Here is a 57,671-nt window from a genome sequence, read left to right on the forward strand (position 1 = left end):
GAAATTCCATTCAGGCTCAGTTCAAAGGGTACGGCATATAATTGGCTTTGCCTAACTCCCCCGCCTCCTAATTGAAACCACTTATGAAAAACCGAAAACACCGTAAATTTCGTGCCAGACAGATATTCACTATATAGGTAGATTGTAAGAATCACAGGCGGAATGGTCCCCAGAATACCTAATCGTTTCAGTGCTTTTTCATTACTTTTTGAAACAAACAGCAATCCGGCTATCCCTAACAAAGGGGAGAAAACCAGCAAACTAAGAATATATGGATTCATCTGACGTACCCTCCTGTCCATACAAAGATCACAAGTACGGCAGCCAGGCCAATCAGAGCAATTGTCCCGTATATCTGCATTTGACCATTATGAGCATCAGCACCTTTAGTTGCGCCTAAATTGATCACGTAAGAAACTGATGACACAAACCCCTGCAGGATATATTTTTCAACCCAGGAGATCATCATTCCGATACCCTTCACCATTCGCACAATCGTATACTCATAAATTTCATCGATATAAAATTTGTTTGCAAGTATTTGATAAAGTGGCCCCGGAATATCCTCCTCCACACTGACACGGTTTCTTTTCCCATAGATCAGCCAGGCGGTTCCGCTTCCAACTAAAAAGGCAAGTGTTGCCGCAATAGGTATCCAAACTGGCCCCTCTATATGTGCATGGTCCAGATATCGGTTCCCATCAGCCAGCCAATCTCCAAGAAACGTTCCAAACCAAGGGGTGTTTACATAGCCTGCAAAGATGGAAAGTACTGCAAGTATCATCATCGGAGCTGTCATGGAACCAGGTGATTCCTGCACACCCTTTGTTTCATTCCGTGATGGTCCCCAGAATACGATAAAGAACAGGCGGAACATATAAAAAGCCGTTAATATGGATGTTAGTAAGGCAACCATAAATAGGACGATATGGCCGCTCTCCCAAACAGATACAAGAATCTCATCCTTACTAAAGAATCCTGATAGAAGTGGAAGTCCGGTTAAGGCCAATGTCCCGATTAAAAACAGTGGACCAGTTCGCCGTAATTTTTTCCACAAACCACCCATCTCGTCAATATTTTGAGTGTGAACAGCATGAATCACACTGCCGGCTGCCAGGAACAATAGTGCCTTAAAAAATGCATGTGTCGTTAAATGGAAGACACCGGCCACATAGCCTGCTGTCCCAAGCGCCAGCATCATATAGCCAAGCTGGCTGACCGTCGAGTAAGCCAAGATTCGTTTAATATCCTTTTGGACTGTGGCAATTGCAGCAGCAAAGATGGCTGTAAATGCGCCAACAATCGCTACAGTCAGCATGGCTGTTTCACTCGCTGCAAACAGTGGAAACATCGTTGCAACTAAATAGACGCCGGCCGCCACCATGGTAGCGGCATGGATTAATGCCGATACGGGAGTCGGACCTTCCATCGCGTCAGGAAGCCATGTATGTAATGGAAACTGGCCAGATTTCCCGATAGCGCCAATAAAAATCAACAGCGCTGTGGCCGTGACCCAGCCTGAAGTCAGGACTCCATTTTCTACAGCTGAGAAAATTGCCTCATACTCAAAGCTGCCTGTTTTCCAGAATAAGAGGATAATGCCGATTAAAAGTCCGATATCTCCAATTCTGGTCATAATAAATGCTTTTTTCGCTGCGCGTTTGGCAGCATCCTTATAAAAGTAAAATCCAATCAACAGGAATGATCCTAACCCGACTAATTCCCAAAAGATATAGAGCTGCAGGAGATTCGGTGAAACCACCAAACCGAGCATGGCAAATGTAAACAGCCCCAGGTAAGCAAAGAAAACGGGCACTCTTCCATCGCCATGCATATACCCAATTGAATAAATATGTACAAGCAAGCTAACAAGTGAAACCATCACCAGCATCAACGCATTTAATTGGTTTACCTCTACTCCCATTGTCACTCTTGTCTCACCAATTCTTAGCCAATCCACTACAGCATGATAGTCAGGTGATTGAAGGCGGCCAATGAGAACCAGCAGGGAGAAAAGGAAGGTAAGTAACGTGAAGCCAATCCCTACGTATGCACTCGAAGCCTTCAGCCTCTTTCCAGCCACAAGCAGAAGAACAAATGACAGGAGCGGGAAAAGAGGAATGACCCATACAAGCTTCATCATATAAACATTTCCCCTTATGATTGAAGAGCAGCAGTTCCCTCTTCAATTCGTGTTATCCATTGACGTTAATTTTTCAATGTATCCATTTCATCTATATTGACAGTCTTGCGATTCCGATAAAGTGAAAATAAAATCGCCAGTCCTACTGCAGCCTCGGCAGCTGCCACTGCAATCGCAAACAAAGCAAATACCTGACCGGTTATGGCAGGGGCCGGTCCAAGCTTACTGAAAGCAACTAGATTGATATTCACCGCATTAAGCATTAATTCAATCGATACGAGGACAATAATGATATTTCGCTTTGTCAGAGCACCATAAAGCCCAATACAAAATAACGTCAACGCCAGTGTTAAATAAGCAGGAAGCGGAACTGAAGTCATTTCTCCTCCCCCTCCCTCTGATCATCTTTTTTCGCCAATACTACGGCACCTACCAAGGCAACCAGCAGCAATACGGATACAAGCTCAAATGGAATTACAAATTTCGTATAAATAGCAATCCCGATTTTCTCTGTATTATTTAAATGTAAGGTGCTCGATTGACTGACCAGATCGGTCTCGCCGCCTGCTGTATTGACAGTTTCTGCAAAGTTTAAATTGTAGATGCCTGCATAGACTGCACCTGCAAAGCCCAGAATTCCTATTAGGACAAAGGCTTTCCTCCAAATGCCTGCCTTCGTTACACTTGGGTCGCGGTGATTGGTCAGCATAATTCCAAAAAGCATAATGATTGTGATTGCTCCAGAATAAATCATGATTTGGACTACCGCCACAAACTCTGCTGACAGTAACACATAGATTCCGGCAATGCTGATAAAGGTAAACACAAGTGAAACCATCATATGCATGACCTTGGTTAGATGGATCATCAGCACAGCGCCGCAGATTGCTATTAATCCCAGAACAATGAATGCTGCCATTTCTCCACTCATTATTGATTTTCCTTTCGAATGTTTTCGTCATTTTCATCAAGCCACTCTAAATTCTTAAATAATTCATCCCGGCTATACTCCGCCAGTTCAAAATTATTCGTCATCACAATGGCCTCTGTCGGACAAACCTCTGTGCATAAATCACATAATATACAAATCTCAAAATTAATATCATAGGTATCGATAATTTTTCCTTTTTTAGTAGAGTCAGGGTGTTTTTTACCTGTCAGATGAATACAATCTGTTGGACAAATATTCATGCATTGATTACATACAATGCATTTTTCGGGATAAAATTTTTGAATGCCGCGGAAACGATCTGGTACCATAATCGACTCATTTGGATAATCGTAGGTCACTTTTTCACGAGATAAATTCTTCAGCGTGTACTTCAGTCCCTTAGCTAAACCGAACATTTTTCTCCCTCCCTCTATTACTCTCTCTATCTTAGGCTATTATTTTTATGAGTAATGCTGTTACAAAGATATTTAGTAAGGCAACCGGCAATAATACCTTCCAGCCAAACTCCATTAAATGATCTGCTCGTAACCGTGGAAACGTCACACGAATCCAAACAAGGAAAAACGTGACTGCAAACCATTTCAAGCTGAACCAAACAGCACCTGGAATCCAATCAAGGAACGGGAGAGGCTGCCACCCTCCAAAAAAGAGGATTACCGTCAGTGTCGCCATCGCAAACATGTACACATATTCTGATAGCATAAAGAATGCCCATCTAAACCCCGAATATTCAACATGAAATCCTGCTACCAGCTCCGATTCAGCCTCGGATAAATCAAAAGGAACGCGATTTAATTCCGCTACTGCCGCTATCAGAAAGACTACAAACGCAATGGGCTGGCGGATAATATTCCAAACACTTGCCTGAGATTCTACGATATCATTTAAATTTAAGCTGCCTGTTAAGAGAACAATCCCTATCACAGACATGACGAGGGGAACCTCATAGGAGATCATTTGCGCACCCGCACGCATCCCACCCATTAAGGAATATTTATTATTGGAAGCCCATCCGGCTGCCAATATCCCAACTGTACTAACCCCGGATACTGCAATATAATAGAGCAACCCTACACCCAAATCCGCAAATTGCAGAGCTTCTGTAAATGGCAATGTTGCTATCACAACCATTGCGGGTGCAAACGCAATAAAGGGGGCCAATTTAAACAACGGTTTATCGGCCTGATCCGGAATCGTATCTTCCTTAAGCAGCAATTTGAGGACATCTGCTACTGTCTGGAGTAAGCCCCATTTCCCCCCAAGCTGATTGGGCCCATGGCGCAGCTGCATATACCCCATAACCTTTCGCTCTGCCAAAATAGCAAATGTCACAAATCCCAGTATGACGAACATGAGTACAATTGCCGAACCAGCAAAAATTGCAAATGAACTCCAGCTCGGAGTTGACGTAAGTAAATTTTGTATCATTACCCATCAACCTCCCCAAGGACAATATCAATTGCACCCAATATTGCAACCAGATTGGAGATATTTTCTCCCTTTAATAGCTTCGGCAAAATTTGCAGATTGTAAAAAGACGGACGTCTGAATTTAAGACGATACGGTTCTTTTTTTCCCTCGCTCGCTATGTAACAACCGATTTCCCCTCTTGGTGATTCAATTCGGATGTACGCATCCCCTTTTGGCGGCTTTATGATTTTTGGAACCTTAGCCATAACAGGCCCATCAGACGGAAATTGTTCGATACATTGCTCAAGAATTTTTAAGGATTCTTCAATTTCATCCAGACGAATTTCATATCTGGATAACACATCCCCTGTTTCACGTGTAACTATTTTAAAATCAAAACGGTCATAAATCGAATAAGGGGCCGTTTTTCGTAAATCCTGTTTCACACCTGTACACCTTAAGTTTGGACCGCTCAATGAATAAGCAATCGCATCTTCCGCCGAGTAAATTCCTATGCCCTTTACCCTTGTCAAAAAGATCTCATTTCCGCTTACCAGTTGTCGGTAGCCCTGAAGCTGTTCGCGCATATATGGAATAAATTCAGCAACCTTTTGAATCCATCCATCCGGTGCATCCCACTTCACACCACCAACACGCATATAATTAAATGTCAGCCGGGCACCAGATAGCTCATTTAGGAAATTAAGAATCATTTCCCTTTCCCTGAATGCGTAGATAAACGGACTGGTCGCTCCCAAATCCAGCACGAATGTCCCCCATGCCACAAGATGGCTCGATATCCGCCCCAGTTCCATGGCCATGACCCTTAAATACTCAGCCCTATCCGGCACTTCAATCTTCATCATTGTTTCGACTGCATGGCAGAGCACGTAGTTATTGGTCATGGCAGATAAATAATCAAGCCGGTCGGTGTAGGGGATAATTTGAGTGTATTGCAGGTTCTCCGCCAGCTTTTCCGTTCCTCTATGTAAATAGCCAATAACCGGTTTCGCTTCAGTAATGATTTCTCCATCAATTTTGACGACAATCCGCAAAACTCCATGTGTACTTGGATGCTGCGGCCCTACATTCAAAAGCATTTCTTCCGTTCGAATCATGCCCTCCTACACCTCCACATCATCATACTGCTCATAATCCTTACGCAGTGGATGACCAACCCAGTCTTCCCCGAGTAGTATTCGCTCTAAGCTCGGATGGCCTGTAAACGTTATGCCCAGCAAATCATATATTTCCGACTCTGCCCAATTTGCACCTATCCATAACGGCACGACAGATTCCAGCTCTGGCTGCTCTCGATCGACCTTAACCTTTATGACAATTTCACGCTGATATGGAAATGAATACAAATATAAATATACCTCGAAATGGGTGACAAAGTCTGTTCCGTGAATCTCAGATAAGTAGTTAAACTTCAATTGCTCATTTTTCCGTAAAAATTCGAGAGTTCGATAGTATGCTTCCCTTTTCAAAACAATTGTTGGTACATCCTTAGAAAGCCTATTAATATAGGCATCTTCCAAAATATCAGGACCAATATTGGTTTCTAGTATCGTTCGATAGGTATCAAGCAGGGATTGATTTGGAGATGGAGCTTCTTCTGATGCAGGTGCGGGTGTTTTTTCGGCAAGCTTTGCTTTCGCCTTGGCTGCTGCCGCAGCTTTGGCCTTTGCTACTGCAATTGCTTTGGCCTTTGCTTTTTCTTTTTCTGTTTCCTCTGGTGGAGTGGTAGATTCAGAGGTTGCTTCTCCCTCTGTTCGTTTTTGCTTCGCTAATGCGGCCGCCTTTGCCTTGGCTGTAGCGGCTGCGTTTGCTTTCGCAAGGGCGATCGCTTTTTCTTTTTCTGTTTCCTCTGGCGATGTGGTGGATTCAGAGTTTGCTTCTCCCTCTGTTCGTTTTTGCTTCGCTATTGCAGCTGCCTTTGCCTTGGCTGCGGCTGCCGCTTTTGCTTTCGTGAGGGCGATTGCTTTTGCTTTTTCTGTTTCCTCTGGCGATGTGGTTGATTCGGAGTTTGCTTCTCCCTCTGTCCGTTTTTTCTTCGCTATTGCGGCCGCCTTTGCCTTGGCCGCTGCTGCTGCTTTTGCTTTCGCGAGGGCGATCGCTTTTTCCTTTTCTGTTTCCTCTGGTGGTTTGGTAGATTCAGAGTTTGCTTCTCCCTCTGTTCGTTTTTTCTTCGCTATTGCAGCTGCCTTTGCTTTGGCGAGAGCGATCGCTTTTTCTTTTTCTGTTTCCTCTGGCGATGTGGTTGATTCGGAGTTTGCTTCTCCATCTGTTCGTTTTTGCTTCGCTAATGCAGCCGCCTTTGCCTTGGCTGCCGCTGCTGCTTTTGCTTTGGCGAGAGCGATATCATCTTTATCTTGATGGGGATCTGCTTTAGGTGATTGCTCGGAGGATTGCTTTTCAGCAAGCTTTTGTTTGGCTGCTTCCTTCGCCTTGGCTGCTGCCTCTTTCTTTTGCTGGGATAAGTCTTTTTCGCTCAACTACAACACCTTCTTCCCAGTTTTCGCCTCATATTTAATCTTTTCCTTCAATTTATTGATTCCATATATGAGGGCTGCAGGGTTGGGAGGACATCCTGGTATATAGACATCAACCGGCACTATTTGGTCGACTCCCTTCACTACACTGTAGGAGCGTACATATGGACCTCCTGCGGTAGCACAGGAACCCATCGCGATGACCCATTTCGGTTCAGGCATTTGATCATACAGCCTTCTTAAAATAGGAGCCATTTTCTTTGTAACAGTCCCTGAAACAATCATGACGTCTGATTGACGTGGAGATGTACGAAAAAAGGAACCAAATCGATCCACATCATAATGTGAGGAACCAACAGCCATCATTTCAATGGCACAGCATGCCAGTCCAAATGTAAGTGGCCATAAGGAGTTTCCTCTCGCCCATCCTTTTACCTGTTCCAAAGTGGCCAAAAATATCGTACGTTGCAGTTCATCCTTCTCCCTTGGAGAGAGCTCTTCTAATTTTAATTCCATTTCAGCACCTTCTTTTTCCAGGCATAGAGTAATCCAAGTACAAGCATCAACACAAAAATCAGCATTTCTATTAATGCAAATACGCCTAATTTTTCATAGGCTACCGCCCATGGATAAAGAAATACGGTCTCTACATCAAATAAAACAAACAGCAAGGCAAAGATATAATAACGTACATTAAATTGAACCCTTGAATCATGAAAGGGCTCCAAGCCACTTTCGTAAGTTGTACCTTTTGCATCGGTAGGTTTGTGAGGTCTTAATAACTTCCCCAAAGACAATGCTACAATTGGAAGCAATATTCCAAGGCATAAAAAAACCAGAACGATTATATAATTGTTCTGATACCAATGTAGTGATGCCAATCTCATCCCCCCATTTTCCCCACTAAAATTTTCTAAATATTCAATATGTAACCGTATACATTATAACACTCTGATATATACGTGTCGATATGATATGGAGATTTTGGTCATACCACTTTTATCTTAATTTTTATTCGATAGTTGGGGGATAGGAGTCGCATAGGTAGTTGATAGCAGAGCTTTCTACGACCTTTCACACACCTATGACCGACCTTTACCCCGGTATAGGTGGGGCATAGGTGCCTGATAGCTGCCTCATAGCTCCTTTCCTCCACCTTTCACCTACCTTTGACCGGCCTTTACCCCGGTATAGGCGGGGCATAGGTGCCTGATAGCTGCCTCATAGCTTCTTTCCCCCACCTTTCGCCTACCTATTACCCATCTTTCACCGACCTATGACCGACCTCCCACCAGCCAAGAAAAAAGCCACCCTCATACCTCTAGTCCCATTCCTTCATCCTCATACCCTATATATATTTCCCATTTGCCAAGTTATGTACAAAAAAACTCCAGGGGCCCCTCTCCCCTGGAGTTTATTCAACAGTTTAACGTTGTCTTTGTTCAGCAATATCTAGACGGTTTAAAGCACGCTTAAGTGCCAATTCGGCACGATGTGCATCAATTTCAACTTGTCTGTCTTGAAGTCGTCTTTCAGCACGTGCTTTAGCCTGTTTGGCGCGAGCAGTATCAATATCTTCAGCACGTTCAGCTGACTGTGCGAGTATGGTTACTTCTTCACCGTTGACTTCCATGAATCCACCGGATACAGCAACCCATTCTGTATTGTTACCCGTTTTTAAACGAACGGAACCGATATCAAGTGGAGCTACCATTGGAATATGTCCGGCAAGAATACCAAGTTCCCCCGTTTTTGCTTTCGTACTGACCATTTCTACTTCTTCATCCAACACAGGACCGCCAGGAGTAACTACAGAAACTTTAATCGTTCTCATATATGTGCCCTCCTATAAGATCCTTCGGTTAAGCCTCAACGCCCATTTGCTTAGCTTTTTCTACAACATCTTCAATGCGTCCAACTAGGCGGAATGCATCTTCAGGAAGGTTGTCGTATTTACCATCAAGGATTTCTTTGAAGCCTCTAACAGTTTCTTTAACTGGTACATAAGAACCTTTTTGACCAGTAAACTGTTCAGCTACGTGGAAGTTTTGAGATAAGAAGTTTTGAATACGTCGTGCACGGGCAACAACTAATTTATCTTCTTCTCCCAATTCATCCATACCTAGAATGGCGATAATATCTTGCAACTCTCTGTAACGTTGTAATGTAGATTGAACGCTACGGGCAACTTCATAGTGTTCTTCTCCTACGATTTCAGGAGATAGCGCACGGGAAGTAGATGCCAACGGATCCACCGCTGGGTAAATACCCATTTCAGAAAGTTTACGCTCAAGGTTTGTTGTTGCATCTAAGTGGGCAAATGTTGTAGCCGGAGCCGGATCCGTGTAGTCATCGGCTGGTACGTAAATTGCTTGAATAGATGTAACAGATCCCACGTTAGTGGATGTAATACGTTCTTGTAATTGACCCATTTCTGTAGCCAATGTTGGTTGGTAACCAACGGCAGATGGCATACGTCCAAGCAGGGCAGAAACCTCTGAACCGGCTTGTGTGAAACGGAAGATGTTATCGATGAAGAAAAGTACGTCCTGACCTTGTGCATCACGGAAATACTCAGCCATTGTCAAACCTGTCAAGGCAACACGCATACGTGCACCAGGCGGTTCATTCATTTGTCCGAAGACCATGGCTGTTTTCTTGATAACACCGGAGTCAGTCATTTCGTGGTAAAGGTCATTTCCTTCACGAGTACGTTCTCCAACACCTGCGAATACGGAGATACCACCGTGTTCTTGGGCGATATTGTTGATTAATTCTTGGATTAATACAGTTTTACCTACACCGGCACCACCGAACAATCCGATTTTTCCACCTTTGATGTAAGGTGCAAGTAAGTCTACTACTTTGATACCTGTTTCAAGGATCTCAACTTCAGTAGATAACTCTTCAAATTTTGGAGCTTCTCTGTGGATTGGATCTTTTTGATAGTTGCCTTCTAAAGGAGCATCTAAATCAATTTTTTCACCTAACACGTTGAATACACGACCAAGTGTTATGTCTCCAACCGGTACAGAAATTGGTGCTCCTGTATCGATTACTTCTGCATTACGGACTAATCCGTCTGTAGAAGCCATTGCAATCGTACGAACCGTATCATCGCCTAAGTGAAGAGCAACTTCCAAAGTAAGGTATTCTGCCTCATCAGCAGGCGCTCCTTTGGAAATGTTGATCTTCAGAGCGTTATAGATCTCAGGTAGTTTGCCGTTTTCAAATCTAACGTCGACAACCGGACCCATGACTTGAGTAACGCGTCCTATGTTCATTCCATTCCCTCCTATTTACTCTATGCCGTGTGAATGTTCGAATCTATATTTCCATTTTATCTATTCGAGTGCAGCGGCTCCGCCGACAATCTCGGTAATTTCTTGTGTAATTGCAGCCTGGCGTGCACGGTTGTAAGTCAATGTTAGAGAGCCGATAAGCTCAGAAGCATTATCTGTTGCACTCTTCATCGCTGTCATCCGTGATGCGTGTTCGCTTGCCTTACCATCCAACAATGCGCCATATATTAAACTCTCAGCGTATTGTGGAAGTAACACTTCAAGAATCTCTTCCTGGTTTGGTTCGAATTCGTAAAGTGTAGCTACTGCATCGCTTTCTACACTTCCAAGAGGTAAAAGTTTAGTTTCCGTTACTTCTTGGGAAATAGCACTAATAAAGTGGTTGTAGTACATATAGATTTCGTCAACAGTTTCGTCTGCGAATAACTTTACCGTACTGGCGGTTATTTCTTTAATGTCATCGAAGCTTGGCTGATCAGACAATCCGACCATTTCCTGGATAACGTTCATTCCACGGATACGGAAGAATTCACTTCCCACGCGCCCAAGAACGATAATACCGTATTCATCCGGGGATTTATGGCGTTCATTGATTGTCTGATAAACTTTTCTTAAGACACTACTATTATATGGTCCAGCTAATCCGCGATCGGAAGTGATAACCAGATATCCGGTTCTTTTCACAGGACGAGTGACCAGCATCGGATGAGATGCATCCGTGCTTCCATTCGCAATGCTCGCTACGACCTCTTGGATTTTCTCCATGTACGGTACAAAAGCTTTCGCGTTTGCTTCGGCACGATTCAATTTGGAGGCGGAAACCATTTGCATGGCTTTTGTGATTTGGCTCGTCTTTTTCGTTGATTTTATACGCGCATCTATATCACGTAATGATGCCATTTCTTCTCACCATCCTTTATTAAATGCCTATCCTGTTATTCCGATACAACAAATTGTTTTTTAAATTCAGCGATTGCTGCTTTCAAATCATCTTCTTTTGGCAGATCGCCAGTTGTGCGGATATGTTCAAATAATTCATTGTGGTTACGTGCAGTCCATTCAATGATTTCAGCTTCAAAACGTCTGATATCAGCCAATGGAATATCATCTAAGAATCCACGAGTCAAGCAGTATAGAATTAATACTTGTTGTTCTACACGCAATGGCTTGTGAAGATCTTGTTTTAATACTTCAACTGTACGTTGACCACGATTCAATTTCGCTTGAGTTGCTTTATCCAAGTCAGATCCGAATTGGGAGAATGCTTCAAGCTCACGGAATGATGCCAAGTCCAAACGTAGAGTACCGGCAACTTTTTTCATTGCTTTGATTTGCGCTGATCCACCTACACGGGATACGGATAGACCCGCATTAATCGCAGGACGTACGCCGGAGAAGAATAAATCAGATTGCAAGAAGATTTGTCCATCAGTGATGGAAATTACGTTTGTTGGGATATAAGCGGAGATATCTCCAGCTTGTGTTTCAACGAACGGTAATGCTGTGATTGAACCGGCACCAAGTGTGTCGTTCAATTTAGCAGCACGCTCCAATAGACGGGAGTGCAAGTAGAATACATCCCCTGGGAATGCTTCACGGCCTGGAGGACGACGAAGCAACAAGGAAAGCTCACGATATGCTGCTGCTTGCTTAGATAAATCATCATATACAACAAGGACATGCTTGCCTTGGCGCATGAAATATTCACCCATTGTTACCCCACTGTATGGAGCCAAGTATAGCAATGGAGCTGGTTGAGATGCAGATGCTGAAACAACGATTGTGTAATCCAATGCACCATGCTTACGGAAAGTTTCAACTGTTCCACGAACTGTTGATTCTTTTTGTCCAATTGCCACATAGATACAAATCATGTTTTCATCTTTTTGGTTCAAAATGGTGTCAATCGCAACAGATGTTTTACCTGTTTGACGGTCACCGATGATTAATTCACGTTGTCCGCGTCCGATAGGAACAAGGGCATCGATCGCTTTAAGACCAGTTTGTAAAGGCTCGTGTACAGACTTACGATCCATTACACCCGGTGCATTGTTTTCGATTGGTAATGTTCCAGTTGTAGCGATTGGACCCATACCATCAAGTGGTTGTCCAAGAGGGTTAACGACACGTCCGATAATAGCCTCACCTACTGGTACTTCCATGATGCGGCCTGTACGGCGTACTTCGTCTCCTTCTTTAATGTCGCGGAAAGGACCGAGGATAATAACACCAACGTTATTTTCTTCCAAGTTTTGCGCCATACCAACTACACCGTTTGAGAACTCAAGCAGCTCTCCGGACATGACGTTGTCCAATCCATGAACACGCGCGATACCGTCACCAACAACGATTACGGTGCCGACTTCACTCATTTCTATATCAGATTGATAGCCTTCAATTTGTTTCTTAATCAGCGCGCTGATTTCTTCAGCTCTGATGCTCATGAATTTCACCCCTAACTTCTAATATTAACCCAGCAAACGACGTTCCAAGCGTTCGAGCTTACCAGAGACCGTACCATCAAAAATACGGTTACCGATTCGCAGCTTGATTCCACCCAGAAGACTGCTGTCTACGATATTTTCAATGCGCAGTGCCTGTTTTCCAATTTTTTGGGCAAAAACCTTTGAAATGCCTTCTTGTTCCTGCTTCGTTAAAGGACGGACAGAGTAAACTTTAGCATCGACTACACCTGTGTATTCGTTTACTAATAGGATAAACTCATCTGCCAAAGTCGCCACAATATCTTCGCGATGACGGTCTACAAGAATCATTAACAGGTTTTGAATAGATGGAGACATAGTAGCAAAAGCCGTTCTTATGGCGTCTTTTTTGCTCTCCATAGATACCTTTGGATGCTCAAGGAATAAAGTAAGCTCCTTGTTTGATAGAAATACTTCCTTCAAAGTCCGCATTTCGCCTTCCAAACGGTCTATTTGATTATCTTCCTTGGCAATTTGGAAAAGAGCATCTGCATAGCGTTTTGCTACAACTGTATTACTCATCGCTCTTCTCCTGCCTCTTGAATGTAATCGTTAATCAATTTTTGTTGATCAGCTTCACTAAGTTCTTTTTCAATCACTTTAGACGCAATTAGAACAGACAAGGATGCAACTTGCTCACGAAGTTGAACCATAGCTTGTTCTTTTTGCTGTTCAATTTCACGTTTCGCTGATTCTTTCACACGTTCAGCTTCTTGACGGGCAACAACGATGATTTCTTCACGTTGTTTTTCACCATGTTTCTTAGCCTCTTCAATAAGAGATAAAGATTCCTGGCGCGCTTCTTTCAGCATAGTACGTTGTTCTTCTAACAAAGCGGCTGCTTCTGCACGATTCTTTTCTGCTACTTCAATTTCACTCGCAACGTGTTGTTCACGTTCTTTCATAATGCCCATAAGAGGACCGAATGCGAATTTTTTCAGTAAAAGCATCAAGATGATGAAAGCGACTAATTGGAAGATGATATCTCCTGTATTAAGTCCGCTATGTGCTGCAGCTCCAAGTACCAAATTATTAAATAACACCCCTATTTCACTCCCTTCAGAAGTCTTTACGGCTTACCTTTTTAGTGCATATACGTTTAAACCGTGAACTCACGGTCAGATTTTAGTAAACATAAAGGAATGGCGAAGATAATCACTCGATTCTCCGCCATCAGTATTGTCAATTACATTACCATGAACGCGATAACAACCGCGATGATAGGAATCGCCTCAACTAAAGCTACCCCGATGAACATTGTAGTTTGAAGCATACCACGTGCTTCTGGTTGACGTGCAATTCCCTCTACTGTACGAGATACGATCAAACCATTACCAATACCTGCTCCAAGAGCTGCTAAACCGATTGCGATTGCTGCTGCTATAACTCCCAAATCCATTATGAAGTTCCTCCTTTAATTTGTATAACTATTGTTAAATTTTTTATATTATTAATGGTCTTCGCTGACTTTATGGGCCATGTAAACCATTGTTAACATCGTAAAGATAAATGCCTGGATTGCTCCGATAAATATACTGAAACCTTGCCATACAATGGTTGGACCAATAGCAAGGGCACTGCTCCAGAAATCTGTTGCAAGAGATCCCGCCAGTAGGCTGAGTAAGATTTCACCCGCATAAATATTACCGAATAGACGCAAGCCCAGTGTGAGGGTATTTGCGAACTCCTCAATAATCTTAAGCGGAAATAAGAACGGCATCGGTGATACAAAGTTTTTGCTGTACCCTTTAAAACCTCGCATTTTGATACCATAGAAGTTTGTAAGAACTACGATCATTACTGCAAGGGTTAAAGCGACTACTGGATCGGCTGTTGGCGACTTCCACCATAGATCTCCATTATATGTAACTGAGAATGGAAGACCAAGCATATTTGAGACAAATATGTACATGATAAGCGTCGTTCCAAGAACTAAAAAGCGCCCGCCAGTGTTCCAGTCCATATTGCTGTTAATTATGTTTCTGACGAAGTCAATGACCCACTCCATAAAGTTCTGCATACCAGTTGGCTTAACTGCCAATTTTCTTGTCGACAGTACGGCGATTAAAAATACAATCACACTTGCGACCGTAATCATCAGAACGTTACCAAGATTAAAAGTAAGGCCCATTAATTCGACTGTAGGTGCTCCATGATTCAATCTAAATTCACCTCTTTTCCCCCCGCCTTATGTTATGGATTGTTAAATCTATCATAATGACAAGGTAACCCGTCATTAATCCCAATACGACAAAAAAAACATTAAATTGATCAGGATATCGCATAGCAATGGCGACAGCTAAAACTGCAGCTGCCATTCTTGAGATTGTCCCAAGTGATTTCATGCTGCTTCCCTCAAGCACTTTCTCACCTAATTGAGCAGTTTTTCTTGATAAAAGCCAAATATTATAAATACCGATTATACTGCCAAGTGTCATTCCCAAGGCTTCTGTTTTATAAGGGGTTACTCCCCATAGGATAACATAAATGGATAATAAGGTGAACGTGTACCTCAGATAGCGTCTGAAAACAATGTGGACTTCTAGCATTTGAATAGGTTTCTCCATTAGTAGTTATTTGAACGGATAGCATATACACCTTTCACCAATCCGATCAGGAGACAATATGGGGTTCCAACTGTAAGCGATTATAGACACCTACCAACAAAGATCCGATAAGTATTGGGCCAATCAATTTTAATAAACCAGCAGACAGTAAATCGTTGCACGAAAAACACTGCGATTATTATTTTGTATCGTACCAACTCAGATATGTATATTAGAGGTATATAATCAACACAATTGACAATATAAATGGAAAATTGTCTGTCAATTTGAAAACCCTACCATTTATACCCTATGTAAGAATACAATAGGCAAAAATGATTGTCAATTCAGATAGGTGAGAAATCCGTTACCTATACTAGAATAAATTATCAATTATGTTAAAAATAAGTGTATAAATTTCATTCTAACTGAAATTTCAAGTAATTTGTATTCTTAAGCACTACTTTTTGATGGCCTTTTTCAACTTCTGTCACAATTTCGTAATAATTTGAGAGGATATTTTCCGGTAAGTCGACTTTTTGTTTAAGTACCCCTCTTTTAACACCTTTCACTTCTACTAGATCTTTTATGTAAAGAAGTGAATCTGCATTATACAAGGTAAATCTTACAGAATCAGCCCCAAACGGTAAATAAACACTTATTTCCATCTTGCGATCGCCTTTCTCTTGAACAACCTCTACCCCTTCGGCAATTGGGTAATCCGGTTTCGTCATTGCAAAAATGTAAGGGATCCTGCGCACCTTGTTTCTTCCCGCTTCATTGAGGTATAGATATCCATCTTCCAGTTCACTTTTCTCTTTCCAATTATCCAATTCCAGCTGAACTTCCAGTTTCTTCTTTTGGCCTCCTTCAAGTACAAAAGCTAACGGCAGTTTCCACGTGATAAATCTTTCCTTACGTGGAATAGAAAAATAATATCGCTTTTTTCTACTACTTCTATTTTCCACTACTATATTCGCATTATACATTCGTCCATTGCTTGCCATGCCAAAAGTTACAGATGAAGGAGCTAAAAATGTATCCTCTTGCAGTGTATCCTTCACGTTTACCCGGCCAGCTCCCTGTTCAAAAGTATGATACGTTTCATCCTTATCATTTTTCAATGATATAGCACTGGTCATTAAAGCCGATTTGATTTTTTCTGGGCTCCAATCAGGATGAACCTCTTTAATCAATGCACACACACCCGCCACATAAGGAGCAGCCATACTCGTTCCTTGTAAAGAAAGATACGTTCCGCCTGGTATCGTACTTTCAATTCTCACCCCCGGTGCAACAACATCCGGTTTGATCGCTATGCTATGAATAACCGGACCTCTTGAACTAAAGGAGGCTAATTTTTCTTTTTCTTCTATATCAATTGTCCTACATGAAAGTTGTCCATTTTCCAGAGCCCGTTTCATTTTTCGCCCATCTTTTTGCGAAACGGTGATTACGGGAATTTTTGAATTCATTTCGAGAGAAGCACTTAATTCACCAGGTTCGTTATTAAAAATGATTACACCCAGAGCTTCGGCATTCACTGCATTTTTTACTTTATCTTTAAATGATATTACTCCCCGCTCCACTAACACAATTTTATTTTTTGCGCTGATGTTTTCGTAATTCTCCTTTTTACCAAGGCCTGCATAAGTCATGATCATAGAATGTGAAAAATCCCATTCGGGGGAGCCTACTGTTAATTGGAAATCAATGTCCGCCCATGGTTTCGTAAAATTCAACCTCTTCGATTTACCTGCATCTGAACTCGCCCCTACACTAATCGCTCCCCCTGATGTCCCGGGCGAACCTACCGTCCAAATACCCGGCCCATCATTTCCATTTGCTACAACGGCCACGATTCCCTTTTTAACTACCTTATCGAGCGCTTTACTTGTAGGAAGATCCGGACCATTCATCGTATCTCCTAAGGACAGATTGATAATATCCATCTTGTCCTTTACCGCTCTTTCGATTGACGCAATGACTTGATCAGTTGTTCCGTATCCTCCCGGCCCCAGTGCTCTGTATGCATAAATGCTTGCTTCAGGAGCTATCCCTTTCATTTTTCCATTAGCCGCAATTATTCCAGCCACATGCGTCCCATGAATGGTTGCTTTTTTGGAGTTCCCCATGGTTTCCATTGGGTCCTTATCTTGATCCACTAAATCATAGCCGCCTTTATAGTTTGCTTTAAGATCGGGATGCCTATAATCGATTCCCGTATCTATCACTCCGACCTTTACACCTTTGCCCGTAGCCTGAATTGGCTGGTTAAATTGATAATGAGGCTGACCCTTTGGAAGGGAATTCTTTTTAATAGTAGTTTTTATTGGACCCGATAGGAAAATATCTGAAACCGATTCTTCCTTTTTTAATCTTGGTATTAATATAGAAGGTACGAGAGCCGAAAAGCCGTTGCACACTAAATTGAAATAATAGCGCGGTTTGATTGCTGGATACTTTTCTATCAGCTCCCCCGCAACTTGATGAGCTGATTTATCTTTTCTTGTTTCAATCATCACCACCTCTGTATCCTCAGCAGAACTATGTGGAGCATATCCTATTAATTGAATAAGTATGAAAGCTCCAATTAAAATTTGCTTCAATGATTATCACATCCTTGTGTTTAGAATGGATTAACAGCAGTCTCTTATGCATATGAAAATAAATAGTAGATTTTCTGCGACCTCCAGTTTCGGTTAATGGCTTGATTTTCTGGAGTAAAAAAATGAATATCCAGATTCTTCCTGTTTGTCTGTTAAATAGGTCTGGGTATGAGTGTCAGGTATATGAGTAATTTTAGTTAGGATGTGTAGAGTTATGTTTGGTCTGGCCGATCTTATGTCATTAGTGATTTCTGCCTTTATCATCTTGCCTGTCGTTGTTTTTCTTCGGGAGACAGGCTACCTGTTAGTCAGCTGGTTATTTGGCGTAATCAATCCAAGACTTACGATTGGTTCCGGCCCCCGTATCAAAAAAATTGGAATGATCGATATTCGCAAATACTACCACTTATATAGCTGGTTTTCGTATGATGAATTAAAGCGTAAGAGTAAGTTTGCTTACATCTGCATCTATCTGGGTCCGATTTTAATGAACCTATCCATCGCCCTCCTCATTAACTTTTTAATTGCCAACCATTTTATTGAGGAGTTTAAGACATTTTGGGATCGCTTTGCTTTCTATGCGATTTATTATGTTCTGTTTGACGTTATACCAATGCATACAATTAACGGAAAGCCTAATAATGGTATGATCATTTATGAAATGATCCGTTACGGAAAAAGGGTTGATTATAATAATGAATCCTTCATTCCGGCCACATCAGAAGTCGAGGAACAATATCAGGAAGAAATAAAGAGAATTGAGGAATTAAAGAAAGAACGCGATGAAATGTTAAAACCTTAGACTTGAAATCAGTTCTGTTATCATGGCATATTTTTATACCTAAATAGCAGATTCCATGAATTGAAGCTGGAATCTTAAAGTGGTGTAGATGAGGTATCGCCTAGAGTTTAAATCCGAGTTAATTTTCCGCAAAAAAAGAGGTGTTCATCAGTCAGAAACGGCTGATGAACACCTCTATAAATTATCTTTATTTTGTTCCGAACAATCTGTCGCCTGCGTCACCTAGACCTGGAACGATATATCCGTGATCATTTAATTTTTCATCAAGTGCAGCGATGAAAATATCGACATCCGGATGCGCTTCTTCTACTGCCTTAACGCCTTCAGGTGCAGCAACTAGACAAACGAATTTAATATTTTTTGCCCCACGCTTTTTGATTGCGCTGATGGCATCGACAGCAGATCCACCTGTCGCAAGCATTGGATCAACTACGATAAATTCTCTTTCCTCTACGTCAGCAGGAAGTTTTACATAATACTCAACTGGTTTCAATGTTTCCGGATCTCTGTATAAACCTACATGTCCAACTTTTGCTGCTGGAATAATTTTAATCATGCCGTCAACCATACCAAGACCAGCACGTAAAATAGGGATAATGGCTACTTTTTTACCCGCAATGGTTTTAGATGTTGATTTGCTGACTGGCGTTTCAATTTCCACTTCTTCTAACGGGAGATCTCGGGTGATTTCAAAAGCCATTAAAGTAGATACTTCATCTACCAATTCTCTGAACTCTTTTGTACCCGTATTTTTATCACGGATAAATGTTAACTTATGCTGTATTAACGGATGGTCAAACACATAAACTTTTCCCATATGGATCTCTCCTCACTTTTATGTTCCTATTTTTGCACTCGTTTTATTGTACAGAAAATTCTCCATTAGTTCAATTAAGTTTCGGCATGCCAAAATCTACCGTACCTGAGGGTTATTTATTCCAGCTTCACCAGCTAGAACCTCAGGACATAAGCATGAACTCTGCAGGAGGAAAGTACACCTCCTTCCGAGATCCTGTCTTATGCTCCTCGCGGGCCTACAGGATGTAGGTCATGAAGACGTTACGTTGTCCAGGACGTGGCGATTTTAGTCTTCGTTCCTTAAATCAGTTTCAGCTTTTTATTCAATCTAGCTTCGGCTCCTAGCTCCTCGAGGTCATAAGTGTAGCCACTACGGGAGGAAAGAGCGCCTCCCTACGTGCCTCCTCTTATGCTTGTCGGAGCTGGGCAGTCGCCTCAGCTTTTTAGTCTTCATTAGTTTTTTATTAAAACTTGATTCTATACCTTCTTCTCTATTATCCACTTTTTAAAGTGTTAAAATCGTTAAAGAAGCGTAGATGGATGTGAAATTTCCATGAATTGAGCGGAATTGAAAAATAATAGAGCCAATGCAGCTATTATTCCAGCCGATTTTAATATTAATTCAGCTGATCCACGGATTTTACCAGCCAAATCCCTCTTATTCCAGCCATTCCTAATTTCTAAGCTCATTGATTCCCATTCAGCATCATTTTTCCCTAACCATATCAACGACACGCTATACTGCCAAACATCATAAAAAGAGGTGTCGATAAGTCCTAACTGACTCACCAACACCCCTTCTATTCACCTTAATACTCAGGATATAATTCGTATTTTCCAGATAGCTTAGTCACTCGATCTGCAGCTTCTTTTAGTTTCTCTTCGTCCTCATGGTTCTTGAGGGCAAGACTAATGATTGCTGCGATTTCATCCATATCCTCCAATTTGAATCCACGGCTTGTAACAGCCGCTGTTCCAATACGCACACCGCTTGTTACAAATGGACTTTCCGGATCAAATGGAATGGTATTTTTATTCACCGTTATACCGATATCATCTAATACCTTTTCTGCTACTTTACCAGTTAGGTTGATGGAGCGAACATCAATCAATAATAAGTGATTGTCTGTTCCGCCTGATACAAGCGTAAGTCCTTCCTTCTGCAGACTTTCACCAAGGCGTTTTGCATTCTCTATAATTTCCTTTGCATAATCTGTAAAGGAATCCTGAAGTGCCTCACCAAATGCCACCGCTTTTGCAGCAATTACATGCATGAGAGGTCCTCCCTGAATACCAGGGAAAATGGACTTGTCTATTTTCTTAGCAAACTCTTCTTTGCAAAGGATCATTCCTCCGCGTGGTCCGCGCAATGTCTTGTGAGTTGTCGTCGTGACGAATTCCGCATAAGGAACTGGACTTGGGTGCAAACCGGCTGCAACAAGCCCTGCAATATGAGCCATGTCCACCATTAAATAGGCGCCTACTTCATCTGCAATTTCACGGAATTTCTTGAAATCAATTGAACGAGGATACGCACTGGCGCCGGCAACAATCAATTTAGGCTTACATTGAATTGCTTTCTCTCTAACATCCTCGTAATTTATAAGATGGGTTTTTTCATCAACACCGTATTCAACAAAATTGTATTGGATTCCGCTGAAGTTTACAGGGCTTCCGTGAGTTAAGTGGCCTCCGTGGGATAGGTTCATTCCAAGTACCGTATCTCCTGGATTCAAAATTGTAAAGTAAACAGCCATATTTGCTTGAGCGCCTGAATGTGGCTGTACGTTTGCATGCTCCGCTCCAAATATCTTTTTGGCACGTTCCCTAGCCAAATCCTCAACTACGTCCACATATTCACAGCCGCCGTAATAGCGTCTGCCTGGATATCCTTCCGCATACTTATTAGTCAGCACGGATCCTTGAGCTTCCATTACTGCTTCGCTGACAAAGTTTTCTGAAGCAATCAGCTCAATCTTACCGCGTTGTCTGCCCAATTCTTGTTGAATTGCATCAAATACCTGCGAGTCTTGCTTTTGCAAATGCCTCATCTTATAGCTTCCTCCCTTTTCGTCAAAACGGACAAATCTCCAATTTAATCCCTTCAATTCTAGCACGAAAAAGGACAATAGTCATTTATTCCATTGACGTATAATTCTTACATTTCTCTTATATTCTCTCTATCATATTGAGCCCTCGGCCCACCTATCAGTTTCGGCCGGGTCATAGCAAATGTCACATGCGCCTTCCCAATCTCTTTAACTGTTGAACGCAACGGGACTGCAACATGCTTCAGATGCATTCCAATCATGGTATCACCTATATCAATACCTGCGTCTGCCCGAATATGTTCAACCACAGCCGCATCCTTGAAATTAGCAAATGCACAGGTGGCCAATGCTCCACCCGCATTCCTGGCGGGCACAACTGATACTTCGTCCAGATTATATTGAATAGCTGTCTTTCGTTCAATAATCAGAGCCCTATTAATATGTTCACAGCCCTGAAAAGCCAGGTAGACTCCCTTTTGCTTAGAAAAATCATATATGGCCTCAAAGATTGCTTGTGCCACTTCCATCGTTCCGCTTGTACCAATTCGCTTTCCGATTACTTCACTTGTACTGCAGCCAATTACCAACAAACGGCCATTCAGCGGAAAATGAGCTTCCAAATCTTCGAGAATGGCAGTCACCTGAGTTTTTATTTCTTTTAAATTAATCTCACTCATTCTTCTACTGCCCTTCTAAGATTTATTTTTCTGCTTCAGCTATTTTTCCAATCCGTGTTTCATGGCGACCGCCTTCAAATTCCGTTGTCAGCCAAACACGAGCAATTTCTCTGGCTAAACCAGGACCAATTACACGCTCTCCCATTGTTAGTACGTTACTGTTATTGTGAGCTCTTGTAGCTTGGGCACTAAACATATCATGTACCAATGCTGCACGAATTCCTTTTACTTTATTCGCCGCAATACTCATTCCAATTCCAGTACCACAGATCAAAATCCCTCTGTCAAATTCTCCTTTTGCCACTCTTTCAGCTACAGGCAGCGCATAATCCGGATAATCAACAGATGTTTCACAATCGCAACCAAGATCCTCATATTGAATCTCAAGCTCTTCCATTAGATTCATAATTTCTTTTCTTATATTTATTCCACCGTGATCTGATGCAATGATAACTTTCATGATAAAATGACTCCCTTCAATTTGAACTGCACAGTTTCTATCCTAAATCTAGTCTTTTAATTTTTCCACAAGCTTTTTAATCCATTTAGATAATTCATGGAAAGTTTGCTCATATACTTGTTCATTCCCCCCGAATGGATCTGAAATATCTCTGTTCCCAGGGTCGTCACTTACGAATTCCTTTAATGTAAACGTCTTTTCAATTGCCTGAGGGTAATGCGTGGCAATTAACTGCTTATGGCTTTCTGTCATCGTTAATACATAGGTTGCCCACTCAATGTCTGCTCTCTTTAATGGAGATGAGGCATGGTCCTGCGCAATTTTGTGTTTATCAAGTACTGTAACGGTATACTCAGATGCCGTTTGTCCCCCATAGGCATAAACCCCTGCTGATTTCACTTCTATATCAGACAGATTGTAATTTCGCAAAATAGCTTCAGCCATAGGACTTCGACATGTATTTCCTGTACAAACGAATAAAATGTTCTTCAACGTATTTTCCCTCCTGTCCCCATTATAGAATATTTACGGACAATAAAAAAATGTACCAGATCAATCTGATACACATCTTTATCCATGTAGGTGCAGGATGATCTTTAACCCAACTGCAAACATGATGCTTCCTCCAAAAACAAGACTATATTTGCCGAGATATGTATGTACTCTCCTCCCTAACAGCAACCCTGACACCGTCAGGAAAAAGGCAGCAAAGCCAAAGCAAAAAATGGTCATCCAAGCTCGCGATCCTAGCATTCCGAGGCTCAGTCCAACAGAGAAACTATCCAAACTGACACTTATCGCAAATAGAATCAAACCTGTTCCAACCGGAGCCACTACTGTTTCACTTTTTCCCTGTATTCCGGAGAGGAGCATTTGCAAACCAAGAAATAGTAATAAACCAGCACCGGCGTAAGAGGCAAACAATCCAAACTGAGCGGATAATAACTTTCCTGAAAAGATACCTAGGAGCGGCATTAACATATGAAAAACACCAACCGTCAACCCAATAACGAGTACTTGCTTAAGCCTTAGCCTGTACGATCCCATCCCCAATCCAATTGAGAAAGCATCCATTCCGAGTGCCAAAGCCATAAAAAGCAAGCCAAAAAATTCAACCATCGTTTGTTCCATCCAAGTAACCTCCCGGGACCAGCCTACATAAACATATGCCTGTCCCGGATCAATTAGAACTTGTCTTGCTTGATGACTCTTCCTCCTGCCGCTTTCTTCAAGCGATTCATGATTGCAATCCCAATCCCTTCTTCCGGATACACTTCTCCGAAAATAAGATCCGGCTGCTCTTTATCAAATTGGCGCAGCACTCCATACATTTTTTCAGCTACAGAGTCCAGCTCTTCACGGCTTCCACCAGTAATAATCACATCAGCCTCATACAAATGGGCATGCTCATCAACCGTGTATACGCCCACTTTCTTACCTAAGTCCCGCTCTTCATTTATTAACGTTTGGATATACTGAGGGGTACCCTCAACCAAGGTCAATGGAGCTTTTGGTGCGTAATGCGTATATTTCATACCAGGGGCTTTCGGGGCATCACTATCCTTCACCAAGCCAGGGTCCACAGACACTTCACCGATTACTGCCTCCAGCTGTTCACGCGTAATGCCACCAGGTCTGAGAATTTGCGGAATGCTGCCAGTCACATCAAGTACAGTCGATTCCAATCCAACCCCAGTTGGACCTCCATCCACGATTCCAGCAATTTTACCATCTAAATCCTCGCGAACATGCTCAGCTGTTGTTGGACTTGGTTTACCAGACAGATTTGCACTTGGTGCTGCCGTTGGACAGCCCGCCTTTTTCAGTAAATCCAAAGCCACCGGATGATCCGGCATTCGAATCGCTACTGAGGAAAGACCCGCTGTTACCACATCTGGGAATACTCCCTCTTTCTTTTGGAAAATTAACGTCAACGGACCCGGCCAAAATTGTTCCATTAGTTTATCTGCGACTGCAGGAATGTCTTCCACCAAACCATGAACCTGATCCTTTTCTCCAATATGTACGATTAAAGGATTATCACTTGGTCTTCCCTTTGCCTCATAAATAGCCGCTACAGACCCTCCAAGCAAGGCATTTGCTCCAAGTCCATATACCGTTTCAGTCGGAAATGCAATCAGCTCTCCGGCCTTCAATTTTTGCGCTGCATCTATCAATTGTGGATAACCTTCTTTTTTATACACAACTTTATCCACTGTCCACATTTTCGTTTCCACTATTATCACCTGCCACCAATCTACAACATTCTCTATAAATTACTTATTAAATAAGGATTCTTCGACATTTTTCACAAAATCACCTTGCAAGTATAAAAGAATTTATACAATAAAACAAGCTTTATCCACAGTCTGTGAATAAAGCCAATAAAATCGTGGATAATTCCATCCTTATAGGGCTCTTTCCATGATATATGTTTCGCTTATTGTCCACACCTTTTCCACAACTGAGGAATCTCTTACGTCTTTAGGAATCTCGCCGTTTTTCACTCTTTCAAATTGAAGAGCCTCAAAAAATCCTAACGCTTGCAGTTTATTCGATATCAAAAATATCTTTTTCAACCCTTTTTCCTTTGCCAAAGCCAAGATCGTTTCAAACAGGGCAGGTACTTGCGCCTGAGCCTCCTCTTTAAACAGAAAAGACCTAAGCACCCCATAATCTCCACATGGCTCTAGACCAATCATTCCTTTAATAGAGCCTTCTTCTTTTAATAAAACAAACTTTCCTGAACTAATGTCTTCATGATGCAGCTCAACTCCTTGAGGGGCCGCAAACCGCTCAATTCCTTCAACATCGGTACTTTTTGATATAGATATATAATACACCTTCTATTCTCCCTTCACTATCAAATCACAACTACTATATGGATATGAATTAATAGGGAAAATAGAACCGGATCAGACATTGATTATCCGGTTGGCTACAATTTTGGCAAATTCGGCTGCATTCTAGTCCAGTTCGACTTAATTTGGATCAACTTCGGCTGTTTCCCCACTCTACTCTCAACCACTTCGACTCTATTCCGCACTCCGCAACACTTCCTATTTATACTTTTAACTTGGTTTTCACTGGAATACTCTCCAGTCTCAAAATAAATCCTTCACGATCTCTTTTAAAAAGAATTTCACCTTAACCGGCTCTTCATCCTGCTCTTCATATACAGGAGGAGTAATATCTTCTCCAGCTTCTTCAGACTGATTCTCGTAATCCTTTTGTGTTTCCTGATTTTCTGCCTTTTCAATCGATTTATCCGTTTGGCTGGCCGTCTTAATCGGTTGTATCTTTTGCTCATCCGTTTGTGTTTGTTCTGCAGTTTCCTCGTTTGTACTATTATTAACTGGCTCAACGTCTTCAGCTGACTCTTCAGATACTGAATCATTTGCTACTGCCGTTCCGCTGTTGAAATCCAGAAAGCATAGCGGCGGGAAAAGGACGCACCACCAGTTCTCACCTTGACCCTCACCCAATGTGATTTTAATAGCTTCATACTTGCCTGCCGGATATAAATATTGTCCATATAGCTTAGTTGGAAAAACAGTTTCACCAAAATCAACCTGTATCTTTTGTATATTACCTTCTCTAACCATAACATCTTCAGCTATAGCTTCTATATCAGACAAACGGGAACCAATCACTTTTCTAGCTTCCTCAATCGAAGTTAATTCTGCTACCCATTTGTTAATTTCTTTATTGACCTCATCCCTGATGGATCGTTTCAATTCCTGGTCAGCTTCTTTATTACTGTTTGCTAAGATCCGTAAGCGAATCGCTTCATTCGGGATGACTTGAACCTCTGTTTCTGTTGCAGAAGTACTGTTTTTCGGTGTAATCATTCCAGTCATTGTGGCTGCGCAAAGTAATACAATATATATTAAAGGCAAGTATTTTTTTGCCATCATCATTAGCACCGTCCCTTCACTTACAAACAGTGTGGACAGTTTTTTTCTATCTTAAACTATAATTATCTGAATTTTGTTGACAAACCTTTTCGGAAATTATGTAGGCAGGGAGTTGAACAATTATAAAAAAGGACACAGTTTTCTTTTCTAAACTGTGTCCTTTTTTATCTAGCTTCTGGGCCTAACCGCTCGAGTCATAAGCAAATACTCTACAGAAGGGAAGAACGCCTCCTTTCGAGTATTCGTCTTATGCTTGTCGCGGGCCTACAGGATGTAGGTCATGAAGACGTTGCCACAGGACGTGGCGTTCTTAGTCTTCGTTCATTAATACAGGCCCTTCAGCTTTTTATTTAATCTAGCTTCAGGGCCTAGCCGCTCGAGTCATAAGTGTAGCTGCTACAGGAGAGAAAGGGCGCTCTCCCTCCGCACCTCCTCTTATGCTTGTCGCGGCTGGGCAAGGCCCTTCAGCTTTTTATTTAATCTAGCTTCAACGGCTAGAAGCTCAGGACATAAGCATGACCTCTGCGGGAGGGAAGAGCACCTCCCTCCGAGCCCCTGTCTTATGCTCCTCGCTTCTGATCGAGCCGTTTCAGCTTTTTATGAAATCTAGCTTCAGCTCCTAGGCCCTCGAGTCATAAGTGTAGCCACTGCGGGAGGGACGTGCGCCTCCCTACGTGCCTCCTCTTATGCTTGTCGGGCCTGGGCAGTCGCTTCAGCCTTTTATTTCGCCGAAGACCATTCGATCTTTTCCGTTGATGTCGAAAATAACTTCTACATGGGCGTCTGGGTATACAGCTCGCATTAGTTCTGCTACTTGCTCTCCCTGACCGGCGCCTACTTCAAATCCAACCAAAGCCTTGTCTGTAAGTACACTTGGCAGATCTGATGTGATTTGGCGGTAACAATCCAAACCATCATTTCCAGCAAACAAGGCGAGATGAGGTTCATGGTTTCTAACCACATCTGAAAGGATAGCATGATCTGATTCAGGAATATAAGGAGGATTAGAAAGAAGAACATTCACCCTTTTCCCAGCATCTATTAATGGTTTGAGCAAATCCCCCTGCAGGAACGCCACGTCTGCCTGAAGGCGTTCAGCATTTTTAGCTGCCTGTTTCAATGCTTTCTCTGACAAATCTACAGCCGTCACTTTCATACCAGGGCATTCCAATGCCATTGTGATCGCAATAATCCCGCTGCCTGTGCCAATATCAGCCATCTCCAGCTTCTCTTCAGGACTGAAAAGTTTTTTTAGTTTAGCTAAGGCATGAAATATCAGCTCTTCCGTTTCAGGACGCGGAATCAATACATCTCCATTCACCAGAAATGTCCTGCCATAAAACTCCTCGCTGCCAATAATATGCTGCACAGGTACTGCTTCGATTCCATGCTTTTTTACATCCCTTATAAAGATCGCTTCTTCCTCTTCCGTTAACTCATCATGCATATTCGCAAGCATTTGGGCACGGGATAGACCGAGCTGACTCATCAATAGCCATTCTCCGGCATTTTCATCACGGCCATTCTCCCTTAAAAAAGAAGAAGCCCATCGAAGAGCTTCATACACTTTCATCATTCTTAATCCTCCGCATTTTGAAGACGGCTAGCCTGGTCCTCAACAATCAATGCATCAATCACTTCATCCAGCTTGCCTTCCATGATTTGATCCAGCTTTTGAATGGTTAATCCAATGCGGTGATCTGTTACACGGTTTTGCGGATAATTATACGTACGGATACGTTCTGAGCGATCCCCTGTTCCGACTGCAGATTTACGGGCACTGTCATACTCAGCCTGTGCTTCCTGCTGGAATTTATCATAAATACGAGCACGCAATACTTTCATTGCTTTCTCTTTGTTTTTAATCTGGGATTTTTCATCCTGGCAGGATACAACAATCCCTGTAGGAACGTGAGTAAGACGTACGGCTGACATGGTAGTGTTAACACTTTGTCCGCCCGGTCCGCTAGATGCAAACGTATCTACACGGATATCTTTGTCATGAACTTCAACCTCAACCTCTTCTGCCTCCGGTAAGCAAGCCACAGTCGCTGTTGAAGTGTGAATACGACCGCCTGATTCTGTTTCAGGGACACGTTGTACACGATGGGCACCGTTTTCGAATTTCATCTTGGAGTATGCGCCATTTCCATTAATCATAAAGATGATTTCTTTATAACCGCCAAGCCCCGTTGGATTTGAATCCATTACATCAATCTTCCATCCTTGCGCCTCAGCATAACGGCTGTACATTCTATAAAGACTTCCTGCGAATAGAGCCGCTTCATCACCGCCGGCTGCTCCGCGAATTTCCATAATAACGTTTTTATCATCATTAGGATCTTTCGGAATCAGCAATACTTTAAGCTTTTCTTCCAACGCTTTCATTTGTCCGGAAAGTTCATCTACTTCTTCCTTCACCATTTCACGCATTTCAGCATCCAGCTTCTCTTCAAGCATTGCTTTCGCATCAACAAATTGGGAACGTACATCTTTATATTCTCGATACGCAAAGACAGTCTCCTGAATATCAGATTGTTCCTTGGAATATTCGCGAAGCTTCTTAGTGTCATTTACGATTTCCGGGTCACTCAAAAGCTCATTTAATTTGTCATATCGGTCTTCTACCGCTTGTAAACGATCGATCAATTTCTTCACCTCATTAACAGGTTTTTAAAAGAGGTTTTTACCTCAGTATTTGATTTGTTTATTGTACCACAATCAGACGGAAACGAAAAAAAGAGACGGCAAAGATGAACATACATCCTTATCTGCCATACCCTTTTATTTCTGACATACAAAAACACCCCCAAATTCCACTTATTCCTCCGGAGGTGTTCATTCCTTTTAAAGCCTGTTTGTTTTTATGTGTTCGATACCACCGTTAATCGGTGTATGTACCGTTTCTTGTTTGCCTGGTACTTCATGATGATGACGGCATCTTGGCTCATAGGATTCCGATGCACCCACTAAAATAACAGGGTCCTCATAGCCTGCAGGCTTCTTGTCAATCAAACGCTGCGTCCGGCTTGCAGGGGATCCGCATACGGAACAAACCGCCTGTAGTTTTGTTACCTGTTCTGCCAGGCACATTAACTCCGGCATCGGCCCGAATGGCTCTCCTCTAAAATCCTGATCTAGGCCAGCCAGGATTACTCGATAGCCGCTGTCTGCCAAATGCTGAGCAACCTGTACAATTTCTTCGTCAAAAAACTGCACTTCATCAATGGCAATTAAATCTGTATCTAAATCTATATGATCGAAGATATGGGATGAATGCGTAATGCCTTTGGCAATAACAGAAGTTCCATTGTGGGAAACCACCGCTTCCTCACTGTATCGATTATCAATAGCCGGTTTGAAAACAGCAATAGATTGCTTAGCAAAGACCGCTCTCCTTACCCTGCGAATCAGTTCTTCAGATTTTCCGGAAAACATGCTGCCACAAATTAATTCTATCCAGCCAAATTGTTTCGTTTCGTACATGTGTTGGGGTCTCCCTTCCTGTCTTTACTAGGTTCATTAGGATTTTACTTGTAACATTCCTGCATTTACTATACCAATAGATAATTATACATCATAAACTGCTCAAGAAAAGATTTTTTATCATTTGTTAATAGAGACCTTTGTTGTTAAAAAATTGATATAATTCCTCTAAAAACATACAAACACAGACCAACATGTTTTTCTCAGTACATTAGCCTGTGTCTATCTTAAAGCAAAAAAACAGGCAAGCGGCTTACCCGCTGCCTGTTTCCGAAAATCAAAATTATTGTTCTTGTTGGGATTTGAAACCATACTTCTTGTTGAAACGTTCAACACGTCCATCAGCAGAAGCAAACTTTTGACGTCCAGTGTAGAATGGGTGGCATTCGTTACAAACCTCTACGCGCACCTCTTCTTTAACAGAGCCAGTTACAAATTCATTACCACAAGCACATTTAACAGTTGCTGTTTTGTAATTAGGGTGAATTCCTGTTTTCATCTTTTCCACTCCTTCCGCCCTGAGTCTTTCGAAACAGAGTTATCAAGCGTGCTTTTTCAAGTAGAAGCACACTCAAGATATTATAACAGACGTGCTATTTTAAATCAACAGCTACTGCTACTATTACAAGATTCTTTTCGATCCACCTGTTGACTTTTTCATCTCGTCATCGAGGTATTGAAAGAATTCCTGATTGGTTTTAGTTTGCTTAAGTTTTCGTAACAAGCGCTCAGCAAAATCAGGCATATCTGACATTGTTTTGCGAATAGCCCATAATTTTTCCAAATGGTCTTTTGGAATAATAAGCTCCTCTTTCCTTGTCCCAGATCGGCGAATATCAATAGCAGGGAATATTCTTCTTTCTGCAAGTGAGCGATCCAGGTGAAGCTCCATATTACCTGTTCCTTTAAATTCTTCGTAAATAACGTCATCCATTCTTGAACCTGTATCCACCAGGGCTGTTGCTAAAATGGTTAAGCTGCCGCCCTCTTCAATATTACGGGCAGCTCCAAAGAAACGCTTCGGACGGTGAAATGCCGCCGGGTCAATCCCACCTGATAATGTTCTGCCGCTTGGAGGGATTACTAGATTATAAGCACGTGCCAATCTTGTTATACTATCCATTAAAATAATAACATCCCGTTTATGCTCAACCAGACGCATTGCACGTTCCAATACAAGCTCTGCTACCTTGATATGGTTTTCAGGAACCTCATCAAATGTTGAGCTAACTACATCCGCCTGTACAGACCGTTCGATATCCGTTACTTCCTCAGGACGCTCGTCAATCAACAGGACGATTAATTCCGCATCCGGGTGATTGGTTGTAATGGCATTGGCAATCTCTTTAAGAAGCATCGTTTTACCCGCTTTTGGAGGTGCAACAATCAATCCGCGTTGCCCAAAACCAACAGGCGCTACGATATCCATTACACGCGTAGATACATGGCGAGGGGTTGTTTCAAGTACAACCTGACGATCAGGATATAGTGGGGTTAATGCAGGGAAATGCACTCTCTCCTTAGCTGATTCAGGATTATCCCCATTCACTGCTTCAACGTGCAATAATCCATAATACCGTTCATTTTCTTTTGGAGGACGTACCTTACCGGATACTTTATCACCGTTTCTTAGATCAAATCGGCGAATCTGAGATGCCGAAATATAGATATCCTCTGAACTTGGTGAGTAATTGATCGGCCTTAGGAATCCAAATCCTTCAGATGGAATGATTTCCAGAACACCTTCCATGAATAGGTACCCATCTCGCTCCGCCTGAGCTTTTAAGATGGCAAAGATCAATTCTTTCTTTGTCAGCTTACTATAATAGGACACTTTATACTTTTTAGCTTGTTCATAAAGCTCTTTTAGCTTTAAATTCTCTAAATCGGAAATTGTTAATTCCATTATGACACCACACTTCAGTAAATTAATTAGATTGATTTTAGTGATTTGTTTATTACTACATGGATAGGGTTATCAAGAAGAAAATATTTAGGAAGGTAAAAGGATGAGTTGCGGTTTAGATCCACGTAAACCATTTGTTGCTTTCATTAGCATTTATATTCTATTCTATTTTTTTCTCAAAAACAAATCCATTTTACTCGCTTTTGATTCAGACTTCAACTATTAACATCACATAGAGATTTTAAAAACTATTGCAACATTCTCAATATATCACAATTTCATAATTTTTATAATAAAATCCTCCAGATTTTCACCTGGAGGAACTACTATATTTATCTAAATTACAGTTTCATAACCAAATTAAATTGGGTTTCTTGTATAGATTGTTACATTAAGAATTCTTAAGCTGCTCAATCTCTCTCGGCGATAATTGTTCTCTCCATATGGTCGCTCCCAGTCCTGAAAGCTTGTCCACTATAAAGCTGTATCCCCGATCGATATGCTCGACTCCGGTTATCTCGGTAACTCCCTCTGCTAATAGACCAGCAATAATTAAAGCAGCTCCGGCGCGCAAATCACTTGCCTTCACTTTTGCTCCATTAAGCTGAACAGGTCCATTAATAATTGCAGAACGGCCTTCTACCTTAATATCGGCGTTCATCCTGCTTAATTCATCTATATGTTTAAATCGAGATCCATATATGGTATCCGTAACAACAGAAGATCCAGTAGCCTTCGTCAATAGTGCTGTTAAGGGCTGCTGTAAATCCGTAGGGAAACCAGGATATACAAGGGTTTTAATATCTACTGCTTTTAATTTTTCAGCCTTTGGTATATAAATCTGGTCGTCCCGCTCTTCAATATCAATTCCCATTTCTCTCAGCTTTGCGATCAGGGGTTCAAGATGCTGCGGTATTACATTATCAATCAATATACCTTCTCCAACAGCTGCGGCAACAATCATATAGGTTCCTGCCTCGATACGGTCAGGAATAATGGTATGTCTGCAACCATGAAGTTTTTCGACACCCTCGATACGAATGACATCCGTACCTGCACCTTTGATACGGGCTCCCATATTCGTTAACAATGTTGCAACATCGATAATTTCCGGCTCTTTCGCAGCGTTTTCGATAATGGTCTTGCCTTTAGCTAATACAGCTGCGAGCATGATATTAATCGTTGCTCCTACGCTGACAACATCCAGGTAGATTCGGGCTCCACGTAATTCTTCAGCACGCAAATAGATTGCCCCCTGCTCATTTGTTACCTGAGCACCGAGAGCTTCAAATCCTTTGATATGCTGATCAATTGGGCGAGGTCCCAAATAGCATCCCCCCGGCAAGCCAATAACTGCTTTCTTAAATTTACCGAGCATCGCTCCCATTAAATAATAGGAGGCACGTAATTGTTTGACCCTTCCGTTTGGAAGAGGCATTGATATCATCTTACTCGGATCAACAGTCATTTCAGTTGAGTCAAGTGTTACCTGACCGCCGATTTCTTCAAGTAATCCTTTAAGCATTTCTACGTCAGAGATATTTGGAAGCCCCTCAATTGTTACAGATGAGTCAGCAAGAATAGTTGCTGGAATTAAAGCAACTGCACTATTTTTTGCACCACTTATGCGAACTTCCCCTTTTAGCGGATACCCACCCGCTATTTTAAGCTTTTCCATAATAACTCCCTTCTGCGCCCTTGATGTAATTTTATCCGTCCGGCGAGAATAAGGTAAATATTACCACAAAAATCACCTGAATTAAAGCTAGTCTGTCAAATTATTTCACAAGCTCGGATCATTCATACATATTTTACCAAGATTATTTTTCAGTTCTTGTTTCCCAATCCTTAAGGAATGCTTCAATTCCTTTGTCGGTTAACGGATGCTTACAAATTTGAAGAATTACATTATAAGGAACTGTTGCAATATGTGCGCCGCGAAGTGCTGCTTGCGTCACATGCTGTGGATGACGGATACTTGCTGCAATAATCTCTGAATCGATATCATGAATTGCAAAGATTTCTGCAATTTCAGCTATTAAATCAAGTCCATTTTGTCCAATATCATCTAATCTTCCGATAAATGGAGAAACATAAGTTGCACCTGCTCTGGCAGCTAGTAAAGCCTGGTTAGCATTGAAAATTAACGTTACGTTTGTTTTGATTCCTGCTTCAGTCAATGCATGAACTGCTTTTAATCCGTCTGGAGTCATTGGTACTTTTACTGTGATGTTCGGAGCAATCTCAGCTAATTCTTTACCCTCGCGAATCATACCTTCCGCATCCAGCGCAATAACCTCAGCACTTACAGAACCAGGTACCAACGCTGTTATTTCACGAAGACGATCATGGAAAGATACATCTTTTTCCTTCGCAACTAATGATGGATTTGTTGTTACACCTGCTAAAATCCCAAGTGCATGAGCCTCTTTAATTTCATTTATGTTTGCTGTATCTATAAAAAACTTCATTTAAATTCCTCCTAGAATGAATTTTATGTCTTTTTATATTGTGTCATTGTTCTCCATTTTGAGCAAATAATTTCACCTTTAAAAACGTATGATTTTGCCAAAAATATGTATAGTAAAAAAGAGGATCCCATGATGAGTGGCATCCTCCCGTAAAAATATCTTTTATGCTTTGTTATTAGAACCGAATTCACGAATTTTACCGATAACCGTTTCTTTAATTGCTTCACGAGCTGGTCCAAGGTATTTACGTGGATCGTATACTTCTTTGTCTGCAGCTAATACTTCACGTACTGCTTTAGTAGAAGTAATTTGGTTTTCAGTATTTACATTAATTTTAGCTGTTCCAAGAGAAATCGCTTTTTGGATATCGTGTAAAGGAATACCGGATCCACCGTGAAGTACTAAAGGCATACCAGTTTCTTTCCCGATTTCTTCCATCTCTTTGAAACCTAAGTTTGGTTCACCTTTGTAAGGTCCGTGAACGGAGCCTAACGCTGGAGCAAGACAGTCGATATTTGTGCGTTTTACAAGATCTTTACACTCTTCAACGTCAGCATAGATAACGCCATCAGCTACTACGTCATCTTCTTGTCCGCCAACTGTTCCAAGTTCTGCTTCAACAGAGACACCATTTGCATGAGCATATTCAACCACTTTAGAAGTAATTTCAATATTCTCTTCGTATGGGTGATGAGAAGCATCAATCATAACGGAAGTGAATCCTGCATCAACAGCTTCTTTACATTTTTCAAAGCTGGAACCGTGGTCTAAGTGAATAGCAACTGGAACTGTTGTCTTGTATTCTTCCATTAAGGCTTTTGTCATAGCTACACACACTTTAAAACCGCCCATGTAACGAGCTGCCCCTTCAGAAACCCCTAGGATTACTGGAGATTTTTCTTCCTCAGCAGCTTGAAGAATAGCTTGGGTATACTCTAGGTTATTGATATTAAATTGTCCAACTGCATATCCTTCTTCTTTTGCTTTGTTCAGCATTTCAGTCATTGATACTAAAGGCATTTTTCTTCCTCCTTGTTAATAATAAGCTACGAGCCAAACGGCTTCCCTTATCATTTTCCCTAATGGATCGATATGTATTCCCCCTTCTGCAAAAAGCTATCAGAGGGAACTCACCTCTAGCATATCAACTTGTCTTCAAACTATCAACAAGTGTGCAAAATGTACATTTAACTGTCAATATTAGCAACCGGCAAATGATCCTTTACCGCTTTCCTTATATCATCAATATCAAATGGTTTTGCAAAATGCGTCAAGGCTCCAAGGTCCATCGCTTCCTGAATCATATCTAATTCTCCATACGCTGTCATAATTAATACACGAATGCCCCGATCTTCTTCTTTCATTCTTTTTAAAATCTCAATTCCGTCCATACCGGGAATTTTCATATCCAGCAACACTAAATCTGGTGATTCACTTTTCTGAAGCGCCAATGCCTGCTCTCCATTTGCCGCCAGGAATGTTTGATATCCTTCCTGCTGCAGTACTTCATTCAGCAATATACGGATACCAAATTGATCATCAACAATTAAAATTTTTTCATTCATTTTACACAGCTCCTTCTTTCCGTTAGCCTGTATAAATAAGACACTTAAATCTATAAGTTCTACCAATAGGTAAATAATCCCTTTATTCAAACGAAATTGTCTTTCGACAATTTACGTTCAAGCATTTATACTTTGACAGGAACTTATCATTTTAATGTTGTAAAACAGTAGAAATGTAAGCATCTATTACTATTAAAATCAGGAGTTGACCCAAATGCTGAAAATATATTTAACTCAATTAACTGGTATTTATAAAAAAATTGAACAAGATGAACAGGAAAATATGGAGGACGCAGCGAGATTATTAGCTCAGGCTTTAGTCGGCCATGGTATTGTTTATCTTCACGGTTTTAAAGAAATGGATGGGATTATCAGCCAGGCAATCGATGGACCTGAACCAATCAAAGGCGTGAAACGATTGTATAACGGCCAATATATGGCTCAAATTGAGCAACGAGACCGCGCCATCATCTTTGCACGAACTGCAACCGAACCGGAAGCAGTTGCTTTGGCTGAATCCTTAAACGGACAGCGTATCCCTTTCGTTGCCGTTTCCCTGGCTCCTGCTGCAGATGATATCAATACCCCGAATCTTGCCAATCTGGCAGATATCCATATTGATTTAAAAGCAACACGAGGCCTTATTCCAAATGAAGATGGAACAAGAAGTGGGATTCCCACCCTTGCAGCCGCCCTCTTCGTTTATCAGGGAATCACTCTGTCAATCGATGAAATCATTAAGGAATATGAAGAAGAATAATTATCCTGCTTGGCCAAAAAATAACTTTACATTACGTAAGCGCATACCAGCAAGTTTCTTGTCTGTTTTTGTTGGATAAAAGTTTTCTGATAATGATTTTGTTTACGATATAAAGTTGTAAGTTTGGATAGATTGAGGTTATATAGAATTTTATAATTTCAACTTATTGAATAGCCTTTTCAGCCTTTTGCTGAAAAGGTTTTTTTCTGTGCTGATAAGTGCTGGATATAGTGTTTTCCGATGCGCTCATATCCGACTTTACTGTTATGACTATTAAATTTAAGTTGGATACTCTATTTCTAGTAGGATTCAGGAATTATTTTGATGATATTTTTAATGGCATTGCGATATTTGAGCGGATCTCAGAATTATTGAGCGTTTTTTCAATTTAATGAGCGAATCCCAAGATAACTGAGCGTTTCCAATTTACTGCCCTTATTAGACAAATTGTGCGACTAATCGCCCAAATGAGCACTAAATATCTCTTTTAAGTGAAACATACACTCAAAAATAAAAAGGTGTACAGAACTATCAGTAACAACTGACTTCTGTACACCTTTATTTTTATTATTTTTCGCCTAGTGATGCATGAATGAATTCACGGAACAATGGCTGCGGACGCTGTGGTCTTGATTTAAATTCTGGATGGAATTGAGAAGCAATGAACCAAGGATGATCCTTCAATTCAATAATTTCTACCAGACGTCCATCCGGGCTTGTACCTGAGAAGATAAAGCCTTGTTTCTCCATATCTTCGCGATAATGGTTGTTGAACTCATAACGATGGCGGTGGCGCTCATACACCACTTCATCTTGATAAGCTTCATATGTTTTCGTTCCAGGAACAATTTTACATGGATATAGTCCAAGTCGAAGAGTCCCGCCAAGGTCCTCAATATCAATTTGTTCAGGAAGCAAGTCAATGATTGGGTTTGTCGTTTCTGGATTAAGTTCAGAAGAATGAGCGTCTTTTAATCCAAGGACGTTACGTGCAAATTCAACAGATGCAAGCTGCATACCAAGACAAATTCCAAAGAACGGCTTTTTGTTTGTACGGGCATATTCCGTTGCCAGGATTTTTCCTTCAACACCACGGTCTCCAAATCCACCCGGCACTAAAATACCATCCACATCATCAAGCATTTCATTTACATTTTCTCTATTTACATGCTCTGCATTGATCCATTTAATCTTCACATCTGCATCAAATGCATAACCGGCATGTTTTAATGCTTCTACTACAGAAATATAAGCATCTTGAAGCTCTACATATTTTCCAACAAGACCGATTTTCACTTCTTTGGTCAGGTTCGTTACTTTATGTAGCAACTCCTTCCATTCTGTCATATCTGCATCATTTGTTTGTAGTTTTAAATGGTTACAAACAATTTCATCCATTCCTTGTGCCTGAAGATCCAATGGAATGGAATATAAAGTTTCTGCATCACGGCACTCAATGACAGAGTTTTTATCAATGTCACAGAACAGAGCAAGTTTGTCTTTCATATCCTGAGAGATTGGTAATTCTGTACGTACGACGATAATATTTGGCTGAATACCTAAGCTGCGCAATTCTTTAACACTGTGCTGTGTAGGCTTCGTTTTCATTTCACCGGCAGCTTTCAGGTAAGGAATCAATGTACAGTGAATGTATAGAACGTTATCGCTTCCAATATCACTCTTAATTTGACGAATCGCTTCCAGGAATGGCAAGGATTCAATATCCCCTACAGTTCCGCCGATTTCAGTAATAACGACATCCGCATTTGTATCATGGCCAGCTTTCATAATCCGCTCTTTAATTTCATTCGTAATATGTGGGATTACTTGCACTGTTCCGCCTAAATAGTCTCCGCGACGCTCTTTTTTCAATACATGAGAGTAAACTTTACCTGTAGTTACATTGGAAAGCTTTGATAAATTGATATCAATAAAACGCTCATAATGGCCTAAGTCTAAATCTGTTTCTGCACCATCATCTGTTACGAAAACTTCACCATGTTGATAAGGACTCATCGTTCCTGGGTCCACATTGATGTATGGATCAAATTTTTGGATTGTCACTTTCAAGCCTCTGTTTTTTAATAAGCGGCCAAGTGAAGCAGCTGTAATCCCTTTTCCTAAAGAAGATACAACTCCGCCTGTAACAAAAATATACTTTGTCATCTATAAAAACCTCCTAAAAGATCGTTTTGATTTCATTTGGTAAGCACAAATCTATTAATAGTGATTAGTTTTTGTTTTTTCATCGGGCCTATCCCCTAAAAAAATAAAAAAGCTCCCTTGCAAGCAAGGGAGCTTAAAAATCGCTTAATAGTGTTTCCTTTATTTTAAAGGAGCCCAATGAATATTCTACAAAGGTTGACACTTTAAGTCAAGGTTAAAGAATTAGCGATTGTCGTCCTCATCTTCTTCGTCAATCACAAGTTCTTCTTCCTCTTCTTCTTCATCGTCAAGATCGTAATCATCTTCAACAATAACTTCGTCCTCGATTAGATCCTCGTCATCATCATCCTCATCATCATCGAGGTCATCGATATCATCGAAATCATCAATCAGAGATTCATCCTCATCATCGTCGTCATCGAAGTCATCTAGATCATCAAAATCAAGTACTTCATCCTCATCATCAAAGTCATCAACGAGTGCTTTTTTACCTTTTTTCTTCTTCTTCACTTTTGAAGCTGGAACTGTTTCTTCTTCAACCTGTTCAACAGGATACCATCCTTTTAGTCCCCAGCGATTGTCTCCAATACTGATAAAACGGCCGTCTACATTTAGATCTGTATAGAATTGGCCCATTTTTGCACTAACTTCTTCATCTGTCAAACCAAGTAATTTTTGGATTTTATCCATTATTACCTTAAAATCTATTGCTTCTTTCTTTTCTATAAGTAACACGTTCGCAATTTCAATGTAAGCCATTTCACTTACTTCTTCCTTAGACAGGTTGGCTAGTTTCATTGTACGCACTTCCTTTCTATCAAATCAACATGAATGCCCAATTATGCATATCCCATTATAACCAAACGATTCATCTTTTTGCCACTTTATTTTATCCGTTCTATCCTTTTTCCTCTCACGGCTTTATAAGACTATAAATAAAAAGCCATCACAAGGACATAAAGGAACACTGATCGGTATCTTCATTCAACCCGTTTCCAGTATCCTCTCGTTTCTCCATTATAACCTGCTTTTATGTATCTTATAATAAAAAGCTTCTACTTTTTTATCCTACCATACAACCACCTGTTAATGTTCAATCCATATACAAATAATGAGCAAACTCTCAAGTCCCTTTAAATGTCATCTCATGAATTAGAGTACAGACATAAATTCGCCTGTACTCTAAGTAGGACAGAAACTTACATATTTCTGCGATATTGTCCTCCAACTTCATATAATGCATGTGTAATTTGGCCAAGACTGGCTGTTTTAACCGTTTCCATCAGCTGTTCAAATATGTTCTCTCCATTAATGGCAGCCTCTTTGAGTTGAGTTAGAGCTTTTTCTGCTGCCATTCCATGAATCTCCTTAAATTTCTCTAGATTAGAAATTTGTAAATCCTTCTCTGCCTTTGTGGCACGGGCCAATTCCATATTGTTCACTTCATCTTCACTTGGCGGATTAGGGTTTAAATAGGTGTTCACCCCAATAAGTGGAAGCTCACCCGAGTGCTTTTTCATTTCATAAACAAGAGATTCATCCTGAATTTTACCACGTTGATACTGCATTTCCATCGCTCCGAGGACACCGCCTCTATCGTTGATTCGTTCAAATTCACGGAGAACGGCTTCTTCCACTAAGTCCGTTAATTCCTCAACGATGAAAGACCCCTGAAGAGAATTTTCATTTTTCATCCAGCCAAATTCTTTCGTAACAATCATCTGAATGGCCATGGCCCTTCGTACGGATTCCTCCGTTGGTGTCGTGATTGCTTCGTCATAGGCATTGGTATGCAGGGAATTACAATTATCCTGTAAAGCGAGCAAAGCCTGCAGAGTCGTACGGATATCATTAAAATCAATTTCCTGAGCATGCAGGGAACGTCCCGAGGTTTGGATATGATATTTCAGCTTTTGGCTTCGTTCATTCGCGCCATATTTATCTCTCATCACGATGGCCCATATTCGCCTTGCCACACGTCCGAGAACCGTATATTCTGGGTCCAGTCCATTTGAGAAAAAGAACGAGAGATTCGGTGCAAACGAATCAATATCCATACCGCGGCTTAAATAATATTCTACATACGTAAAGCCGTTCGACAGTGTAAACGCTAATTGTGAAATCGGATTTGCTCCTGCCTCCGCGATGTGATAACCGGATATGGAGACAGAATAATAATTTCTCACCCGATTTTTTACAAAGTACTCCTGGATATCGCCCATCAGTTTTAATGCAAACTCAGTAGAAAAGATACATGTATTCTGTCCCTGATCTTCCTTTAGAATATCTGCCTGAACGGTTCCTCTGACAATCTCCAACGTCTCTTTTTTTACAGTTTCCTTCTCCTCAGAAGTAAGAGTTCTTTCAAGCTCTGCTTGTTTTTTCTCTATTTGTTGATCAATGGCGGTATTCATAAACATTGCAAGAATGATGGGAGCAGGGCCATTGATTGTCATGGAAACGGAAGTACTTGGTGAACATAAATCAAACCCATTATAGAGTTTTTTCATATCCTCAAGGGTACAGACACTCACACCGCTTTCCCCGACCTTCCCATAAATATCAGGGCGTATATGCGGATCCTCTCCATATAGGGTGACGGAATCAAAGGCTGTGCTCAGCCGTTTGGCCGTATCATCCTTTGATAAATAATGAAAACGGCGGTTCGTTCTCTCCGGTGATCCTTCTCCGGCAAATTGCCGCTTCGGATCCTCTTCCTGTCTTTTAAACGGAAAGACACCTGCTGTGAACGGAAATTTTCCTGGAACATTCTCTTTCTGCACCCAGCGGAGGATTTCTCCATAATCATGAAACTTAGGTAAAGCTACTTTTGGTATGGTCAGACCACTTAATGTACTAGTCTTCAATTCTGTCTTTATTTCCTTATTGCGTACTTTCGTAATCAGTTCTGTTTGTGAATATAAGTCCTTCTGGTTATTCCACCCATCAAGAATGGCTTTTGACTCATTGGTTAAATTTTGCCTGTATCCCTTTTGGAGCTCGAGCAGAGGCTCTGTTCCGCCTGAATAACCCTCTTCCTCCAATGCCTGTATGGTACCTTCAATTTGAAATAATCGTCTGGCAATCTGTTGTTGCTCAAGTGAGGCCGTATGATATTGCTTTACTGTTTCAGCAATTTCCCGTAAATAATATTGACGGTCAGGAGGAATGATGACATTTTGCTTTTCCGAACGCATAGATGTATTAAAACGGCTTTTGTATTCCTGACCTGTTTTCTTCTCAATGACTTCAAGCAACGCAGCAAAAAGAGCGTTTGTACCCACATCATTAAACTGACTCGCGATCGTCCCATACACCGGCATGTCAGCCGGATCTTTATCAAATAGATTGCGGCTGCGCTGGTATTGTTTTTGGACCTGGCGCAATGCATCCTCTGATCCTTTTCTTTCAAATTTATTAATAACAATTAGATCAGCAAAATCAATCATATCAATTTTTTCAAGCTGTGATGGGGCTCCAAATTCACTCGTCATGACATACATGGAGATATCACATACTTCCGTTATTGCCGCATCCCCCTGACCAATCCCGCTTGTTTCAATCAATACGGCATCATATCCGGCTGCTTTTACGACAGCTATCGCTTCTTTTATCGAATCTGATAATTCAGAGTGTGATTTACGTGTAGCCAAGCTCCTCATATACACACGCGGATGAAAAATGGCATTCATTCGTATTCTGTCTCCAAGCAACGCTCCGCCTGTTTTTTGCTTCGTTGGGTCAATCGAAAGAATCGCTATATTTTGCTCAGGGATTTCATTAATAAATCGGCGTATTAATTCATCTGTCAGTGAACTTTTACCGGCTCCACCTGTACCGGTTATACCGATTACCGGAATTTTTTTAACCTGTGCTTCCTGTTTCTTTTGCAGCTCATCTGCCAAAGTGGCTGCTTCCTGACCATTCAGCAGTCCGTTTTCCGCCATGGTAATTGCTCGTGCTACAGCTAATGGGTTTGATACTGAGAGAGTTGCTTTACTTAAATCCTCAAGGGGTGGCAATGGATAATCACATTCACTCATTTGCAGATCCATCATGCCTTCGAGACCCATTTCTCTTCCATCATCCGGAGAAAATATCTTTGCAATCCCATATTCATGCAGCTCTTTAATCTCTCTTGGTATGATGACTCCGCCGCCACCCCCATAAATACGAATATGGCCGGCTCCTCTTTTCTTCAGCAAATCGTACATATACTTAAAAAACTCCATATGCCCACCCTGATAGGACGAAACAGAAATCCCCTGGACGTCCTCCTGAATCGCCGCATTAACAATTTCCTCAACAGAACGATTATGACCGAGATGAATTACCTCCGCTCCTTTTGCCTGAAGTATTCTCCTCATAATATTGACACTGACATCGTGCCCATCAAATAAACTCGAAGCCGTCACAAAACGAATAGGGTGTTTCGGTTTATATCCTTTATTCATCTTTTTTCATTCCCCTTTGCTTATCTGTTTTCCCCATTGGCTAAACCACTTAAAAGAAGATACGTTTGCATTTCAATATATTGATCGATTGTATAGCTTTTTCTGAGTCCCCATCTCCTGAATGCCCACATTTGGCCATGAACAATGATGTTATGTGCAAGCAGGTGAATTTGTATCGGGCTTAAATCAATTTCCTCATGCTGCACACATGTCTGAATGAGTTCCTCAAACATTTTCGTCATTTCATTTTCTTTATTTAATACATAAGGTAGTGCTGCCCTACTCAATGATTTCGCTTCCTGGTACATCACCAATACTTCATCCTGCATCTCATCACAAATTTTAAAATAATAAGCGATACCTAAGCGCAGCCCGGCAAATGTTCCCTCGCTTTCTTCAAGCGCTTTTTGGAGCCGGTCCTTCACCTCATCGTAAATATTGTCACAAACAAGATATAAAATATCATCCTTTGATCTGATATATTCATAGAGTGTTCCAATACTGAATCCTGCTGCCTTTGCTATTTCCCTTGTTGTTGTTCGGTGGTAGCCCTTCTCTATGAATAAGGATACCGCCCCCTTGATCATCTCATCCCGGCGTTTTTTCACTAGCCTCTCATCCTTTACCGAGGCATGGACTACGATTCTCTTCACCCTTTCACCCACCTTACCTACACGTATTTCTCTTAAAAATCAATTCTCCCCGGATAAAAATAGCCGGGAAGAACCCTATGAAAATTTGAAATTAGTCTTTGGTGAGCATCCTTGAGATAACAAGTCTTTGGATTTCCTGTGTTCCTTCATAAATTTGTGTTATTTTCGCATCACGCATATAGCGCTCAACCGGATAATCCTTTGTATATCCATACCCGCCAAATACCTGTACCGCTTCTGTTGTGACCTTCATTGCTGTATCGCCGGCAAATAATTTGGACATAGCCGACTCTTTTCCATACGGAAGTCCCTCGGATTCCAGCCAAGCAGCCTGATAGGTTAAAAGTCTTGAAGCCTCTATACTGGTTGCCATATCTGCAAGCTTAAAGCCTACTCCCTGCTGGGCAGAAATTGGTTTGCCAAATTGAACTCGCTCCTTCGCATAATCAACTGCAGCGTCGAGTGCTCCCTGAGCGATTCCAACAGCCTGCGCAGCAATGCCATTTCTTCCTCCATCGAGGGTCATCATGGCGATTTTGAATCCTTCTCCCTCTTTGCCTAATAGATTCTCCTTCGGTACTTTACACTCCTCAAAAATAATCTCTGTTGTTGGAGATGAACGAATTCCGAGTTTCTTTTCTTTTTTTCCAACACTAAAGCCAGGAAAATCCTTTTCCACAATGAATGCGCTTGTACCTTTATGTTTAGAGGACGGATCTGTCAATGCAAAGACCACATATGTATCAGCCACGCCCCCATTTGTGATGAATATTTTAGAGCCATTTAAAATATAATGATCTTCTTCCAGACGGGCAGTTGTTTTCATAGCTCCCGAGTCTGATCCCGATCCCGGCTCCGTTAGCCCATAAGCTCCAATTTTCTCTCCCTGCGCCATAGGTCTTAAATATTTTTGCTTTTGTTCTTCATTGCCAAATTTATAAATTGGCCAGCCAGCCAACGATGTATGAGCAGATAGCGTAACGCCTGTTGAAGCACATACACGCGAAAGTTCTTCAATGGCAATGCAGTAGGCTACATAATCACTGCCGATTCCACCGTACTCCTCTGGCCAAGGAATTCCTGTAAGTCCGAGCTCCGCCATTTTATTAAAGATTTCCCTGTCAAAGCGCTCCTCTTCATCCCGTTCGGCCGCTGTCGGTGCCACTTCATTCCGGGCAAAGTCCCTAACCATTTTGCGAATCATTTCATGTTCCTCTGATAATTTAAAATTCATTCCTATTTCCCCCTGTTCTATTAGCCCATCAGATGCTTACTGATTACTATTCGTTGGATTTCGCTTGTACCTTCGTATATTTCTGTCACTTTTGCATCTCTGAAATAACGTTCCACTGGGTATTCCTCTGTATAGCCATAGCCTCCAAAAACCTGGATTGCTTCGGTCGCCACTTCAACAGCCGTACGCGAGGCAAACAGCTTTGCCATGGATGCCTCCTTTGTACATGGCTGATTCGAACTTTTTAAAGCAGCTGCCTGATAAACCAGTAATTTTGAAGCCTCAACCATTGTCCCCATATCGGCGAGCTTAAAGCCTATTCCCTGCTGAGCAGAGATTGGTTTCCCAAATTGGCTGCGATTCTTTGCATATTGGACAGCATGCTGAAAAGCCCCTTCCGCAATTCCAAGTGCCTGTGCTGCAATCCCAATCCGCCCTGTATTCAGGTTATTCAGTGCGATGGACATTCCCTGTCCTTCTTCCCCAAGCAAATTCTCAGCCGGTACTCTCATATCCTCAAAGGTGAGCTGAACTGTTCTCGATCCATGCAAGCCCATTTTATTTTCATCCTTGCCAATGACAAGTCCGGGCATGTCTTTGTCTACAATAAAGGCGCTGATTCCCTTATTTCCCTTAGAAGGATCCGTGGAGGCAAAAACAATATAGACATCTGCCTCACCGCCATTCGTGATAAATATTTTTGAACCATTGACGATATACTCCCCATTTTTTCTTACAGCTCTCGATTTCAATGAGCCTGCATCCGATCCGGCACTTGGTTCAGTTAAACAGAAAGCACCCAGATATTTGCCACTTGCAAGCTTCGGGATATACGCCATTTTTTGTTCTTCATTGCCAAAATTCAAAATCGGGTAGGTTCCAACAGATGTATGGACGGATAAAATCACGCCGACTGTCGGACTTATTTTCGATATTTCATGTATCGCTGTAATGTAGGAGATATAATCCATTCCGGCCCCGCCGTATGACTCCGGTATCGGAATCCCCATCAGTCCAAGCTCCGCCATTTTGGATACAATCTCCCTCGGAAAAACTCCAGCTTCCATCTTTGGTACAAACGGCTCGATTTCCTTGACGGCAAATTCACGAACCATTTTTCTCATCATTTGCTGCTCATCCGTAAACGTGAATTCCATTGCAGGCAGCCTCCTTTTTGACAAACTTAGTTGTATTGGTAAAATCCCCTGCCTGATTTCTTGCCGAGCCAACCGGCACTTACATATTTACGCAGCAGCGGACATGGCCGATATTTGTCATCTCCAAGACCTTCATGCAAGGTTTCCATAATGTACAAGCATGTATCAAGCCCAATAAAGTCAGCCAGCTGGAGCGGACCCATAGGATGATTCATCCCCAGCTTCATCACTTCATCAATGGCTTCCTTGGAAGCAACCCCTTCATATAGAGTGAAAATAGCCTCGTTGATCATCGGCATGAGTATACGGTTTGAAACAAAGCCAGGAAAATCATTTACCTCCACGGGGATCTTTCCGAGCTCTTTAGCGGTCTCTTCAATTCTTTTGTATACTTCTTCAGAAGTTGCGAGACCACGAATGATCTCCACAAGCTTCATGACAGGCACAGGATTCATAAAATGCATACCTATTACCTGCTCCGGCCGTTTTGTTGCTGCGGCAATTTCCGTAATCGGTAAGGAAGAGGTATTCGTAGCGAGAATCGCGTGAGCAGATGCCAACTCATCAAGCTCTTTAAATAATTTCTTTTTGATATCCATATTTTCTGTAGCTGCTTCAATTATGAGGTCAACCTGACCCGCATTTTTCATTTCAGTTGAGGGTGTTAATCTTTCCAGGATTTCTACTTTTGCCTGTTCACTTAAACGCTCCTTTTCCACTTGCCTTAACAAATTATTTTCGATGGTAACCAGACCCTTTTTTACGAACTCTTCAGTTAAATCATGCAGAAACACTTCAAAACCCGATACCGCACAAACCTGAGCAATTCCAGACCCCATTTGCCCCGCACCGATAACCATTATTTTTTTAATCTCCATCCCTCATCACCCCGTTTTTTATTCTTTTGTCTTTGGTACTTCAATCATGATGGCATCTCCCTGTCCGCCGCCGCTGCAGATTGACGCAATCCCGATGCCGCCGCCACGTCTCTTCAGTTCATACATAAGGGTGAGAATAATTCGCGCTCCACTCGCTCCAATTGGATGGCCAAGGGCGACCGCTCCACCATTTACATTCACTTTTTCAGCATCAAGATTGGCAAGCTTTCCACTCGCAAGGGCAACCGCTGCAAATGCCTCATTCACTTCAAATAAATCAATATCATCCAATGATTTTCCTGTTTTCTTAAGCAGCTCATTAATGACTAAGCCGGGAGTTTTAGGGAAATCCTTTGCTTCCACAGCAATTTCGGCATGGCCGATAATTCTGGCACCAATCTTGTATCCTTCATCGATTGCTTTATCCTCACTCATTAAGACAAGTGCGCCAGCACCGTCATTAATCCCCGGTGCGTTTCCGGCCGTTATCGTTCCATCCCGATCAAACGCCGGTTTCAAAGAACTCAGCTTCTCCACTGTTGTATCTTTTCGTGGTGCTTCATCGATTTCCACAACAACCGGATCACCTTTACGCTGTTTGACGGATACTGGAACGATTTCCTCCTGCAGAAGGCCGGATTCAATGGCCCGAATTGCCTTTTGATGGCTCTGATAAGCCCAGTTATCCTGATCACTTCTTGATAATTCCAGATCCTCGGATGTACTGTTACCGTAAGACCCCATATGTACACCGGTAAAGCTGCATGTTAGACCATCATGGACCATCATATCGACCAGTGGCGTATCTCCCATACGAGCTCCCCATCTACCCTTTGGAAGAATGTATGGAGCATTGCTCATTGATTCCATCCCGCCCGCCACGATCACTTCTTCTTCACCAAGCCGAATGATTTGGTCTGCGAGTGTGACGCTTCGTAAACCAGATGCACATACTTTATTAATCGTCTCTGTCTTGACTGACCATGGCAGCCCAGCATGTCTTGAGGCCTGACGAGAAACGATTTGACCTTGGCCACCCTGTAATACACAGCCCATAATGACTTCATTCACATCTGCCCCGTTAACACCCGAACGTTCTATAGCCTCTTTGATTGCTATTCCGCCTAACTCTGAAGCTGTTAAACTGCTTAATGATCCTCCAAATTTCCCAAAAGGCGTCCTAGCTCCATCAATAATTACGGTTTTCCCCATCGTTATCCCTCCGCTTTTAAATTTCATACCTTGGTTAATTGACTGAACGCTCGCTCGTCGTTGGCAGAAAATATGTAAGCGCTTTAATTTGGTATATTTGTATTTTACTGTAAATAAGAAAGAAACGGAAATATTTACACAATATTTCGAAAACAAATAGTTGTGTAAATTTCCGTTTCTGTCTCATCTATTACTATATGAACCCCTTCATATATCTGTGAAAATTAAGATGCAAGCTCCCTTTGTTCCCCAAACACCGCTTTCTCAAGCAGTTCTGCCACATCGTATGTTTTAACTTCTTCTTCAACTTCCTTCGCCTTTGTACCATCACTTAACATAGTTAAGCAATACGGACAGCCTGAACTGATAACTGTCGGATTTACCTCAAGGGCTTGTTCCGTACGGGCAACATTGATGCGGTGACCGGTTTCCTCTTCCATCCACATTAAGCCGCCACCCGCTCCACAGCACATTCCATTTTCACGGTTTCTTTCAATCTCCACAAATGAAGCTCCCGGAATTGCTTTTAAAATGTCCCTCGGTGCATCATAGACATCGTTGTATCTTCCCAAGTAGCAAGAATCATGGAACGTAATTTTTTCATTAACGGCATGAGTTGGTTTTAATCTTCCTTCCTTCACTAGATCAGCCAGCACCTGTGTATGGTGATAAACCTCTGCCTGTAAGCCGAAGTCTGGATATTCATTTTTGAAGATATTGAAAGCATGCGGATCGATTGTAACAATCTTTTTGACCTCATTTTTTTCGAACTCTTCAATATTCTTCGTAGCCAGCTCCTGGAACAAGAATTCGTTTCCAAGACGACGCGGTGTATCTCCGGAGTTTTTCTCCTTATTACCGAGAATCGCAAATTTAACGCCAGCTTCATTTAAAAGTTTCGCAAACGATAAAGCGATTTTTTGTGAACGGTTATCATAGGATCCCATAGAGCCAACCCAGAATAGGTATTCAAACTCTTCACCGGATTTCTTCATTTCCTTCACGGTTGGTACGACTACATCCTCACGAGCTTCACGCCAATCTTCACGCTCTTTCCGGTTTAATCCCCAAGGATTTCCCTGACGTTCAATATTTTGCATCGCGCGCTGAGCATCAGCTGGTACTTTACCTTCCGTTAATACAAGAAAGCGACGCATATCAATAATAGTTCCAACATGCTCATTCATAACCGGACACTGATCCTCACAGTTACGGCATGTTGTGCATGCCCAAAGCTCTTCCTCTGTAATCACTTCACCCACCAAGGCTGGATTGTACACTTCGCTTGCTGCCGCAGACTCCGCAGCACCTGCACCCTGTGAAGCCAACGCGATTTGATTGCCTTTCGTATTGCTGAATACGAATCCCGGAACCCACGGCTCTTTCCTTGTAACTGCAGCTCCCGTAAATGTTAAATGGTCACGCATTTTAATTAAAACATCCATTGGTGAAAGCATTTTTCCTGTCCCGGTCGCCGGACACATATTGGTGCAACGGCCGCACTCCACGCATGCATATAAATCGACGAGCTGCAGATCCGTAAAGTCCTGAATCTTTCCTGCTCCATATGTCTCCTGTGTTTCATCCTCAAAATCAATTTTCTTCAATTTTGGCGGAGTTAATCTGTGCAAATAAACATTGGCTGGTCCGGCAATTAAATGTGCGTGTTTCGATTGCGGGATATATACCAAGAACGTCAAAATGAAAAGTAAGTGTATCCACCAGGCCACATAGAATACAGCTATGGCAGCTGTCTCATTCATCCAGCCAAGCGCCATCGCAATCGTAGAAGCAATAGGCTCTGACCAATGAAGCTCACCGCCATGCCATATAATAGCAGCCCCGTTCGCTACAAGCGTTGCCAGCATTAATCCTCCGATAAAGATCAGGACTAGCCCAGCTTTAAATCCCCTTTTAAGCCGAACAAGCTTCTCAACATAACGGCGATAGAATGCCCAAACAACAGCCACCAGTACCAGCAGTACAACTATCTCCTGGAAGAAGGTGAAAATCGGATATATAGGTCCCAATGGCAAATGAGATCCCGGTTTAATCCCTTTCCAAATCAGGTCAATCGCTCCAAATTGGACAAGGATAAACCCATAAAAGAAGAGCACATGCATCGTTCCGCTTTTCTTATCCTTCAGTAATTTCTTCTGTCCAAACACAAATACCCAAATCTTTTCCAGCCTCTTCTTTACGTCATTATCAAACTCTGTTTTCTTACCGAGTTTAATATAGGCAATCCTTGTTCTAATCAGATACGTGAACAGCCAACCTGCGTAAGCGGTTACAAGAACAGCCGCAACTAAGTTGATCCATAGAAGACCATTCATCTCCATCCCCGTCTTCCCCCTTTTGCTACTGAAAGCATGATTTAAAAGTTACCTCCAACATAAAACGACACTAAACCCAATATAGTATAACTATATTTTATATAATGAATGAGCATTCAGTCAATCAATAACTTACATATTTTAGATTAATTATTAAAACATGGTAAATATAATCTAGTTTGTCGAATAGATCATTTGAGATTTATTTTTATATTTTTAGTCATACTAAGATGAGTACATACTGGTTAGAGGAACTACTTGAGGTATAAATTGATGCATTTCCAATCTATATATAGGAATTATTTTACAGTTTTAAACCAATACCCTACCCCTTTGCTTACTAAACAGCTAATACTTAAAAACATGGAAAAGAGAGGCCTTTATTTATGGATATTCGATTTGGATATGTATCCACTGCCTTAAATCTTTGGAATTCAACCCCCTCCAAAACCATCACCTATACACGTTGGAGCGGATTATCTCAAGAAGAGCAAATCGAGCGATTACTCACAATTACTAAACAAAATATCGAAACCACCAAACGAATTCTCCATTATAATATTGCACACGAAATACCGATCTATCGTTTCTCAAGCTCAATTGTACCGCTTGCAACTCACCCCGATGTTATGTGGGATTTTATTACACCATTTAAAAAAGATTGGGCTGAGATTGGCAAACTGGTACGGAAGTACAAGCTCCGTGTCAGCTTCCATCCGAATGCCTTTACACTATTCACCTCTCCTAATGATGATGTGACGGATAAAGCAGTTGAAGATATGATTTACCATTATAAAATGCTGGAGGCTATGGGGATGCCGGACCAAGCGCTCATTAATATCCATGTTGGCGGGTCATACGGAAATAAACAATTGGCCATTCAACGGTTTTATGCCAACAGCAAAAAAATCCCGGAATCTATCAAGCAGCGCATGACGCTCGAAAATGATGATAAGACTTATACAACTGAAGAGACTCTGCAGGTTTGTGAACATGAGGATATCCCACTTTTATTTGATTACCATCATCACGTGGCAAATCCTTCTATTACTCCATTGGAAGAATTGCTGCCCCGCATTCTTCTGACATGGGAATTAAGAGGCTGGAGGCCTAAAATCCATATTTCTTCTCCCCGTTCGGAGCGTGAAATTCGCGCACACGCAGCCAATGTCGATGTTGATTTTATCATGCCATTTATCCAAATGCTGAAACAAATAGGGATTCCTGAAATTGATTTCATAATCGAGGCTAAAAATAAGGATATCGCGATGATGAAGCTGATTGAGGATTTATCTTCATTAAGAGGAATCAATCGAATTAGCGGCGGAAGCATCAGGATAAGATAATATTTTGTTAGCATTCTGTTTCTACCCTAACAAGAACAACCCACACCTCTCTTAAGGTGTGGGCATTTTATTAGTATGAGATTACATTTTTTCTGGAGCAGATACACCAATTAGTTTTAATGCATTAGCCAATGTAATTTTTGTTGCCTGAACAAGAGCAAGTCTAGCTTTACTTCTTTCAGGCTCTTCCTGATCTAATACTTTATCAGCATTATAGAAGCTATGGAATGTGGAAGCCAGATCAAAAATATAATTCGTGATTCGGTGCGGCATACGTTTTTGAGCTGCTTCGGCAACCGCTTGTGGGAATTCACCAAGTTTCTTCAGAAGGTCAATTTCTTTTTCAGAACCCAATCGGCTAAGCTCTGCGTCCCCTTCCAATGTAATACCCACTTCAGCTCCCTGACGAAGGATACTGCAAATACGAGCATGTGCATATTGAGCGTAGTAAACTGGATTATCATTGGATTCGGAGACAGCTAAGTCAAGGTCAAAGTCCATATGCGTGTCCGCACTTCTCATCGCAAAGAAATAACGCACGGCATCTAAACCAACTTCCTCCATCAAATCTCTCATTGTGACAGCTTTTCCTGTACGCTTAGACATTTTCATTTTCTCGCCATTTTTAAACAGGTGAACAAGCTGGATGATTTCTACCTCCAACGTATCTTTTCCGTAACCCATCGCCTGAATCGCTGCTTGCATACGAGGAATATACCCATGATGGTCTGCTCCCCAAATGTTGATTAATTTTTCAAATCCGCGTTCCAGCTTATTTTTATGGTATGCGATGTCTGGTAGGAGATAGGTGTATGAACCATCATTCTTAATTAATACACGGTCTTTATCATCGCCAAAATCAGTAGATTTGAACCAGGTAGCTCCATCCATCTCATAGATATATCCTTTTTCTCTTAACAGCTCCAATGCAGGCATAATTTTGCCATCCTCATAAAGAGACGTTTCAGAGAACCATACATCAAATGGGACACGGAAGCTCTCAAGGTCTTTTTTCAATTTTTCCATTTCATATTTCAACCCGTACTCACGGAAAAATTTAAAGCGCTCTTCTTCATCGGCATTTACATATTTATCGCCAAATTCTTCAGCCATACGTTTACCGATATTGATGATGTCTTCTCCATGATAGCCATCTGCAGGCATTTCTTTCTCCATTCCAAGCGCCTGTAAATAGCGAGCTTCAACGGAATATGCCAGATTATTGATTTGGTTACCCGCATCATTAATGTAGTATTCACGAGATACATCCCAGCCAGCTTTAGCCAGGATATTGGATAAAGAATCCCCAACTGCTGCACCGCGGGCATGTCCTAAGTGAAGATCTCCTGTTGGATTCGCAGAAACAAACTCAACCTGAATTTTTTCTCCTCCGCCTACATTGGATTCCCCATAAGCTTCACCTGACTCCAAAATAGCAGGAATCAGATTTGTTAAGTATCCGTTATTTAAATAAAAATTGATGAATCCCGGTCCGGCAATCTCAATTTTTTCAATGGATGCCTTTGAAGTATCAAAATGATTAATAATTTCCTCTGCTATTGTCCGAGGTGCCTTCTTAGCAATACGAGTAAGCTGCATAGCCATATTAGTAGAATAATCCCCATGTGTTTTATCCTTTGGCAATTCAAGAATTACACTTGGAATCGCTGCTTCTTCCGCTAATCCAGCCTTAATTACTGCCTGCTTAATCTCTTCTTTAATCTGATCCTGAATCTCTGTTACGATGTTCATCTTTTCTTTTCCTCCTTGACCGTCAATGTAAGTGAGTAGTTGCCCACATTCTCTTGTTGTAAAAATAGGTTGTAGGAAACATGGAAAGTCTCTTCCTTCGTTTCCGGATGGACGGTATGCTCCAGCTTATTTGTACGTGTCGTTAAATCCAGTGTACCATGAATGCTTTCATAAGAGCCGCTGGTTTCTGTGCCAATTTTGTAAAGCTGTCTCATTTTAACCGCGCCGCTTCTAATAATTAGCATTTCATCCCCGTCATATTTAACAGTTGTGTTGATCTTCCCATTGTTTTCAACGTGCTCAATATAGCGGATATATGTGGCATTTGGCATGTGATGCAACGTGCCAAATGTAATTAGCTCGATGTTCTCTTCATCGTCAACATATTGGATATGCGTCTTTAGCCGTACCATGACCTCTATGGGTGCGTTACTTTTTTCCTCGGTCATTTAATGAATTCCCCCTGGAATCGATTATTTTACTCAATCATACAAGTATAAGGTAAAGAAAAACTCTCTGGCAACTTGTCCGAATCTTTTTTTCTAAAAAAAATCCCCTTGCTCTACTATCATAGACAGGGGATTGCTAGTCTTATTCAATTATAGGCGTTTATTTACCCAGCCTAAAAGAATTTCGCGAATAAATTTGGCTGCAGCAATTTGCGTTTGTTCAGAGGAATCATACGCAGGAGCGACTTCTACAAGATCTGCTCCCACCACATTTACGCCAGAGTTTGAAATAGCTGTAATGGCCTCAAGCATTTCTTTAGATGTAATACCGCCTGCTTCAGCAGTTCCCGTACCCGGTGCATGTGCTGGGTCAAGTACATCAATGTCAATGGTGACATACACATTTCGCCCGGCAAGGGTGGGCAGCACTTTTTTTAATGGCTCAGCCACATCAAATTTATACATATGCATTCCGGAATCCTTGGCAAATTGAAACTCTTCCCTCATGCCTGAACGAATGCCGAAAGAATAGACATTCTCTGCACCAATCAGATTACAAATCTTCCGAATTGGCGTAGAATGGGACATCGGCTCGCCTTCATACTCATCTCTCAAATCTGCATGAGCATCAAAATGGATAATAGCCAAATCTTCATACTTCTTATGAAATGCTTTTATAATCGGCCATGTAACGAGGTGCTCACCACCCATGCCAAGCGGGAATTTCCCTTCCGCCAACAGGGTTTCAATGTACACTTCAATCATATCAATGCTTCTTTGCGGATTTCCAAAAGGGAGCGGAATATCGCCCGCATCAAAAAATTTAACAGCCTCTAAATGTCGATCGATATAAGGGCTATATTCTTCCAAACCAAGGGATACTTCTCGTATACGCGCTGGGCCAAACCTGGATCCAGGACGGAAGCTAACTGTCCAATCCATTGGCATTCCGTAGAGAACCGCCTCTGAATCTTTAAAATCGGGATGACTTCCTATAAAAACTTTACCGGAATAGGCTTCATCAAATCTCATAATCTGCACTCCTTTAATCCTCATCTATATGTTCATTACTTTTTATTTTAAAAGATCAGCTACAAATTTAGGCAGCACAAAGGCCGCCTTATGAAGCTCCTTTGTATAATACTTTGTTTCCATTTCAATGAATCTATCATCACAAATCTCTAAAGGATGGTGTTTTTTTGAACCAATTGTAAAGGTCCATAAACCGCTCGGATAGGTTGGGATATTAGCCGTATACAGGCCGGTAATTGGAAAAATCTCCTTTACATCCTTAAAGACCGATTGAATTAAATCCGCTTTAAACCAAGGGTTATCCGTTTGGGCAACAAAGATACCCTCTTCCTTCAATGCTTGATAGATTCCTGCATAGAAGCCCTTCGTAAACAAATTTACGGCCGGTCCAACCGGCTCTGTAGAATCTACGATAATAACATCATATTTATTTTCGCTATTGGCAATATGCATAAATCCATCATCAACCAGCACTTCGACCCGATGATTGGACAGACTTCCCGCAATTTCTGGTAAAAACTGTTTTGAATACTCAATGACTCTGCCATCAATCTCTACCAAAGTAGCTTTTTTTACATTCTCATGCTTAAGCACTTCACGGATTACACCACCATCCCCACCGCCTACAACGAGGACATGCTCTGGATTAGGATGCGTATGCAGTGGAACGTGGGCTACCATCTCATGATAGACAAATTCATCTTTCACAGATGTCATCACCATATCATCAAGCAGCAGCATCTTACCCCACTCATCTGTCTCTACAATATCCAGTTTTTGAAAGTCTGTTTGTTCTGTATGCAAGGTACGACTTATCTTCATGGTGATTCCAAAATGATCTGTTTGCTTCTCCGTGAACCAAATACCCATGATGAACCTCTTTTCTTGTTTCAGTTTCAGCGGCCCAATTAGCATTCACTATCTATTAAACTTAGAAGAGTATAGTGCATTCTTATAGAAAAGTAAAGATTTTCCCATATTTCCAATATTATCGTTTCTATGTCTGTTTTACGTTTAAAAATGTTGGTTTATTTTCATACTACTAATATGAATAATTTCACAACAGATCAGGGGGAAGACATGTGTCTCCAAGCAGACTTAGAAGAAGGAAATTACTTGCCTATAAACGAGCCCTCATATTTATCGGGTCGCTGATTGCTACATTTGGAGTGATTGGGTTTGTTACTGTCCTACTTATTGTAAAGCTTGCCGGGCCTCCAGCCGTATCCGTCCCGCAAACCACCCAATATTTAGCTGATGATTTAAGTACATTTACGGAAAGCCACGGGGCCGAGAGGCGGTATTGGGTACCTCTCAGTGAGATATCACCTTATCTAGTACAATCTACTCTGGCAGTTGAGGATCGAAATTTTTATCATCATAACGGGTTTGATACAAAAAGAATTTTAGGGGCAATTGTATCTGATACGATTGCGATGGCCAAGGTCCAGGGAGCCAGTACAATCACTCAGCAGTATGCCAAGAACCTCTTCCTTGGCTCGGAAAAAACCTGGTCACGAAAGGCTAAGGAAGCTCTCTACACTCTTCGGATTGAAGACCATTTCAGTAAAGATGAGATTCTCGAAGGTTATTTAAATACGATTTATTACGGGCATGGAATGTACGGTATACAGGCTGCGAGCCACTATTACTTTCATAAGGATGCCAAAGATCTATCCTTGGCTGAAGCAAGCCTGCTTGCCGGTATACCAAAGGGTCCAGGCATTTATTCACCACTTGTATCAAAGAAGAATGCGAAGGAACGGCAGGCTATTGTCCTCAACTCTTTAAAGGAAACCAGTCAGCTTAGTGCAGAACAGGCAAAAGAAACACTGGCATTAGCCGACCGCTTGCCCATTTACGGTTCCCTGATTACAGAGAAAAAACAGGAGGCACCCTATTTTCTGGATGCGGTCAATCAAGAGTTACGTCATGTGTTAAAGGGGAATGAGGAGCTGATCAGGCAAGGGGGATTAAAGGTGTATACAACCTTCAATTCCAAGCAGCAGGCTATTGCTGAGGAGGCTATTGCCAAGCATGTACAGCCGGGAGGCGAGTTTCAGGCAGCTTTAATTGCAATGAATCCCCATAACGGTATGGTGAAAGCATTGATTGGTGGAACCAATTATGAGCATAGCTCATTCAATCGTGCGACCCATGCACTTAGAC

Annotated in this window: 56 protein-coding genes (2 of these 56 cut by a window edge); 4 read left to right on the plus strand and 52 right to left on the minus strand. The window is 41.6% G+C overall.

Annotated elements, in window-relative coordinates:
- From AC4D4A_RS05925 to AC4D4A_RS06020, 20 genes are all read right to left on the minus strand, one after another.
- Positions 1–281: the beginning of an NADH-quinone oxidoreductase subunit M gene (locus tag AC4D4A_RS05925; protein WP_490995033.1), read on the minus strand. Its footprint begins 1,240 nt before the window's first position; the window shows 281 of its 1,521 coding nt (coding positions 1–281); it begins with the start codon at positions 279–281; its stop codon lies off the left edge, out of view.
- Positions 278–2,143, minus strand: coding sequence for an NADH-quinone oxidoreductase subunit L (gene nuoL, locus AC4D4A_RS05930; protein WP_490995034.1), 1,866 nt, complete (start codon positions 2,141–2,143; stop codon positions 278–280). The genes AC4D4A_RS05925 and nuoL overlap by 4 nt, the downstream gene beginning before the upstream one ends.
- A 65-nt stretch (positions 2,144–2,208) precedes the next feature.
- Positions 2,209–2,523, minus strand: coding sequence for an NADH-quinone oxidoreductase subunit NuoK (nuoK, locus tag AC4D4A_RS05935; RefSeq protein WP_066103278.1), 315 nt, complete (start codon positions 2,521–2,523; stop codon positions 2,209–2,211).
- On the minus strand, positions 2,520–3,074 hold the full coding sequence (locus AC4D4A_RS05940; protein ID WP_490995035.1) for an NADH-quinone oxidoreductase subunit J: 555 nt from the start codon (positions 3,072–3,074) through the stop codon (positions 2,520–2,522). Before AC4D4A_RS05940 ends, nuoK begins: the two co-directional genes overlap by 4 nt.
- A complete protein-coding gene (nuoI, locus tag AC4D4A_RS05945; RefSeq protein ID WP_490995036.1) occupies positions 3,074–3,490 on the minus strand; it encodes an NADH-quinone oxidoreductase subunit NuoI in 417 nt (138 codons plus the stop codon). The genes AC4D4A_RS05940 and nuoI overlap by 1 nt, the downstream gene beginning before the upstream one ends.
- Positions 3,491–3,521: 31 nt before the next feature.
- Positions 3,522–4,523 carry an NADH-quinone oxidoreductase subunit NuoH gene (gene nuoH, locus AC4D4A_RS05950; protein ID WP_490995037.1) on the minus strand — a complete coding sequence of 334 codons (1,002 nt, stop codon included), beginning with the start codon at positions 4,521–4,523 and terminating at the stop codon, positions 3,522–3,524.
- Positions 4,523–5,623 carry an NADH-quinone oxidoreductase subunit D gene (locus AC4D4A_RS05955; RefSeq protein WP_490995038.1) on the minus strand — a complete coding sequence of 367 codons (1,101 nt, stop codon included), beginning with the start codon at positions 5,621–5,623 and terminating at the stop codon, positions 4,523–4,525. The genes nuoH and AC4D4A_RS05955 overlap by 1 nt, the downstream gene beginning before the upstream one ends.
- A gap of 6 nt (positions 5,624–5,629) precedes the next feature.
- Positions 5,630–7,003, minus strand: a complete 1,374-nt coding sequence (locus AC4D4A_RS05960; RefSeq protein ID WP_490995039.1) for an NADH-quinone oxidoreductase subunit C — start codon at positions 7,001–7,003, stop codon at positions 5,630–5,632.
- Positions 7,004–7,516 carry a NuoB/complex I 20 kDa subunit family protein gene (locus AC4D4A_RS05965; protein WP_066109280.1) on the minus strand — a complete coding sequence of 171 codons (513 nt, stop codon included), beginning with the start codon at positions 7,514–7,516 and terminating at the stop codon, positions 7,004–7,006.
- Positions 7,507–7,881: an NADH-quinone oxidoreductase subunit A gene (locus tag AC4D4A_RS05970; RefSeq protein WP_175354321.1), complete on the minus strand. Its 375-nt coding sequence runs from the start codon at positions 7,879–7,881 to the stop codon at positions 7,507–7,509. Before AC4D4A_RS05970 ends, AC4D4A_RS05965 begins: the two co-directional genes overlap by 10 nt.
- 545 nt (positions 7,882–8,426) lie before the next feature.
- Positions 8,427–8,834 carry a F0F1 ATP synthase subunit epsilon gene (locus AC4D4A_RS05975; RefSeq protein ID WP_066109289.1) on the minus strand — a complete coding sequence of 136 codons (408 nt, stop codon included), beginning with the start codon at positions 8,832–8,834 and terminating at the stop codon, positions 8,427–8,429.
- 28 nt (positions 8,835–8,862) lie between these two features.
- The gene (gene atpD, locus AC4D4A_RS05980) at positions 8,863–10,284 is read right to left on the minus strand and encodes a F0F1 ATP synthase subunit beta (RefSeq protein WP_066109291.1); all 1,422 of its coding nucleotides are present in this window, start codon (positions 10,282–10,284) and stop codon (positions 8,863–8,865) included.
- 60 nt (positions 10,285–10,344) lie between these two features.
- Entirely contained in the window at positions 10,345–11,202 is an 858-nt protein-coding gene (atpG, locus tag AC4D4A_RS05985) for an ATP synthase F1 subunit gamma (RefSeq protein WP_490995040.1), read from the minus strand.
- 35 nt (positions 11,203–11,237) lie between these two features.
- Positions 11,238–12,746 (minus strand): F0F1 ATP synthase subunit alpha, encoded by a 1,509-nt coding sequence (gene atpA, locus AC4D4A_RS05990; RefSeq protein WP_490995041.1) that lies wholly within the window; start codon positions 12,744–12,746, stop codon positions 11,238–11,240.
- A gap of 24 nt (positions 12,747–12,770) precedes the next feature.
- Entirely contained in the window at positions 12,771–13,307 is a 537-nt protein-coding gene (locus tag AC4D4A_RS05995; protein ID WP_066109301.1) for a F0F1 ATP synthase subunit delta, read from the minus strand.
- Positions 13,304–13,828: a F0F1 ATP synthase subunit B gene (gene atpF, locus AC4D4A_RS06000; protein WP_490995042.1), complete on the minus strand. Its 525-nt coding sequence runs from the start codon at positions 13,826–13,828 to the stop codon at positions 13,304–13,306. Before atpF ends, AC4D4A_RS05995 begins: the two co-directional genes overlap by 4 nt.
- Before the next feature lie 143 nt (positions 13,829–13,971).
- Positions 13,972–14,178 carry a F0F1 ATP synthase subunit C gene (gene atpE / locus AC4D4A_RS06005; protein ID WP_066109752.1) on the minus strand — a complete coding sequence of 69 codons (207 nt, stop codon included), beginning with the start codon at positions 14,176–14,178 and terminating at the stop codon, positions 13,972–13,974.
- Between the two features lie 57 nt (positions 14,179–14,235).
- Positions 14,236–14,946 (minus strand): F0F1 ATP synthase subunit A, encoded by a 711-nt coding sequence (gene atpB, locus AC4D4A_RS06010; RefSeq protein ID WP_490995043.1) that lies wholly within the window; start codon positions 14,944–14,946, stop codon positions 14,236–14,238.
- Between the two features lie 7 nt (positions 14,947–14,953).
- Complete coding sequence (locus AC4D4A_RS06015) at positions 14,954–15,334, minus strand: ATP synthase subunit I (protein WP_066109306.1); 381 nt, start codon at positions 15,332–15,334, stop codon at positions 14,954–14,956.
- Positions 15,335–15,750: 416 nt separating this feature from the next.
- Positions 15,751–17,940: a S8 family serine peptidase gene (locus AC4D4A_RS06020; protein WP_490995044.1), complete on the minus strand. Its 2,190-nt coding sequence runs from the start codon at positions 17,938–17,940 to the stop codon at positions 15,751–15,753.
- A gap of 214 nt (positions 17,941–18,154) precedes the next feature.
- Here AC4D4A_RS06020 and AC4D4A_RS06025 point away from each other — a divergent pair, with 214 nt between their 5' ends.
- Positions 18,155–18,742: a hypothetical protein gene (locus AC4D4A_RS06025; protein ID WP_490995045.1), complete on the plus strand. Its 588-nt coding sequence runs from the start codon at positions 18,155–18,157 to the stop codon at positions 18,740–18,742.
- 187 nt (positions 18,743–18,929) lie between these two features.
- Here the strand turns inward: AC4D4A_RS06025 and upp are convergent, their stop codons facing one another.
- The 19 genes from upp to AC4D4A_RS06120 all read right to left on the minus strand — a co-directional run bounded on the left by upp (position 18,930) and on the right by AC4D4A_RS06120 (position 36,073).
- Positions 18,930–19,559: a uracil phosphoribosyltransferase gene (upp, locus tag AC4D4A_RS06030; RefSeq protein WP_490995046.1), complete on the minus strand. Its 630-nt coding sequence runs from the start codon at positions 19,557–19,559 to the stop codon at positions 18,930–18,932.
- A gap of 503 nt (positions 19,560–20,062) precedes the next feature.
- A complete protein-coding gene (locus AC4D4A_RS06035) occupies positions 20,063–20,329 on the minus strand; it encodes a hypothetical protein (protein ID WP_490995047.1) in 267 nt (88 codons plus the stop codon).
- Between the two features lie 20 nt (positions 20,330–20,349).
- Positions 20,350–21,591: a serine hydroxymethyltransferase gene (glyA, locus tag AC4D4A_RS06040; RefSeq protein ID WP_490995048.1), complete on the minus strand. Its 1,242-nt coding sequence runs from the start codon at positions 21,589–21,591 to the stop codon at positions 20,350–20,352.
- Between the two features lie 107 nt (positions 21,592–21,698).
- On the minus strand, positions 21,699–22,268 hold the full coding sequence (locus tag AC4D4A_RS06045) for a TIGR01440 family protein (RefSeq protein ID WP_490995049.1): 570 nt from the start codon (positions 22,266–22,268) through the stop codon (positions 21,699–21,701).
- A gap of 22 nt (positions 22,269–22,290) precedes the next feature.
- Complete coding sequence (rpiB, locus tag AC4D4A_RS06050) at positions 22,291–22,728, minus strand: ribose 5-phosphate isomerase B (RefSeq protein ID WP_490995050.1); 438 nt, start codon at positions 22,726–22,728, stop codon at positions 22,291–22,293.
- Between the two features lie 48 nt (positions 22,729–22,776).
- Positions 22,777–23,220: a low molecular weight protein arginine phosphatase gene (locus AC4D4A_RS06055; protein WP_490995051.1), complete on the minus strand. Its 444-nt coding sequence runs from the start codon at positions 23,218–23,220 to the stop codon at positions 22,777–22,779.
- Positions 23,221–23,298: 78 nt separating this feature from the next.
- The gene (locus tag AC4D4A_RS06060) at positions 23,299–23,859 is read right to left on the minus strand and encodes a manganese efflux pump MntP (protein WP_490995052.1); all 561 of its coding nucleotides are present in this window, start codon (positions 23,857–23,859) and stop codon (positions 23,299–23,301) included.
- Between the two features lie 53 nt (positions 23,860–23,912).
- A complete protein-coding gene (locus tag AC4D4A_RS06065) occupies positions 23,913–24,965 on the minus strand; it encodes an L-threonylcarbamoyladenylate synthase (RefSeq protein ID WP_490995053.1) in 1,053 nt (350 codons plus the stop codon).
- Between the two features lie 171 nt (positions 24,966–25,136).
- On the minus strand, positions 25,137–25,571 hold the full coding sequence (locus AC4D4A_RS06070) for a GNAT family N-acetyltransferase (RefSeq protein WP_490995054.1): 435 nt from the start codon (positions 25,569–25,571) through the stop codon (positions 25,137–25,139).
- Between the two features lie 261 nt (positions 25,572–25,832).
- Positions 25,833–26,648 (minus strand): stage II sporulation protein R, encoded by an 816-nt coding sequence (gene spoIIR, locus AC4D4A_RS06075; RefSeq protein WP_490995055.1) that lies wholly within the window; start codon positions 26,646–26,648, stop codon positions 25,833–25,835.
- 709 nt (positions 26,649–27,357) lie between these two features.
- On the minus strand, positions 27,358–28,221 hold the full coding sequence (gene prmC / locus AC4D4A_RS06080) for a peptide chain release factor N(5)-glutamine methyltransferase (RefSeq protein ID WP_490995056.1): 864 nt from the start codon (positions 28,219–28,221) through the stop codon (positions 27,358–27,360).
- 2 nt (positions 28,222–28,223) lie between these two features.
- Positions 28,224–29,294 (minus strand): peptide chain release factor 1, encoded by a 1,071-nt coding sequence (gene prfA, locus AC4D4A_RS06085; RefSeq protein WP_490995057.1) that lies wholly within the window; start codon positions 29,292–29,294, stop codon positions 28,224–28,226.
- A 198-nt stretch (positions 29,295–29,492) separates the two neighbouring features.
- Positions 29,493–30,131, minus strand: a complete 639-nt coding sequence (locus AC4D4A_RS06090; protein ID WP_490995058.1) for a thymidine kinase — start codon at positions 30,129–30,131, stop codon at positions 29,493–29,495.
- Positions 30,132–30,414: 283 nt separating this feature from the next.
- On the minus strand, positions 30,415–30,630 hold the full coding sequence (rpmE, locus tag AC4D4A_RS06095) for a 50S ribosomal protein L31 (protein ID WP_490995059.1): 216 nt from the start codon (positions 30,628–30,630) through the stop codon (positions 30,415–30,417).
- 123 nt (positions 30,631–30,753) lie between these two features.
- Positions 30,754–32,037, minus strand: coding sequence for a transcription termination factor Rho (rho, locus tag AC4D4A_RS06100; RefSeq protein WP_490995060.1), 1,284 nt, complete (start codon positions 32,035–32,037; stop codon positions 30,754–30,756).
- Between the two features lie 391 nt (positions 32,038–32,428).
- Entirely contained in the window at positions 32,429–33,715 is a 1,287-nt protein-coding gene (gene murA / locus AC4D4A_RS06105; protein WP_490995061.1) for a UDP-N-acetylglucosamine 1-carboxyvinyltransferase, read from the minus strand.
- A 142-nt stretch (positions 33,716–33,857) separates the two neighbouring features.
- Positions 33,858–34,508, minus strand: coding sequence for a fructose-6-phosphate aldolase (gene fsa, locus AC4D4A_RS06110; protein WP_490995062.1), 651 nt, complete (start codon positions 34,506–34,508; stop codon positions 33,858–33,860).
- Between the two features lie 162 nt (positions 34,509–34,670).
- Entirely contained in the window at positions 34,671–35,528 is an 858-nt protein-coding gene (locus AC4D4A_RS06115) for a class II fructose-bisphosphate aldolase (RefSeq protein ID WP_490995063.1), read from the minus strand.
- Between the two features lie 167 nt (positions 35,529–35,695).
- Positions 35,696–36,073, minus strand: a complete 378-nt coding sequence (locus tag AC4D4A_RS06120) for a response regulator (protein ID WP_490995064.1) — start codon at positions 36,071–36,073, stop codon at positions 35,696–35,698.
- A 214-nt stretch (positions 36,074–36,287) separates the two neighbouring features.
- Here AC4D4A_RS06120 and AC4D4A_RS06125 point away from each other — a divergent pair, with 214 nt between their 5' ends.
- Positions 36,288–36,833: a DUF2529 family protein gene (locus tag AC4D4A_RS06125; protein WP_490995065.1), complete on the plus strand. Its 546-nt coding sequence runs from the start codon at positions 36,288–36,290 to the stop codon at positions 36,831–36,833.
- Between the two features lie 567 nt (positions 36,834–37,400).
- Here AC4D4A_RS06125 and pyrG read toward each other — a convergent pair.
- The 9 genes from pyrG to AC4D4A_RS06170 all read right to left on the minus strand — a co-directional run bounded on the left by pyrG (position 37,401) and on the right by AC4D4A_RS06170 (position 50,923).
- Positions 37,401–38,999 carry a CTP synthase gene (gene pyrG / locus AC4D4A_RS06130; protein ID WP_490995066.1) on the minus strand — a complete coding sequence of 533 codons (1,599 nt, stop codon included), beginning with the start codon at positions 38,997–38,999 and terminating at the stop codon, positions 37,401–37,403.
- Positions 39,000–39,221: 222 nt separating this feature from the next.
- Positions 39,222–39,797, minus strand: coding sequence for a DNA-directed RNA polymerase subunit delta (gene rpoE, locus AC4D4A_RS06135; protein ID WP_490995067.1), 576 nt, complete (start codon positions 39,795–39,797; stop codon positions 39,222–39,224).
- 401 nt (positions 39,798–40,198) lie between these two features.
- Positions 40,199–43,453 carry a fused isobutyryl-CoA mutase/GTPase IcmF gene (gene icmF, locus AC4D4A_RS06140; RefSeq protein WP_490995068.1) on the minus strand — a complete coding sequence of 1,085 codons (3,255 nt, stop codon included), beginning with the start codon at positions 43,451–43,453 and terminating at the stop codon, positions 40,199–40,201.
- Between the two features lie 20 nt (positions 43,454–43,473).
- Positions 43,474–44,106, minus strand: a complete 633-nt coding sequence (locus AC4D4A_RS06145) for a TetR/AcrR family transcriptional regulator (protein WP_490995069.1) — start codon at positions 44,104–44,106, stop codon at positions 43,474–43,476.
- Positions 44,107–44,197: 91 nt separating this feature from the next.
- Complete coding sequence (locus AC4D4A_RS06150; protein WP_490995070.1) at positions 44,198–45,340, minus strand: acyl-CoA dehydrogenase; 1,143 nt, start codon at positions 45,338–45,340, stop codon at positions 44,198–44,200.
- Positions 45,341–45,360: 20 nt separating this feature from the next.
- A complete protein-coding gene (locus AC4D4A_RS06155) occupies positions 45,361–46,497 on the minus strand; it encodes an acyl-CoA dehydrogenase (protein WP_490995071.1) in 1,137 nt (378 codons plus the stop codon).
- Positions 46,498–46,523: 26 nt separating this feature from the next.
- A complete protein-coding gene (locus AC4D4A_RS06160) occupies positions 46,524–47,375 on the minus strand; it encodes a 3-hydroxybutyryl-CoA dehydrogenase (RefSeq protein WP_490995072.1) in 852 nt (283 codons plus the stop codon).
- Between the two features lie 18 nt (positions 47,376–47,393).
- Positions 47,394–48,587, minus strand: coding sequence for an acetyl-CoA C-acetyltransferase (locus tag AC4D4A_RS06165; protein ID WP_490995073.1), 1,194 nt, complete (start codon positions 48,585–48,587; stop codon positions 47,394–47,396).
- Between the two features lie 224 nt (positions 48,588–48,811).
- Positions 48,812–50,923, minus strand: coding sequence for a (Fe-S)-binding protein (locus AC4D4A_RS06170; protein WP_490995205.1), 2,112 nt, complete (start codon positions 50,921–50,923; stop codon positions 48,812–48,814).
- 386 nt (positions 50,924–51,309) lie between these two features.
- Between AC4D4A_RS06170 and uvsE the strand changes: the two genes are divergently transcribed.
- On the plus strand, positions 51,310–52,269 hold the full coding sequence (gene uvsE, locus AC4D4A_RS06175; RefSeq protein ID WP_490995074.1) for a UV DNA damage repair endonuclease UvsE: 960 nt from the start codon (positions 51,310–51,312) through the stop codon (positions 52,267–52,269).
- 81 nt (positions 52,270–52,350) lie between these two features.
- Here uvsE and argS read toward each other — a convergent pair whose 3' ends face one another.
- The 4 genes from argS to speE all read right to left on the minus strand — a co-directional run bounded on the left by argS (position 52,351) and on the right by speE (position 56,372).
- Positions 52,351–54,021, minus strand: coding sequence for an arginine--tRNA ligase (gene argS, locus AC4D4A_RS06180; RefSeq protein WP_490995075.1), 1,671 nt, complete (start codon positions 54,019–54,021; stop codon positions 52,351–52,353).
- On the minus strand, positions 54,018–54,470 hold the full coding sequence (locus tag AC4D4A_RS06185; protein WP_490995076.1) for a YwiB family protein: 453 nt from the start codon (positions 54,468–54,470) through the stop codon (positions 54,018–54,020). The genes argS and AC4D4A_RS06185 overlap by 4 nt, the downstream gene beginning before the upstream one ends.
- Before the next feature lie 150 nt (positions 54,471–54,620).
- Positions 54,621–55,502, minus strand: coding sequence for an agmatinase (gene speB, locus AC4D4A_RS06190; protein ID WP_490995077.1), 882 nt, complete (start codon positions 55,500–55,502; stop codon positions 54,621–54,623).
- A gap of 42 nt (positions 55,503–55,544) precedes the next feature.
- The gene (gene speE / locus AC4D4A_RS06195; protein WP_490995078.1) at positions 55,545–56,372 is read right to left on the minus strand and encodes a polyamine aminopropyltransferase; all 828 of its coding nucleotides are present in this window, start codon (positions 56,370–56,372) and stop codon (positions 55,545–55,547) included.
- A gap of 212 nt (positions 56,373–56,584) precedes the next feature.
- On the opposite strand from speE, the gene AC4D4A_RS06200 reads away from it, so the two are divergent.
- Positions 56,585–57,671: the 5' portion of a transglycosylase domain-containing protein gene (locus tag AC4D4A_RS06200; RefSeq protein WP_490995079.1), read on the plus strand. Its footprint extends 989 nt past the window's final position; the window shows 1,087 of its 2,076 coding nt (coding positions 1–1,087); its start codon is at positions 56,585–56,587; its stop codon lies off the right edge, out of view.

This window comes from Pradoshia sp. Z5_111 (genome assembly GCF_058267535.1).

Coding starts and splice junctions, on each gene's coding strand:
- prmC (WP_490995056.1), bottom strand. CDS start 28,221: ATGATGAAAGTGTATGAAGCTCTTCGATGGGCTTCTTCTTTTTTAAGG.
- argS (WP_490995075.1), bottom strand. CDS start 54,021: ATGAACATCGTAACAGAGATTCAGGATCAGATTAAAGAAGAGATTAAG.
- AC4D4A_RS06150 (WP_490995070.1), bottom strand. CDS start 45,340: ATGAATTTTAAATTATCAGAGGAACATGAAATGATTCGCAAAATGGTT.
- AC4D4A_RS05975 (WP_066109289.1), bottom strand. CDS start 8,834: ATGAGAACGATTAAAGTTTCTGTAGTTACTCCTGGCGGTCCTGTGTTG.
- rpiB (WP_490995050.1), bottom strand. CDS start 22,728: ATGAAAGTTATCATTGCATCAGATCACGGTGGAATAAATATAAGAAAA.
- nuoK (WP_066103278.1), bottom strand. CDS start 2,523: ATGACTTCAGTTCCGCTTCCTGCTTATTTAACACTGGCGTTGACGTTA.
- speB (WP_490995077.1), bottom strand. CDS start 55,502: ATGAGATTTGATGAAGCCTATTCCGGTAAAGTTTTTATAGGAAGTCAT.
- AC4D4A_RS06155 (WP_490995071.1), bottom strand. CDS start 46,497: ATGGAATTCACGTTTACGGATGAGCAGCAAATGATGAGAAAAATGGTT.
- fsa (WP_490995062.1), bottom strand. CDS start 34,508: ATGAAGTTTTTTATAGATACAGCAAACATAAATGAAATTAAAGAGGCT.
- atpG (WP_490995040.1), bottom strand. CDS start 11,202: ATGGCATCATTACGTGATATAGATGCGCGTATAAAATCAACGAAAAAG.
- AC4D4A_RS06185 (WP_490995076.1), bottom strand. CDS start 54,470: ATGACCGAGGAAAAAAGTAACGCACCCATAGAGGTCATGGTACGGCTA.
- uvsE (WP_490995074.1), top strand. CDS start 51,310: ATGGATATTCGATTTGGATATGTATCCACTGCCTTAAATCTTTGGAAT.
- glyA (WP_490995048.1), bottom strand. CDS start 21,591: ATGAGGCATTTGCAAAAGCAAGACTCGCAGGTATTTGATGCAATTCAA.
- AC4D4A_RS06170 (WP_490995205.1), bottom strand. CDS start 50,923: ATGAATGGTCTTCTATGGATCAACTTAGTTGCGGCTGTTCTTGTAACC.
- AC4D4A_RS05995 (WP_066109301.1), bottom strand. CDS start 13,307: ATGAGTAATACAGTTGTAGCAAAACGCTATGCAGATGCTCTTTTCCAA.
- atpD (WP_066109291.1), bottom strand. CDS start 10,284: ATGAACATAGGACGCGTTACTCAAGTCATGGGTCCGGTTGTCGACGTT.
- AC4D4A_RS05940 (WP_490995035.1), bottom strand. CDS start 3,074: ATGAGTGGAGAAATGGCAGCATTCATTGTTCTGGGATTAATAGCAATC.
- AC4D4A_RS06115 (WP_490995063.1), bottom strand. CDS start 35,528: ATGCCTTTAGTATCAATGACTGAAATGCTGAACAAAGCAAAAGAAGAA.
- upp (WP_490995046.1), bottom strand. CDS start 19,559: ATGGGAAAAGTTTATGTGTTTGACCATCCGTTAATACAGCATAAGTTA.
- AC4D4A_RS06160 (WP_490995072.1), bottom strand. CDS start 47,375: ATGGAGATTAAAAAAATAATGGTTATCGGTGCGGGGCAAATGGGGTCT.
- AC4D4A_RS06090 (WP_490995058.1), bottom strand. CDS start 30,131: ATGTACGAAACGAAACAATTTGGCTGGATAGAATTAATTTGTGGCAGC.
- AC4D4A_RS05955 (WP_490995038.1), bottom strand. CDS start 5,623: ATGATTCGAACGGAAGAAATGCTTTTGAATGTAGGGCCGCAGCATCCA.
- AC4D4A_RS06125 (WP_490995065.1), top strand. CDS start 36,288: ATGCTGAAAATATATTTAACTCAATTAACTGGTATTTATAAAAAAATT.
- murA (WP_490995061.1), bottom strand. CDS start 33,715: ATGGAAAAGCTTAAAATAGCGGGTGGGTATCCGCTAAAAGGGGAAGTT.
- AC4D4A_RS06165 (WP_490995073.1), bottom strand. CDS start 48,587: ATGGGGAAAACCGTAATTATTGATGGAGCTAGGACGCCTTTTGGGAAA.
- rpoE (WP_490995067.1), bottom strand. CDS start 39,797: ATGAAACTAGCCAACCTGTCTAAGGAAGAAGTAAGTGAAATGGCTTAC.
- nuoI (WP_490995036.1), bottom strand. CDS start 3,490: ATGTTCGGTTTAGCTAAGGGACTGAAGTACACGCTGAAGAATTTATCT.
- AC4D4A_RS06120 (WP_490995064.1), bottom strand. CDS start 36,073: ATGAATGAAAAAATTTTAATTGTTGATGATCAATTTGGTATCCGTATA.
- AC4D4A_RS06015 (WP_066109306.1), bottom strand. CDS start 15,334: ATGCTAGAAGTCCACATTGTTTTCAGACGCTATCTGAGGTACACGTTC.
- nuoH (WP_490995037.1), bottom strand. CDS start 4,523: ATGATACAAAATTTACTTACGTCAACTCCGAGCTGGAGTTCATTTGCA.
- AC4D4A_RS06060 (WP_490995052.1), bottom strand. CDS start 23,859: ATGGAACAAACGATGGTTGAATTTTTTGGCTTGCTTTTTATGGCTTTG.
- pyrG (WP_490995066.1), bottom strand. CDS start 38,999: ATGACAAAGTATATTTTTGTTACAGGCGGAGTTGTATCTTCTTTAGGA.
- rho (WP_490995060.1), bottom strand. CDS start 32,037: ATGGAATTAACAATTTCCGATTTAGAGAATTTAAAGCTAAAAGAGCTT.
- speE (WP_490995078.1), bottom strand. CDS start 56,372: ATGGGTATTTGGTTCACGGAGAAGCAAACAGATCATTTTGGAATCACC.
- atpA (WP_490995041.1), bottom strand. CDS start 12,746: ATGAGCATCAGAGCTGAAGAAATCAGCGCGCTGATTAAGAAACAAATT.
- AC4D4A_RS05965 (WP_066109280.1), bottom strand. CDS start 7,516: ATGGAATTAAAATTAGAAGAGCTCTCTCCAAGGGAGAAGGATGAACTG.
- nuoL (WP_490995034.1), bottom strand. CDS start 2,143: ATGATGAAGCTTGTATGGGTCATTCCTCTTTTCCCGCTCCTGTCATTT.
- rpmE (WP_490995059.1), bottom strand. CDS start 30,630: ATGAAAACAGGAATTCACCCTAATTACAAAACAGCAACTGTTAAATGT.
- icmF (WP_490995068.1), bottom strand. CDS start 43,453: ATGAATAAAGGATATAAACCGAAACACCCTATTCGTTTTGTGACGGCT.
- AC4D4A_RS06025 (WP_490995045.1), top strand. CDS start 18,155: ATGTTTGGTCTGGCCGATCTTATGTCATTAGTGATTTCTGCCTTTATC.
- spoIIR (WP_490995055.1), bottom strand. CDS start 26,648: ATGATGATGGCAAAAAAATACTTGCCTTTAATATATATTGTATTACTT.
- AC4D4A_RS06045 (WP_490995049.1), bottom strand. CDS start 22,268: ATGAGTGAGATTAATTTAAAAGAAATAAAAACTCAGGTGACTGCCATT.